At 67.1% G+C, this 55,347-nt stretch carries 57 protein-coding genes and 3 tRNA genes (1 of these 60 only partly in view); 36 read left to right on the top strand and 24 right to left on the bottom strand.

Annotated features, from left to right (window positions below; all coding sequences use genetic code 11):
- From ACP690_RS14680 to ACP690_RS14660, 5 genes are all read left to right on the top strand, one after another.
- A protein-coding gene (locus tag ACP690_RS14680) for a lytic transglycosylase domain-containing protein (protein ID WP_426261412.1) crosses the window boundary here: on the top strand, nucleotides 1-1,803 show its 3' portion. Its footprint begins 222 nt before the window's first position; the window shows 1,803 of its 2,025 coding nt (coding positions 223-2,025); the start codon falls outside the window, past its left edge; its stop codon occupies nucleotides 1,801-1,803.
- A 5-nt stretch (nucleotides 1,804-1,808) separates the two neighbouring features.
- Complete coding sequence (locus ACP690_RS14675) at nucleotides 1,809-2,294, top strand: GreA/GreB family elongation factor (RefSeq protein WP_426261413.1); 486 nt, start codon at nucleotides 1,809-1,811, stop codon at nucleotides 2,292-2,294.
- A 49-nt stretch (nucleotides 2,295-2,343) separates the two neighbouring features.
- On the top strand, nucleotides 2,344-2,586 hold the full coding sequence (locus ACP690_RS14670) for a hypothetical protein (protein ID WP_426261414.1): 243 nt from the start codon (nucleotides 2,344-2,346) through the stop codon (nucleotides 2,584-2,586).
- A 185-nt stretch (nucleotides 2,587-2,771) separates the two neighbouring features.
- On the top strand, nucleotides 2,772-3,557 hold the full coding sequence (locus tag ACP690_RS14665) for an NYN domain-containing protein (protein ID WP_043059619.1): 786 nt from the start codon (nucleotides 2,772-2,774) through the stop codon (nucleotides 3,555-3,557).
- A gap of 34 nt (nucleotides 3,558-3,591) precedes the next feature.
- Nucleotides 3,592-4,152, top strand: coding sequence for a Uma2 family endonuclease (locus ACP690_RS14660; protein WP_426261415.1), 561 nt, complete (start codon nucleotides 3,592-3,594; stop codon nucleotides 4,150-4,152).
- Here ACP690_RS14660 and ACP690_RS14655 read toward each other — a convergent pair.
- Both ACP690_RS14655 and ettA read right to left on the bottom strand, forming a co-directional pair.
- The gene (locus ACP690_RS14655; protein WP_426261416.1) at nucleotides 4,149-4,577 is read right to left on the bottom strand and encodes a ribose-phosphate pyrophosphokinase; all 429 of its coding nucleotides are present in this window, start codon (nucleotides 4,575-4,577) and stop codon (nucleotides 4,149-4,151) included. The genes ACP690_RS14660 and ACP690_RS14655 overlap by 4 nt on opposite strands.
- Nucleotides 4,577-6,256, bottom strand: a complete 1,680-nt coding sequence (gene ettA, locus ACP690_RS14650; protein ID WP_017978997.1) for an energy-dependent translational throttle protein EttA — start codon at nucleotides 6,254-6,256, stop codon at nucleotides 4,577-4,579. Before ettA ends, ACP690_RS14655 begins: the two co-directional genes overlap by 1 nt.
- A gap of 191 nt (nucleotides 6,257-6,447) precedes the next feature.
- Here ettA and ACP690_RS14645 point away from each other — a divergent pair, with 191 nt between their 5' ends.
- The 6 genes from ACP690_RS14645 to ACP690_RS14620 all read left to right on the top strand — a co-directional run bounded on the left by ACP690_RS14645 (nucleotide 6,448) and on the right by ACP690_RS14620 (nucleotide 10,345).
- A complete protein-coding gene (locus ACP690_RS14645) occupies nucleotides 6,448-7,857 on the top strand; it encodes a M28 family peptidase (RefSeq protein WP_426261417.1) in 1,410 nt (469 codons plus the stop codon).
- A 156-nt stretch (nucleotides 7,858-8,013) separates the two neighbouring features.
- Nucleotides 8,014-8,277: a hypothetical protein gene (locus tag ACP690_RS14640; protein WP_017978999.1), complete on the top strand. Its 264-nt coding sequence runs from the start codon at nucleotides 8,014-8,016 to the stop codon at nucleotides 8,275-8,277.
- Between the two features lie 172 nt (nucleotides 8,278-8,449).
- Nucleotides 8,450-8,525: transfer RNA gene (locus ACP690_RS14635), tRNA-Ile, on the top strand.
- Between the two features lie 44 nt (nucleotides 8,526-8,569).
- Nucleotides 8,570-8,646 (top strand) — tRNA-Pro (locus ACP690_RS14630).
- A gap of 248 nt (nucleotides 8,647-8,894) precedes the next feature.
- Complete coding sequence (locus ACP690_RS14625) at nucleotides 8,895-9,812, top strand: bifunctional helix-turn-helix transcriptional regulator/GNAT family N-acetyltransferase (RefSeq protein ID WP_426261418.1); 918 nt, start codon at nucleotides 8,895-8,897, stop codon at nucleotides 9,810-9,812.
- On the top strand, nucleotides 9,809-10,345 hold the full coding sequence (locus tag ACP690_RS14620; RefSeq protein ID WP_426261419.1) for a GNAT family N-acetyltransferase: 537 nt from the start codon (nucleotides 9,809-9,811) through the stop codon (nucleotides 10,343-10,345). Before ACP690_RS14625 ends, ACP690_RS14620 begins: the two co-directional genes overlap by 4 nt.
- A 23-nt stretch (nucleotides 10,346-10,368) precedes the next feature.
- Here ACP690_RS14620 and ACP690_RS14615 read toward each other — a convergent pair whose 3' ends face one another.
- Both ACP690_RS14615 and ACP690_RS14610 read right to left on the bottom strand, forming a co-directional pair.
- The gene (locus tag ACP690_RS14615) at nucleotides 10,369-11,532 is read right to left on the bottom strand and encodes an MFS transporter (protein ID WP_426261420.1); all 1,164 of its coding nucleotides are present in this window, start codon (nucleotides 11,530-11,532) and stop codon (nucleotides 10,369-10,371) included.
- A gap of 13 nt (nucleotides 11,533-11,545) precedes the next feature.
- Nucleotides 11,546-12,580 (bottom strand): aldo/keto reductase, encoded by a 1,035-nt coding sequence (locus tag ACP690_RS14610; protein WP_426261421.1) that lies wholly within the window; start codon nucleotides 12,578-12,580, stop codon nucleotides 11,546-11,548.
- A gap of 92 nt (nucleotides 12,581-12,672) precedes the next feature.
- Here ACP690_RS14610 and ACP690_RS14605 point away from each other — a divergent pair, with 92 nt between their 5' ends.
- The 3 genes from ACP690_RS14605 (at nucleotide 12,673) to ACP690_RS14595 (ending at nucleotide 15,381) form a co-directional block, all read left to right on the top strand.
- Nucleotides 12,673-13,590, top strand: a complete 918-nt coding sequence (locus ACP690_RS14605; protein WP_426261422.1) for a LysR family transcriptional regulator — start codon at nucleotides 12,673-12,675, stop codon at nucleotides 13,588-13,590.
- Nucleotides 13,591-13,675: 85 nt separating this feature from the next.
- Nucleotides 13,676-14,785: a lactonase family protein gene (locus ACP690_RS14600; protein ID WP_426261423.1), complete on the top strand. Its 1,110-nt coding sequence runs from the start codon at nucleotides 13,676-13,678 to the stop codon at nucleotides 14,783-14,785.
- Between the two features lie 53 nt (nucleotides 14,786-14,838).
- A complete protein-coding gene (locus ACP690_RS14595; protein ID WP_426261424.1) occupies nucleotides 14,839-15,381 on the top strand; it encodes a hypothetical protein in 543 nt (180 codons plus the stop codon).
- Nucleotides 15,382-15,395: 14 nt separating this feature from the next.
- Here the strand turns inward: ACP690_RS14595 and ACP690_RS14590 are convergent, their stop codons facing one another.
- The 5 genes from ACP690_RS14590 to ACP690_RS14570 all read right to left on the bottom strand — a co-directional run bounded on the left by ACP690_RS14590 (nucleotide 15,396) and on the right by ACP690_RS14570 (nucleotide 22,435).
- The gene (locus tag ACP690_RS14590; protein ID WP_426261425.1) at nucleotides 15,396-16,124 is read right to left on the bottom strand and encodes a GntR family transcriptional regulator; all 729 of its coding nucleotides are present in this window, start codon (nucleotides 16,122-16,124) and stop codon (nucleotides 15,396-15,398) included.
- Nucleotides 16,125-16,126: 2 nt separating this feature from the next.
- Nucleotides 16,127-17,020 carry an N-acetylmuramic acid 6-phosphate etherase gene (locus ACP690_RS14585; RefSeq protein ID WP_426261446.1) on the bottom strand — a complete coding sequence of 298 codons (894 nt, stop codon included), beginning with the start codon at nucleotides 17,018-17,020 and terminating at the stop codon, nucleotides 16,127-16,129.
- A 4-nt stretch (nucleotides 17,021-17,024) separates the two neighbouring features.
- On the bottom strand, nucleotides 17,025-18,581 hold the full coding sequence (locus tag ACP690_RS14580; RefSeq protein ID WP_043059628.1) for a sodium:solute symporter: 1,557 nt from the start codon (nucleotides 18,579-18,581) through the stop codon (nucleotides 17,025-17,027).
- A gap of 97 nt (nucleotides 18,582-18,678) precedes the next feature.
- Nucleotides 18,679-21,414 (bottom strand): TonB-dependent receptor domain-containing protein, encoded by a 2,736-nt coding sequence (locus ACP690_RS14575; protein WP_426261426.1) that lies wholly within the window; start codon nucleotides 21,412-21,414, stop codon nucleotides 18,679-18,681.
- A gap of 163 nt (nucleotides 21,415-21,577) precedes the next feature.
- Nucleotides 21,578-22,435: a protein phosphatase 2C domain-containing protein gene (locus ACP690_RS14570; RefSeq protein ID WP_426261427.1), complete on the bottom strand. Its 858-nt coding sequence runs from the start codon at nucleotides 22,433-22,435 to the stop codon at nucleotides 21,578-21,580.
- Between the two features lie 210 nt (nucleotides 22,436-22,645).
- Between ACP690_RS14570 and dld the strand changes: the two genes are divergently transcribed.
- Both dld and ACP690_RS14560 read left to right on the top strand, forming a co-directional pair.
- Nucleotides 22,646-24,370 (top strand): D-lactate dehydrogenase, encoded by a 1,725-nt coding sequence (gene dld, locus ACP690_RS14565; protein WP_426261428.1) that lies wholly within the window; start codon nucleotides 22,646-22,648, stop codon nucleotides 24,368-24,370.
- Nucleotides 24,371-24,474: 104 nt separating this feature from the next.
- Entirely contained in the window at nucleotides 24,475-25,707 is a 1,233-nt protein-coding gene (locus tag ACP690_RS14560; RefSeq protein WP_426261429.1) for an NAD(P)/FAD-dependent oxidoreductase, read from the top strand.
- 102 nt (nucleotides 25,708-25,809) lie between these two features.
- Here the strand turns inward: ACP690_RS14560 and ACP690_RS14555 are convergent, their stop codons facing one another.
- Both ACP690_RS14555 and secG read right to left on the bottom strand, forming a co-directional pair.
- Nucleotides 25,810-27,444 carry a CTP synthase gene (locus ACP690_RS14555; protein WP_017979014.1) on the bottom strand — a complete coding sequence of 545 codons (1,635 nt, stop codon included), beginning with the start codon at nucleotides 27,442-27,444 and terminating at the stop codon, nucleotides 25,810-25,812.
- An 89-nt stretch (nucleotides 27,445-27,533) separates the two neighbouring features.
- Nucleotides 27,534-27,893, bottom strand: a complete 360-nt coding sequence (secG, locus tag ACP690_RS14550; protein WP_017979015.1) for a preprotein translocase subunit SecG — start codon at nucleotides 27,891-27,893, stop codon at nucleotides 27,534-27,536.
- A gap of 390 nt (nucleotides 27,894-28,283) precedes the next feature.
- Here secG and ACP690_RS14545 point away from each other — a divergent pair, with 390 nt between their 5' ends.
- From ACP690_RS14545 to ACP690_RS14505, 9 genes are all read left to right on the top strand, one after another.
- Nucleotides 28,284-28,604: a MarR family transcriptional regulator gene (locus ACP690_RS14545; RefSeq protein WP_043059634.1), complete on the top strand. Its 321-nt coding sequence runs from the start codon at nucleotides 28,284-28,286 to the stop codon at nucleotides 28,602-28,604.
- On the top strand, nucleotides 28,540-28,929 hold the full coding sequence (locus ACP690_RS14540) for an SH3 domain-containing protein (RefSeq protein ID WP_244304909.1): 390 nt from the start codon (nucleotides 28,540-28,542) through the stop codon (nucleotides 28,927-28,929). Before ACP690_RS14545 ends, ACP690_RS14540 begins: the two co-directional genes overlap by 65 nt.
- Complete coding sequence (gene argC, locus ACP690_RS14535) at nucleotides 28,926-29,855, top strand: N-acetyl-gamma-glutamyl-phosphate reductase (RefSeq protein ID WP_426261430.1); 930 nt, start codon at nucleotides 28,926-28,928, stop codon at nucleotides 29,853-29,855. The genes ACP690_RS14540 and argC overlap by 4 nt, the downstream gene beginning before the upstream one ends.
- A gap of 14 nt (nucleotides 29,856-29,869) precedes the next feature.
- The gene (zwf, locus tag ACP690_RS14530) at nucleotides 29,870-31,333 is read left to right on the top strand and encodes a glucose-6-phosphate dehydrogenase (RefSeq protein WP_426261431.1); all 1,464 of its coding nucleotides are present in this window, start codon (nucleotides 29,870-29,872) and stop codon (nucleotides 31,331-31,333) included.
- A gap of 250 nt (nucleotides 31,334-31,583) precedes the next feature.
- Nucleotides 31,584-32,288, top strand: a complete 705-nt coding sequence (gene pgl / locus ACP690_RS14525; protein WP_116462172.1) for a 6-phosphogluconolactonase — start codon at nucleotides 31,584-31,586, stop codon at nucleotides 32,286-32,288.
- A gap of 124 nt (nucleotides 32,289-32,412) precedes the next feature.
- Entirely contained in the window at nucleotides 32,413-34,224 is a 1,812-nt protein-coding gene (edd, locus tag ACP690_RS14520; RefSeq protein ID WP_426261432.1) for a phosphogluconate dehydratase, read from the top strand.
- A gap of 120 nt (nucleotides 34,225-34,344) precedes the next feature.
- Nucleotides 34,345-35,310 (top strand): glucokinase, encoded by a 966-nt coding sequence (gene glk, locus ACP690_RS14515; RefSeq protein ID WP_426261433.1) that lies wholly within the window; start codon nucleotides 34,345-34,347, stop codon nucleotides 35,308-35,310.
- A gap of 16 nt (nucleotides 35,311-35,326) precedes the next feature.
- On the top strand, nucleotides 35,327-35,932 hold the full coding sequence (gene eda / locus ACP690_RS14510; protein WP_426261434.1) for a bifunctional 4-hydroxy-2-oxoglutarate aldolase/2-dehydro-3-deoxy-phosphogluconate aldolase: 606 nt from the start codon (nucleotides 35,327-35,329) through the stop codon (nucleotides 35,930-35,932).
- A 209-nt stretch (nucleotides 35,933-36,141) separates the two neighbouring features.
- Complete coding sequence (locus ACP690_RS14505) at nucleotides 36,142-36,534, top strand: hypothetical protein (RefSeq protein ID WP_426261435.1); 393 nt, start codon at nucleotides 36,142-36,144, stop codon at nucleotides 36,532-36,534.
- On the opposite strand, the gene mltG is transcribed toward ACP690_RS14505, so the two are convergent.
- The 6 genes from mltG to fabD form a co-directional block, all read right to left on the bottom strand.
- Nucleotides 36,535-37,503, bottom strand: a complete 969-nt coding sequence (gene mltG / locus ACP690_RS14500) for an endolytic transglycosylase MltG (RefSeq protein ID WP_063685142.1) — start codon at nucleotides 37,501-37,503, stop codon at nucleotides 36,535-36,537.
- 10 nt (nucleotides 37,504-37,513) lie between these two features.
- Nucleotides 37,514-38,770, bottom strand: coding sequence for a beta-ketoacyl-ACP synthase II (fabF, locus tag ACP690_RS14495; RefSeq protein ID WP_020486511.1), 1,257 nt, complete (start codon nucleotides 38,768-38,770; stop codon nucleotides 37,514-37,516).
- Nucleotides 38,771-38,928: 158 nt separating this feature from the next.
- Nucleotides 38,929-39,165, bottom strand: a complete 237-nt coding sequence (locus ACP690_RS14490; RefSeq protein ID WP_017979028.1) for an acyl carrier protein — start codon at nucleotides 39,163-39,165, stop codon at nucleotides 38,929-38,931.
- A 119-nt stretch (nucleotides 39,166-39,284) separates the two neighbouring features.
- The gene (fabG, locus tag ACP690_RS14485) at nucleotides 39,285-40,025 is read right to left on the bottom strand and encodes a 3-oxoacyl-[acyl-carrier-protein] reductase (RefSeq protein WP_426261436.1); all 741 of its coding nucleotides are present in this window, start codon (nucleotides 40,023-40,025) and stop codon (nucleotides 39,285-39,287) included.
- A gap of 12 nt (nucleotides 40,026-40,037) precedes the next feature.
- Nucleotides 40,038-40,454, bottom strand: coding sequence for a GxxExxY protein (locus ACP690_RS14480; protein ID WP_426261447.1), 417 nt, complete (start codon nucleotides 40,452-40,454; stop codon nucleotides 40,038-40,040).
- Between the two features lie 29 nt (nucleotides 40,455-40,483).
- Nucleotides 40,484-41,443 (bottom strand): ACP S-malonyltransferase, encoded by a 960-nt coding sequence (fabD, locus tag ACP690_RS14475; RefSeq protein WP_426261437.1) that lies wholly within the window; start codon nucleotides 41,441-41,443, stop codon nucleotides 40,484-40,486.
- Between the two features lie 206 nt (nucleotides 41,444-41,649).
- On the opposite strand from fabD, the gene ACP690_RS14470 reads away from it, so the two are divergent.
- From ACP690_RS14470 to ACP690_RS14450, 5 genes are all read left to right on the top strand, one after another.
- Nucleotides 41,650-41,994, top strand: a complete 345-nt coding sequence (locus ACP690_RS14470; RefSeq protein ID WP_017979032.1) for an RcnB family protein — start codon at nucleotides 41,650-41,652, stop codon at nucleotides 41,992-41,994.
- Nucleotides 41,995-42,189: 195 nt separating this feature from the next.
- Nucleotides 42,190-42,612, top strand: a complete 423-nt coding sequence (gene rpsF / locus ACP690_RS14465) for a 30S ribosomal protein S6 (protein ID WP_017979033.1) — start codon at nucleotides 42,190-42,192, stop codon at nucleotides 42,610-42,612.
- Nucleotides 42,612-42,836 carry a 30S ribosomal protein S18 gene (gene rpsR, locus ACP690_RS14460; RefSeq protein ID WP_007403456.1) on the top strand — a complete coding sequence of 75 codons (225 nt, stop codon included), beginning with the start codon at nucleotides 42,612-42,614 and terminating at the stop codon, nucleotides 42,834-42,836. The genes rpsF and rpsR overlap by 1 nt, the downstream gene beginning before the upstream one ends.
- 12 nt (nucleotides 42,837-42,848) lie before the next feature.
- On the top strand, nucleotides 42,849-43,454 hold the full coding sequence (gene rplI, locus ACP690_RS14455; protein ID WP_017979034.1) for a 50S ribosomal protein L9: 606 nt from the start codon (nucleotides 42,849-42,851) through the stop codon (nucleotides 43,452-43,454).
- A 312-nt stretch (nucleotides 43,455-43,766) separates the two neighbouring features.
- Entirely contained in the window at nucleotides 43,767-44,264 is a 498-nt protein-coding gene (locus ACP690_RS14450; RefSeq protein WP_145957875.1) for a hypothetical protein, read from the top strand.
- Here the strand turns inward: ACP690_RS14450 and mutL are convergent.
- Entirely contained in the window at nucleotides 44,173-45,999 is a 1,827-nt protein-coding gene (gene mutL / locus ACP690_RS14445; RefSeq protein WP_426261438.1) for a DNA mismatch repair endonuclease MutL, read from the bottom strand. The two genes, ACP690_RS14450 and mutL, sit on opposite strands and share 92 nt — an antisense overlap.
- 132 nt (nucleotides 46,000-46,131) lie before the next feature.
- On the opposite strand from mutL, the gene ACP690_RS14440 reads away from it, so the two are divergent.
- From ACP690_RS14440 to ACP690_RS14415, 6 genes are all read left to right on the top strand, one after another.
- Nucleotides 46,132-47,172: a rod shape-determining protein gene (locus ACP690_RS14440; RefSeq protein WP_018250722.1), complete on the top strand. Its 1,041-nt coding sequence runs from the start codon at nucleotides 46,132-46,134 to the stop codon at nucleotides 47,170-47,172.
- Between the two features lie 55 nt (nucleotides 47,173-47,227).
- Complete coding sequence (gene mreC / locus ACP690_RS14435; protein ID WP_294286364.1) at nucleotides 47,228-48,106, top strand: rod shape-determining protein MreC; 879 nt, start codon at nucleotides 47,228-47,230, stop codon at nucleotides 48,104-48,106.
- A gap of 4 nt (nucleotides 48,107-48,110) precedes the next feature.
- Nucleotides 48,111-48,638: a rod shape-determining protein MreD gene (mreD, locus tag ACP690_RS14430; RefSeq protein WP_017979040.1), complete on the top strand. Its 528-nt coding sequence runs from the start codon at nucleotides 48,111-48,113 to the stop codon at nucleotides 48,636-48,638.
- The gene (gene mrdA / locus ACP690_RS14425; RefSeq protein ID WP_426261439.1) at nucleotides 48,635-50,740 is read left to right on the top strand and encodes a penicillin-binding protein 2; all 2,106 of its coding nucleotides are present in this window, start codon (nucleotides 48,635-48,637) and stop codon (nucleotides 50,738-50,740) included. The genes mreD and mrdA overlap by 4 nt, the downstream gene beginning before the upstream one ends.
- Nucleotides 50,737-51,846 carry a rod shape-determining protein RodA gene (rodA, locus tag ACP690_RS14420; protein ID WP_147034642.1) on the top strand — a complete coding sequence of 370 codons (1,110 nt, stop codon included), beginning with the start codon at nucleotides 50,737-50,739 and terminating at the stop codon, nucleotides 51,844-51,846. The genes mrdA and rodA overlap by 4 nt, the downstream gene beginning before the upstream one ends.
- Nucleotides 51,847-51,963: 117 nt before the next feature.
- Nucleotides 51,964-52,039 (top strand) — tRNA-Lys (locus ACP690_RS14415).
- Nucleotides 52,040-52,086: 47 nt separating this feature from the next.
- Here the strand turns inward: ACP690_RS14415 and ACP690_RS14410 are convergent.
- The 6 genes from ACP690_RS14410 to ACP690_RS14385 are packed head-to-tail and all read right to left on the bottom strand — an operon-like array spanning nucleotide 52,087 to nucleotide 55,237.
- Entirely contained in the window at nucleotides 52,087-53,364 is a 1,278-nt protein-coding gene (locus ACP690_RS14410) for a hypothetical protein (RefSeq protein WP_426261440.1), read from the bottom strand.
- Nucleotides 53,364-53,648 (bottom strand): hypothetical protein, encoded by a 285-nt coding sequence (locus ACP690_RS14405; RefSeq protein ID WP_426261441.1) that lies wholly within the window; start codon nucleotides 53,646-53,648, stop codon nucleotides 53,364-53,366. Before ACP690_RS14405 ends, ACP690_RS14410 begins: the two co-directional genes overlap by 1 nt.
- Nucleotides 53,648-54,037 (bottom strand): hypothetical protein, encoded by a 390-nt coding sequence (locus ACP690_RS14400; protein WP_426261442.1) that lies wholly within the window; start codon nucleotides 54,035-54,037, stop codon nucleotides 53,648-53,650. The genes ACP690_RS14405 and ACP690_RS14400 overlap by 1 nt, the downstream gene beginning before the upstream one ends.
- Nucleotides 54,034-54,348, bottom strand: a complete 315-nt coding sequence (locus tag ACP690_RS14395; RefSeq protein WP_426261443.1) for a hypothetical protein — start codon at nucleotides 54,346-54,348, stop codon at nucleotides 54,034-54,036. Before ACP690_RS14395 ends, ACP690_RS14400 begins: the two co-directional genes overlap by 4 nt.
- 23 nt (nucleotides 54,349-54,371) lie before the next feature.
- Nucleotides 54,372-54,857 carry a DUF1643 domain-containing protein gene (locus tag ACP690_RS14390; RefSeq protein ID WP_426261444.1) on the bottom strand — a complete coding sequence of 162 codons (486 nt, stop codon included), beginning with the start codon at nucleotides 54,855-54,857 and terminating at the stop codon, nucleotides 54,372-54,374.
- Nucleotides 54,857-55,237 (bottom strand): hypothetical protein, encoded by a 381-nt coding sequence (locus tag ACP690_RS14385; protein ID WP_426261445.1) that lies wholly within the window; start codon nucleotides 55,235-55,237, stop codon nucleotides 54,857-54,859. Before ACP690_RS14385 ends, ACP690_RS14390 begins: the two co-directional genes overlap by 1 nt.
- Nucleotides 55,238-55,347 lie beyond the last annotated feature (110 nt).

Genomic DNA, 55,347 nt, shown 5'->3' with positions numbered 1-55,347 from the left:
GACGCCTTTCCGTTCGACAGCTATGCCGGCTTCCTGATGGCGCATCCCGGCTGGCCGAACGAAGCGGCGAACCGCCGCGCCGCCGAGCGCAAGGCGGCGACCGCCAGCCCGACCAGCGTCGTCGCCTTCTTCACCCGCTTCCCGCCGCTGACCGCCACCGGCCTCGTCGCGCAGGCGCGTGCCCTGCAGTCGCTCGGTCGGACGGCGGACGCGCAGGCCGCCGCCCGCGCCGCGTGGCGCAAGGGCGTGCTGTCGGCGGATGACGAAGCGGCAGTGCTGTCGGGTTTCGGCAGCGCGTTGACGCCCGACGATCAGGACGCGCGGATGGACGCGTTGTTGTGGCAGAATGCGACCGGCGTCGCCGCGCGGCAGATCGGCTTCACCAGCCCCACAAGGCGTCCGGCGTTCGAGGCGCGGCTCGCCTTCCGCAGCAATACGGCCAATGCCGCGACTCTGGCAATGACGACGCGGGACCAGTTCGCCAGCGATCCGGGCTATATCGCCGACCGGGCGAGCTATCTGCGAGGTGCTGGCGCCTCCCCCACGGCGCGCTCCTGGCTCGCGCGGCCGCGCAGCCTTGCCAGCCGGCCGGGCAATGTCGAAAAATGGTATGAGGTGCTGCTGACCAACGCCCGTGCCGCCAACGCCGACAATCAATATCAGCTCGCCTACGACATCGCGCGACAGATCGACGACGCCTATCCGGCGGGCACCGATGTATCGACCAAGCCCTATGGCGAACGCGACGATTATACGAGCCTCGCCTGGCTCGCCGGGCAGGTCGCGCTGAAGCAGCTGTCGCGGCCGGCGGATGCGATGGTGATGTTCGAGCGTTACGGTCGTGGCAGCCAGTCGCCGCAGACGCGGGCGAAGGGCTTCTATTGGGCAGGCCGTGCCGCAGAGGCGGCGGGCAAGTCGACCGAGGCGGCGGGCTATTACGCGCGAGCCGCGGGCTATCGCGACCAATTCTATGGGCAACTGGCGCTCGAGCGGACCGGTCGACCGCTGACGGCGCCGCCTGCCGTCCCCGCGCTCGCCGTGGCGCCGGCGGTGCGGCAGGCGTTCGCGGACCGCGAGACGGTGCGCGCCGCGCGTTTCCTGGGCATGATCGGCCAATATCAGGATCAGACCGCCTTCGTCCGCCAGATCGCTGCGGATGCGACGACCGACACCGATCACGTGCTCGCCGCCGACCTGTCGCGTCAGATCGGGCGCCCGGATCTTGGCGTGATGGTCGGCCGCAGCGCGATGCAGAACGGCTTGAGCGATTATTCCGCCACCGGTTTCCCGACAGTGAGCGTGCCTGCGGGCTATGAGGACAATTGGACGCTGATCCACGCCATCTCCCGCCAGGAAAGCCAGTTCGATCGCGCCGCGGTGAGCCATGCCGGTGCGCGCGGCCTGATGCAGCTGATGCCGGCGACCGCGCGCGAGCAATCGGGGAAGATCGGCCTCGCCTATAATCAGGCATCGCTGACCACCGACCCCAATATGTCGATCATGCTGGGATCGAGCTATTTCCAGCGCGTCTTCGCCAATTACGGCAGCTATCCGCTCGCTATCGCGGCTTATAACGCGGGCGGCGGCAACGTGAACAAATGGCTGCGCGCCAATGGCGACCCGCGCTCGGGCGCGGTCGACATGGTCGATTGGATCGAGGCGATCCCGTATCAGGAAACCCGCAATTACGTACAGCGCGTGCTGGAAAATGCCGTCGTCTACGACCTGATGAGCCCGGCGCATGCAAAGTCCAGGGGGCCTGCCAACCTCAGCTGGTATCTGGGCAAGGGACGGCCGGGCTGAGCGGCATGGAACAGCGCCCCAATTACATCACGCCCGCGGGCTATGCGGCGCTGCGCGGCGAGTATGACCGACTGTTCGCGACCGAACGCCCGGCGCTGGTCGAGACGATCGCCTGGGCGGCGGGCAACGGCGATCGCTCGGAGAACGGCGACTACATCTATGGCCGCAAGCGGCTGCGCGAGATCGACCGGCGGCTCGGCTGGCTGGCGAAGCGGATGAAGGCGGCAAAGGTGATCGACCCGGCCCGCGCCGAAGATCGCAGCCGTGTGTGGTTCGGCGCGACCGTGACGATCGCCGACGAGGACGACAATCAGCGGGTGCTAACTCTGGTCGGCGACGACGAGGCGGAGGCGGGTGCCGGCCGCGTCGGCTGGAACGCGCCCATCGCACGGGCGCTGCGCGGGGCGACGGTGGGCGACCTGCGCCGCGTGCTGCTGCCCGCGGGCGAAAAGGAATATGAGGTGATGGCCGTCACGTACCCGACAGAGTGAGGAACGCGGGCCGCTGCTCTCCCGTTGAAGTCACCACAGGAGAGCAGACATGGCAGACCACCCCCGGACCGACACCGCACGCGACACCGACGATCACGACCTGATCGAGGGCATGATCCCGGCTGGTGAGGCCGAGGCCGGATCGGCGGGCGGCGCGCTGGCGCAGGACGTCGGCAGCCAGGACGACCTGACGCGCGCGATCGACGATCCCGAAGGCCATGACCGCGTGACCAAGCAGGACGACATCGACCACGGTCAGGCGCGGCCCGCCGATCGCGGGCCGAACCGCTAGGCGGCGATCGATACGCCTCGACCGTCCGACACCCAGCGATAGCTAGACCGAGCCTGTCGGCGCGTGCCTTTGCGTAGGAGCGCGTACCCTTCGACAGGCTGCGCGCCATCGGGTGAAGGTCGTTTCCCGCAGGCTACCCGCAATAGCGGTTGACCCCGCCGCCCCGCCCCGCAAGGCTCGCGCGCATGGAAGAGCCGACCCGTAACATCGCCCTGCTGATCGACGCCGACAATGCCTCGTGGCATGCGATCGACCCCGTCCTGACCGTGCTCGCCGAGCTCGGCACGGTGAACATCCGCCGCGTCTACGGCAATTGGTCGAAGCCCGCGCTGAAGGGCTGGCGCGACATGACGGTGAAGCACGGCATCGAGCCGCAGCAGCAGTTCGACCTGACCAAGGGCAAGAACGCCACCGACATGAAGATGACGATCGACGCCATGGACCTGCTGTTCCGCGGCCGGATCGGCGGGTTCGGCATCATGTCGTCGGACAGCGACTTCATGCCGCTCGCCATGCGCATCCGGCAGGACGGCATTCCCGTCTATGGCTTCGGCAATGCGAAGACGCCCGAGGCGTTCAAACAGGCCTGTACCCGCTTCATCGACGTCGGCGCGCTGGTAAGCGATGCCAAAGCGGAAGCCACCGCTGGCACCACCGCAACAACGCCAAAGCCAACGAACGTCGACGTCCCGATCGGCGATTCGCTGCCCCCATCGATCGCCGGCACGCCGCGCGTGAAGAAGCCAATCGATCCCGAATTGATCGCGCTGCTGATCGACGCCTATCAATCGGTAAAGCGGGACGAAAAGGGCTATGTCAGCCTGTCCGCCATGGGGCAGCTCGCCGGCAACCGGTCCAGCTTCGACACCCGCAATTACGGCTATCAGCGCCTGTCCGACCTGATCCAGGCGGTGCCGAACTTCCAGTCGGAACGCCGCCCCGACGGGGTGTTCGTCAAGCGGGTGCGGTGATATTGCTGCCAGCGGCAACGCGATGGATCATCACATGACCGTGCAGCACCGTCCCCCGCCGGGCAAATACCGACTGACCGTCGAGGACTTCCTGCGCCTCGACGAGACCGGCGTATTTGGCACCGACCGTACCGAATTGCTCGACGGGGACGTCATCATCATGAACGCGGAATATCGGCCGCACGGCCGGATCGCGGGCGAGCTGCAGTACGCCTTCCGGCGCGTTCTGGAAACGATCGGCAGCGATCTCCACGCCATGTCTGCCAGCATCCGGCTCTCGGCTCACGACATGCCGCTGCCCGACATCGTTCTAACCCGAGAACCGCATGGGGCCGGCCCGATCCCCGTCGAATCGGTGGGCCTGATCGTGGAGGTCGCATCATCGACGCTGGACCGCGATATGGGCCAAAAGGTCCTGATCTATGCGCGGGCTGGCATACCGGAATATTGGATCGTTGACGTCAATGGCCGCGTCGTCCACCAATTATGGTCATCGCAGAGCGATGGGTACGATCACCACCGCACAACGCCGTTCGGCGCGCGCGTAACCGCGGAGACAATCGAGGGCCTCGCCATCGATACGACGTCTCTCTAGCCCCGCCCCCAATAGCGGAACGCCTCCTCCTGCCGCGTGCGTACGAATGTAGCGGCATCGGGCCCGATCCACTCGCCCGTATAGCCGGCGTCGGCAGCCGTGCCGATCCACCAGCCCTGACCCGGCAAGCCATCCGACTGGCGGACGACCAGCACCGCGAGGCCCGGCTCGCTGGCAGCGGCGCCATCCGTATCGATCCGGTCGAGCGTGGCGCATAGCGCACGCATCTTCGGCCGGGTGAAGCGGTGGCCCAGCGCGCCCAGGATTTCGCTATAGGTCATCGCCCGCCCCTCACGCGCCGCCGCCACCAGCAGCGCGCGGACCCGCGCCACGTCCGCGATGCCGCCCGGCCCGTCCGGTGCTTCGAGACCGTTCGCCAAAAGCCAGCCGCCAAGGGTATCCCCCGGCGACTGGCGGCCCGGCATCAGCGCGTCAGCTTCTTATAGGCGAGGCGCGTCGGACGATCGGCGGCGTCGCCCATGCGGCGACGCTTGTCTTCCTCGTACGATTCGTAATTGCCCTCGAACCATTCGACATGGCTGTCGCCTTCGAACGCGAGGATGTGCGTGCAGAGGCGATCGAGGAAGAAGCGATCGTGGCTGATGACCACGGCACAGCCCGCGAACGTCTCCAGCGCCTCTTCCAGCGCGCGCAGCGTTTCCACGTCGAGGTCGTTGGTCGGTTCGTCGAGCAGCAGAACGTTGCCGCCCTCCTTCAGCATCTTGGCCATGTGGACGCGGTTGCGCTCACCGCCCGACAGCTGGCCGACCTTCTTCTGCTGGTCCGGCCCGCGGAAGTTGAATGCGCCGACATAGGCGCGCGTGCCCAGCTCCTGCTTGCCGAAGCGGAAGACCTCCAGCTCGTCGGAGATTTCCTGCCAGACGTTCTTGTTCGGATCGAGGTCGTCGCGGCTCTGGTCGACATAGCCGAGCTTCACCGTCGACCCGACGCTGATCTCGCCCGCATCGGGCTGTTCCTGGCCGGTGATCAACTTGAACAGCGTCGACTTGCCCGCGCCGTTCGGGCCGATCACGCCGACGATGCCGCCCGGCGGCAGCGTGAAGTCGAGGTTCTCGAACAGCAGCTTGTCGCCGTACGACTTGGTCAGGCCCTTCGCCTCGATCACCTTGCCGCCCAGACGCTCGGGCAGCTGGATCAGGATCTGCGCCTTGCCGGCGACCCGATTCTCCTGCTTTTCCATCAGCTCCTCGAACGCGCGGATACGCGCCTTCGACTTGGTCTGGCGGGCCTTGGGCGTTTGACGCATCCAGGCGAGTTCGTCGGCGATCGCCTTCTGCTTGCCGGCCTCTTCGCGCTCTTCCTGCTCGAGGCGCTTGGCCTTCTTTTCCAGATAGCCCGAATAGTTCGATTCGTAGGTGTAGTAGCGGCCGCGATCGAGCTCGAGCACCCAGTTGACGACATTGTCGAGGAAGTAGCGGTCGTGCGTCACCAGGATGACGTTGCCGGTATATTCCTTCAGGTAGTTTTCCAGCCACGACACGCTTTCCGCGTCGAGGTGGTTGGTCGGTTCGTCGAGCAGCAGAATGTCGGGCTTTTCGAGCAGCAGCTTGCACAGCGCGACGCGGCGCTTTTCACCGCCCGACAGCTTGGTGACGTCGGCATCGCCGGGCGGGCAGCGCAGCGCCTCCATGGCGACTTCGAGCTGGTTGTCGAGCGTCCAGCCGTCGACCGCGTCGATCTTGCCCTGCAGCTCGCCCATCTCTTCCATCAGCGCGTCGAAGTCGGTGTCGTCCTTCGGATCACCCATTTCGGCCGAGATGGCGTTGAAGCGATCGACCAGGTCGGCGACCGGACGCACGCCGTCCTTGACGTTGCCCATGACATCCTTGGTCGGATCGAGCTGCGGCTCCTGCGCCAGATAGCCGACGCGCACGCCCTCGGCCGCCCAGGCTTCGCCGGTGAAGTCGGTGTCCATGCCGGCCATGACCTTCATCAGGGTCGACTTGCCGGCGCCGTTCGGGCCGATGATCGCGATCTTCGCGCCCGGGATGAACTGCAGGTGGATGTTGTTGAGCACGGGCTTGTTGGCGCCCGGGAAGGTCTTGGTCAGACCCTTCATGACGTAGGTATACTGGACGGCCATGTGCCGACGGCTCCTGAAGGCTGGAAAGGGTTGGGAGATTTGCTCCGCCATGTAGCGATTGGCCGGCGCGCGTGCAAATGCCTGCCGCAAGGACCGCGTCGCGCTGCGTCTATGCTGACCCGCTTGTGTGCCGGCGCGGCTTCGGGCACGCGTGGGCCAGACGATAAAAACGACAAGGGGATTTACCAAATATGACGCGCGTCGCCCTCGCCCTGCTCTCCCTCGCCGCGACCACCGCCCTGCCCGGCCTCGCATTCGCGCAGCGGACCGCCCCGCCCGTCCCCGCCCCCGTCGATCCCAAGGTCGCCGCGCTGCGCGATGCGGCGCTGACCGACACGCTGGCCTATGACATCGTCGAGGGGCTGACGACCGAGGTCGGCCAGCGGCTGGCGGCGACCGATGCCGAAGCGCGCGCGCGCACCTGGGCGGTCGCGAAACTCAAGTCGCTCGGCTTCAAGAACGTGCATATCGAAGAATATCAGATGCCCGTGTGGCTGCGCGGGGTCGAAACGGCGGAAATCCTCGCCCCCTTCCCGCAGCAGCTGAAGCTGGTGGCGCTCGGCAATTCGGGTGCGACGCCGGCCAGCGGCCTCACCGCGCCGCTCGTCGTGTTCAAGAGCTATGGCGAGCTCGCCAATGCCGCGCCCGACAGCGTGCGCGGCAAGATCGTCTATGTCGGCAATGCGATGGGCCCGACGCAGGACGGGTCGAGCTATGGCGCCTATGGCCCGGCGCGCTTCGTCGGGCCGGCCTTGGCGGCGAAAATGGGCGCCGCGGCGATCGTGATCAAATCGATCGGCACCGACCCCCATCGCAACCCGCACACCGGCGGCACCAACTTCCCGGCCGGCACCGCTCCCATACCCGCCGCGGCGCTGTCCGTCTCCGATGGCGACCAGATCGAGCGGATCGCCGCCCGCGGCAAGCCGATCACGCTGAAGCTGACGCTCACCCCGCGCTTCGCCGGCACTGGCACCTCGGGCAACGTCATCGCCGAAGTGCCGGGCAGCGATCCCAAGGCCGGCGTCGTGCTGGTCGGCGGACATCTCGACAGCTGGGACCTCGGCACCGGCGCGATCGATGATGCGAGCGGCGTCGCGATCACCACCGCGGCGGCCAAGCGCCTGCTCGACGGTCCGCGGCCGCGCCGCACGATCCGCGTCGTCTGGTTCGGTGCTGAAGAGCCGGGCGGCTACGGTGGCAAGGACTATGCCCGCGTCCACGGCCAGGAACGCCACGCTATCGCCAGCGAGAGCGATTTCGGCGCCGACCGCGTCTGGCGGTTCGAGGTCAACCTGCCCGACAGTGCAAAGCCGGTGGCCGATCGCCTGCAGAGCGCGCTCGCGCCGCTCGGCATCGCGCGGGGCTCTGGTGTGGGCGGCGACGGCACCGATGTCGGCCCGACGCTGGCGCTGGGCGTCGCGGCGGTCGACCTCAACCAGGACGGCACGCGCTATTTCGATACGCACCACACGCCGGACGACACGCTGGAGCGGATCGACCCCGTGCAACTGCGCCAGAACGTCGCCGCCTGGACGACGATGCTGGGCGTCGTCGCCAACGCGCCGGAGGAGATCGGGCCCGTCACGCCACGTCGTTGAACCGCCGTTGCGGCCCGTCCTAACCCGCGGAGAAGGCCCATTTGCTTTCATTTCGATGAATTTCATGATTGACCGCGGGGAGTCGTGCGGTATTTGGGCTGCCTCGCGACGGCGATCGGGCCGGCCGCGATTTTTGCTTTGCTTGGGAGCATTCGAATGAAGAAGATCGCTTTCGTTCTCGCTGCCGCCGGCCTGATGTCCGTCGCTGCCTGCTCGAAGTCGCCTGAAGCCGCCGCCGTTGAGAACAACGCGGACATGCTGGCGGACAACATGGAAATGCAGGCCGACAACCTGGACGCCATGGCTGACAACACCTCGAACGCGACTGCCGAAGCGGTTCTCGAGAACAAGGCCGACAACATCAACGCCGCTGCGGACAACGTCCGTGACGCCGCTGAAGCCAAGGCGGACAACATGTAATCGCGCTGCGTCGGGCATTCGCTCGACGCGCCGATCTGCTGTTGCACGATCGAAAGGGGCGTTTCCCATGCGGGAAGCGCCCCTTTTCTATTGCCGTTTCTGTTGCGATCGCGCGGTTCCCATCTTTCGCTTCCCGCCAAGCTGGGCTAGCGCACGGGCCAGCATCATGGCGGGGCCTGTAGCTCAATGGTTAGAGCTGGCCGCTCATAACGGCTAGGTTGCGGGTTCGAGTCCTGCCGGGCCCACCAAATGCTTGCGTCCACGGCCTCCACCGCCTAGGCGCATTCCACGTCGGGGAGTGGCGCAGTCCGGTAGCGCGCCTGCTTTGGGAGCAGGATGTCGCAGGTTCGAATCCTGTCTCCCCGACCATTTTCGGCGCGGTCTCACCGGACGATCACAGCCTGCGGCATGTAACAAACGCTTTGCCGCTCCAGCACTCAGGCTACCCGGTTCGCAGGGCGCTGGGACCGTGCAGTGAGCTCGACTGGACTGTTGACGTCCGGCCTCCATTTTAGCGCCAGTCTCCCAACGGCACAGCTATGGTCCATCGTATCTCACGCCACCGATCCCATCGCTAAACTTGACTCCGTCAACCATTCCGAGCCAGCATGGCGGGCATGGAAGATGCAGACGTCACCGCGATCCGCCGGTTCAACCGCTTCTATACCCAAACGATCGGCGCACTCGACGCGCGGTTTCTCGGGACCGAGGCGACCCTTCCCGAGGCGCGGTTGCTGTTCGAGATCGCGACGCGGGAGCCCGTCACCGCCAGCGTGTTGCAGGACGCGCTGGGCATGGATGCTGGGTATCTCAGCCGCCTCGTCGCGCGTTTCGAAAAGCGCGGCTGGATCGTGCGGGTGCGCCGTGACGACGACGCCCGCGCGCGCGACCTGCGGCTGACCGAGGCGGGACGTGAGGCCTTCGGCACGCTCGACCACCGCCAGAGCCATGCCGTCGGCGATCTGCTCGCGACCGTGGACGGACAAGCGCGGCGCGATCTGGTCGAAGCCCTGACGCGGGCGCGGCTGCTGCTCGATCCGGCATCGGGAGGCCCGTTCGTGATCCGGCCCTTCCGCGCCGGCGAGCCCGCGCTGATCGCGGCGCGCCAGTCGCTCCTCTATGCCGAAAGCCATGGCTGGGGTCGCGAACTGGAGGTGATCGAAAGCGAGGTCACCGCGGCGTTCCTGCGCGACTTCAACCCAGAGCGCGAGCAATGCTGGGTCGCCGAGATCGACGGGGTGATGGCGGGCGCGGTGTTCGTGACCGACGAGGGCGACGATATCGCCCGGCTGCGGCTGCTGCATGTCGAGCCCTTCGCCCGCCGCCGGGGCATCGGCGATGCGCTGGTCGGCGCTTGCGTCACCTTCGCACGGGAAACGGGCTATCGCGCGGTGACGCTGTGGACCCACACCGTGCTGGAGTCCGCGCGCCGCCTCTATGCCGCGCATGGTTTCGCATGTGTCGAGACGGCGATGCATGAGCGGTTCGGCATTCCACTTCAGGGCGAGACCTGGCGGCTGGAGCTGGCGGAATGAGCGGCCGCCTGACGATTCGCCTTGCGACCGAAGCCGACCTCGGGACGCTGCGCGACCTGATGGCGCTGTCGATCGATCGAGGTCAGGCAGAGGTGCTGACCCTGGCGCAGATCGTCGCCAGCCGGGCGGTGATGGGGCTCGACACGCAATTGGTGCGCGACGGCACCTATTTCGTCGTCGAGGATCACGGCGTGCCGGTCGGCTGCGGCGGTTGGAGCCGGCGCGCGACGCTGTATGGCGGCGACCATAGCACCGACTTGCGCGATCCGGCGTTGCTCGATACGGCGAAGGACGCCGCCCGGATCCGTGCGATGTACACGCACCCGGATCATGTCCGGCGCGGCATTGGCCGGATGATCCTCGACGCTTGCGAGCAGGCGGTGCGGGCGGCAGGATTTTCGGCGGTCGAACGGATGGGCACGGCGGGCGGCGTGCCGCTGTATGCCGCGAGCGGCTATGCACCGATCGAGCGCGCCGATACGCATGTCGAGGGCGTCCTCGTGCCACTGACCCGGATGCGCAAGCGGCTGTGACGCGAGGCTGATGGGGCTGCGCGTCAGGCCGGACACACTTCGGTGCGCGGCTGACGCCGGAACGCCAGCAGCATCGCCAGTGCCACCGCCGCCATCGCCGCACCCGCGAGCGACACCGCGGGCAGCCCCAGCCCGGCCCCGATCACGCCCCCGCCCAGCGCCGCGCCGATGGCGTTGCCGAGATTGAACGCGCCGATATTCATCGCGGAAGCGAGGTTCGGCGCGTCCGAAGCCGCATCCATCACCCGCATCTGTAGCGGCGGCACGATCGCGAAGCTGGCGATGCCCCAGACCAGGATCGCGACCGCGGCGGTCACCGGCCATTGCATCAGCACCGTGAAGGCAAGCAGCGTCAGCGCCATGATGGTCAGCATGGTCATCAGCGTCCGCTCGACCGACCGGTCCGCCAGCCGACCACCTAAACCATTGCCGATCGTCGCACCGACCCCGAACAGCATCAGCATCGCGGTGACATAGCCGGTCGAGCCGTGCGTGACGTCACGCAGGATCGGCACGATATAGGTGAAGACGGTGAACACGCCGCCAAAGCCGATCGTGGTCAGGGCGAGCGCCATCACTACCGGCCCGCGCGTCAGCACGCGCAGCTCGGCACGCATGTCGCCGCCTTCGTCAGCGGGCATCGATGGCAGCGCGAGCCGCAGCGACACCATCGCAATCGCGCCGACGCCCGCGATCCCGGCAAAGGCGGTGCGCCAGCCGATCGCCTCGCTGACCCAGGTCGCCGCCGGCACGCCGCCGATCGTGGCGACGGTCAGCCCAGTGAACATCGCCGCCACCGCGCCCGCGCGCTTATCCGGCGGAACGAGGCTGGCGGCCACCACCGACCCGACGCCGAAGAACGCGCCATGGTTGAACGAGGTGACGACCCGCGCCGCCATCAGCATCCAATATCCGTCCGCCAGCGCCGACAGCGCATTGCCAAGCGTGAAGATGCCCATCAGCGCGATCAGCAGTGTCCGCCGGTCGATCCGCCCGGTGGTGAGCGTCAACAGCGGCGCGCCGATCAGCACGCCCATCGCATAGGCGCTGATCAGCAGCCCGGCGGCGGGGATCGACACGTGCAGGTCGCCCGCGATCACCGGCAACATGCCCATCGGCGCGAATTCGGTCACGCCGATGCCGAAGGCGCCGACCGCCAGCGCGAGCAATCCGAGGTTGAACTTCATGATCCTGGCTCCCTCAAACCATCGGCGGCGCGAGGCGGGCAAAACCCTCCTGCTGCCGATAGGGTGTGTGTGGATAGGGCGGCAGCACGTCGCTCGCCGCATCCAACGTTGCTACCTGCTCGGGCGTCAGCACCCAGCCGACCGCGCCGAGATTGTCGCGTAACTGCGCCTCGTCGCGCGCACCGATGATGACCGACGACACGGTCGGTCGCCGCAGCAGCCAATTGATCGCGACCTGCGGTACGGTCCTATCCGTCCCCGCCGCCACCGCCTCCAGCGCGTCGACGACGCGGTAGAGATACTCGTCCTCGACCGGCGGCGCGAACTGCGCGGTGTCGTGAAGGCGGCTGCCCGCCGGGATCGGCCGTCCGCGCCCGATCTTGCCGGTCAGCCGTCCCCAGCCGAGCGGGCTCCAGACCAGCGCGCCGACGCCCTGATCCGCCGCCAGCGGCATCAGGTCCCACTCATAAGCCCGGCCGATCAGCGAATAATAGACCTGATGCGCGACGAGGCGCGGCCAGCCGTGGCGATCGGCCAGGGCTTGCGCCTTCATGATCTGCCAGCCGGGATAGTTGGAGACGCCCGCATAGCGAACTTTGCCGTCCGCGATCAGCCGGTCGAGCGTGCCCATCACCTCCTCGGTCGGCGTTGACGCGTCGAAGGCGTGAAGCTGGAGCAGGTCGATCCGATCGGTGCCGAGCCGCCGCAACGCCGCCTCGACCGCGCCGATCAGCCGCGCGCGCGACGCGCCCCAGTCCTGCGGGCCGTCACCCATCGGCAGGCCGGTCTTGGTCGAGATCAGGACGGCATCGCGCCGCCCCTTGATCGCTGCGCCCAGCACCTGTTCCGATGCGCCATCCGAATAGACGTCGGCGGTGTCGAACAGCGTCACGCCCGCGTCGAGGCAGATGTCGACCAGCCGTCGCGCCTCGGTGGCGTCGCTTGTGCCCCAGGCGCTGAACAGAGGTCCCTTGCCGCCGAAGGTCCCGGCGCCGAACGACAGCGCCGGAACGCGCAGGCCGGACGATCCCAATTGCCGATATTCCATGACACCTTCCTTTGCGAATGTCATTGTCAGGCGCATAGATGGACGGTGGAGCAGCGTGGCGGAACCGCCCGCCGGTGCAAAGGATCTATGCCTTGGACGCAAAGATAACCGGCAACGACGATCGCGCCCGGTCGCTCGCCCTGTTCGCGAGCGTGGTGGAGGAAGGGAGCTTCTCGGCGGCCGGTCGCACGCTCGGGCTGACGCCCTCGGCGGTGGCGCGTGCGATCGACCGGATCGAGGCGCGGCTCGGCGTGCGGCTGCTGCTCCGCTCCACCCGTGCGCTGACACTGACCGCCGAGGGGCAAGCCTATCTGCTCGCCGCCCGCCGCATCCTCGCCGATTTGGATGATGCCGAGCAGCAGATTGCCGATCAGGGCGCGCCGCGCGGCCGGCTGCGGATCAGTGCGGCGCTGGCGCATGGCCGGTTGTGCGTCGTACCGCTGCTCGGCGACTTCGCCCGCGCCTATCCGCACATCCTGATCGATATCGCGCTGACCGACACGCTGGTCGACGTCGCTGGCGGACAGGCCGATGTCGCGATCCGCTTCGGCCCGCTCGCCGACAGCGGCCTCACCGCCCGAAAACTGTCCGAGGCGCGACGGGTGATCGTGGCGTCGCCCGACTATCTGGCGCGGGCCGGCACGCCCAAGGTCCCGGAGGACCTGCACGCCCACAACTGCCTCAATTTCAGCTTCCGTCGCGCCGAACCGATCTGGCCGTTCCGCCGCGACGGCCGGGATTTCACGCTGTCCGTCGAGGGCGGCATCGTCGCCAACAATGGCGAGACTTTGGGCCATCTCGCCGCTGCCGGGGTCGGCATCACCCGGGTCGGCCGCTTCAGCGTCGCGGCCGAGATCGCGGACGGGCGGCTCGTGCCATTGCTGGAAGACTATAATCCCGGTGATGTCGAGCTGATCCACGCGGTCTTCGTCGGCGGCGCCGCAACGCCCGCCCGCGTGCGGGTCTTCGTCGACTTCCTCGTCGAGCGGCTTGCCAGCCGCTTCGAGTAAGCGGGCGCGACGTGGGCGAAATTGGAAAGCTCGCCGCAAGCAGCCCGCCGTTGACGCGGCGCGCATAGGCGGGTTCAAGCGGGCCATGATCGACACGCCTCTCTTCCGCCCATCCCGCCGTGCCGTCGTCGGGGGCGCGCTTGCGATCGGGCTACTCTCGCGCACCGGCATCGCGGCCCCCATCTCCCGGCTGTTCGCGGGCACCTATGCGCAGGAAGGCGGCGCCGGGCTGGTGTCGTTGGCCGCGGAACAGGGCGGCTGGACCGCCGGCACCGCTGATGCCGCGATCCGCAACGCCTCCTTCGGCGTCGTGTCGCCACGTCATCGGCTGCGTTACCTGCTGGATGAGCAGCAAAAGGGCATGATGGGCGTCTATGACGCATCGCTGCGGCAGGTCGCCATGTCGTCCACCATGGGCGCAGACCCCTGCCACATCGCCCTGTCGCAGGACGGCACGCTGCTGGCGGCAGCGAATTATTCGAGTGGCAGCGTCGCGCTATGGACGCTCAATCCGGCGACGGGGCTTCCGACGGGCCGCCCCGCGGTGGCCCAGCACCAAGGCAGCGGTCCAGATGCTAAACGACAGGCCGGCCCGCATGCGCATTGGGTGGGCTTCGATCGCAGCGGCGACATCCTCCATTCGGTCGACCTCGGTGCCGACGCCATTTTCTCGCATCATATCGATCGCGCGGCGGGCAGGATCGCGAAGACCAGCATCGCCTATCGTGCCGTCGCAGGATCGGGGCCGCGGCATCTGGTGCGTCACCCTCGCCTGCCGGTCGCCTATCTCGTTGCCGAGCTGGCCAACACGGTCACCGTCTTGCGCAGCGGAGCGGACGGCACCTTTGCCCGGAGCGCGGAGGTATCGACCCTGCCAGCTGGCTTCAGCGGCACGTCCTACGCGGCCCATATCGCGGTAAACGCGGCCGGGACGCGTCTTTACGTCTCCAATCGTGGGCACGACAGCATCGCGGTCTTCGCCATCGGCGCCAACGGGGATCTGCGCCTGCTGCAGCATGTCGGATGCGGCGGTCACTGGCCGCGCTTCTTCCTGCTGATGGAAGACCGAAACGCCATGCTGGTCGCCAATGAGCGATCGGGCGGCATCGCCCGCCTGCCGCTGGATCGCGACGGTCGCTTGCGGCCTGCGGTCGGCACCACCCCCGTGCCGGGCGTCGTGTTTCTGACCGAGTAGGGGCGCCCGCTTTTCCGTGGAGACCTTCGGCGCCAACCGCGCGTTGATGCGGCATGGCGCGCAAATTGAAGGTTTTCCGCACATCAATCGGGTTTCACGACGCCTATGTCGCGGCGCCGAGCCAAAAGGCGGCATTGCAGGCCTGGGGTACGCATACCGATCTGTTCGCCCGCGGCGTCGCCGAGCAGGTGACGGACGCCGCGCTGATGGAAGAGCCCTTGGCGCACCCGGGCCAAGTCATCCGCAAGCCGCGCGGCACCGTGGACGACCATCTGGCCGCCTTGCCAGTCACACCCAAGCGCAAGCCGGCGGACGCGACGGATGCGCCCCCGGCCAAGCCCCGCCGCACGAAGCCCAAGCCCCGCCCCTCTCGCTCCAAGCTCGATCAGGCCGAACAGGCGATCGATGAGGCGGAGCAGCGATACGATGCGGCGCGGCGCGATCTCGCCGCGCGCGAGGCGGCGCTGCGCAAGGAACGCCAGACGCTGGACAACGACCGGGATCTCGAGCGCGAACGGCTGGAAACCGCACGCGCCGACCAGGAGCAGCACTATCGCGAAGCCATGGCCGCGTGGCGTGAGGGCGAGGCCGACTGACCGCTGCAGGCAGATCAGATGACGTTGAGGTCCGTCACGAACTCATAACGATCGCCGCGATAGACCGAGCGGGTGAATTCGACGATGCGGCCATCGGGAATCCGCGTACGGCGCTCGATCCGCAAGACCTCGGAATGCTGGCGGACGCTCAGGATCCCCGCTTCGGTTTCGGTCGCCAGCGACGCGCGGATGCGCTGCGTGCCCGATGTCGGCCGAAAGCCATGGACGTCGAGCGCCTGATACAGCGAGTCGCCCAGCGCATCGAGATCGGGCATGAACATCGCCGGGATCACCGCATGTTCGATCGCCAGCGGCTCATCGCCGGCCAGCCGGACGCGGCCCAGGCGCGCGACGCGGACATGCGGCGACACCTCCAGCACGGCGGCTTCCTCCTCGGTCGCCAGGGCATAGGATTTGTAGATCCAGACCACCCCCGGATCCTGCCCGCGCGATCGTGTGTCGTCGCTGAAACTGTTGAGCTTCGCGCCTGCCGTCTCGATCCGTCGCGCGACGAAGGTGCCCGACCCATGTTTGCTGATCACTACGCCTTCGTCGATCAGCTGCTTGATGCCCTTACGCACCGTAACGCGCGACAGGCCCGCCATTTCGCTGAGTTCGCGTTCGGAGGGCAGCGCGCTGCCGGGATCGATGCCGCCGCCGTCGATATGCTCGCGCAGGCGTTGGGCAAGCTGCATGTACAAGGGCGTCGCTTCGTCGCCGCGCGTCCAGGCGATATCGCGCACCGTTACGCCTCCCGCTTGCCGATGGCGTGCAGGACGTCGCGTAGGCTGCCGCGATGGGCGTCGAGCAGCTGCGCCGCCGTCTCGACCGGGATCCCCATGGCGACGACGATACCCAGCCGAATGTCGTTGTCCGCCAGCTCGAGCGAGCGTGCGGCGACCTCGGCATCGACGCCGGCGAGATCCTGCACCATGCGGCGCGCCCGTACCAAGAGCTTCGCATTGGAGACGCGCATCGCCACCATGCGCCCGCGATAGACAAGGCCGAGCCGCAGCATCACCGCGGTCGACAGCAGGTTCAACACCGCCTTTTGTGCAGTGCCCGCCTTCATCCGCGTCGATCCCGCCAGAACTTCGCTGCCGGTGTCCGCGACGATCACGTGCTCGGCTCGCTCGCTGAGCGGCATGTCCGGGTTGTTGGTGATGCCGATCGTCAAGGCGCCAAGCGCCCGCGCGCGTTCGATCACGGCGACGGTATAGGGCGTCCGCCCGCTGGCGGCGACGCCGATGACGACGTCGGACGCGGTGAGGCCGCGGGCGTCGATGTCGCGCCGCGCAGCCTCGACATCGTCCTCCGCCCCTTCGCGCGCTTCCGTCAGCGCGCCCATGCCGCCCGCCATCAGGAAGACGAGGCGATCCATCGGCCAGCCGAAGGTCGGATGAAGCTCGGTCCCATCCTGAACCGCCAGCCGGCCCGATGTGCCTGCCCCGACGAAGATCAGCCGCCCGTCATGCTCCAGCCGCGCCGCAGCCGCTTCCGCCGCTTCGGCGATCGCGGCGACCTGCGACTGGAGCGCCGCGATCGCGGCCATCTGCCCCTCCAGCATCGCCTCGACGGCCGACTGGGTCGGCCACAGGTCGAGTTCCAGGAACCGGGGATCGAGCGCTTCGGTGTTCATCATATCAACGACCTCGATGCGATGCCGGGCCGGCGGGCGCGGCGCAGACCAGGAAGGCGACGGCCGTTCCCAGACACAGCTGAAACGGAAAGGACAGGCCGGTGAGGACCAGCGGCAGACCGATCGCCTTGGCGATAGCGGGTTGCAGCAACACGATCGTGACAAAGCCGATCAGCAGCGCGGCGATCGCCGATCCGGTCGTGCCGCGGGTGGTGAAGACCGCGGTGAAATAGACGCCCAGCAGCCCGGCATAGCTGAACACCATCACCTGCAACGCAAACTCCAGCAGGCCCATCGAACTGTGGCGCTGCCAATAGTAGGACGCGACCGCCATCAGGAACATCGCAAAGCCGATCACCCCCATGCCCGCGCGCCCGGCCTGGACGAAGTGATGCTCCTCCACCGGCCCGCGCCGATCGCGCCAGGGACGATAGAAGTCCTGCACCAGCACCGACGACATCGCGTTGAGCGCGGAATTGGTCGTCGCGACCGCGGCGGCGCAGATCCCGATCGTCACCAGACCGCGCAGACCGCCGGGCAATTCGGTGAGGATATAATGCATGAAGATGCTGATCTTCTCGCCGCCGAACTGGCTGGCCGCGACGGCACCGGTGCCGCCCATCAGGTCCGGGCGGTTGTAGAAGATATAGAGCAGCAGGCCGATCACGATGAACATGCCGACCGTCGGCACCGTTGCCAGCACGGATAGGTACAGGCTGCGCGCGCCCGTCTTGGCGTCCTTGCACGACAGCAAGCGCTGCGTGGTATCCTGATCCATGCCCGCATTCGCGATATAGAGCAGCGCGATGCCGGTCACGATCGCCAGCATCGAAAACGGCCGCGACAGATCGAACGAGAAATCGAACAGCCGCAGCTTGTCGACGCCTTCGGGCGTGTGCGCCAGCGCGTGCAGGATCTGGGCGTTGGACGCCGGGATCGACAGGCGCAGGAACACGACCACCGCCACCGCCGACCCGACGTAGACGATGAACTGGATCAGATCGTTCCACAGCACCGATTTCAGGCCGCCGACGAAGGTAAATGCGACGCTCGCCACGATCAGCGCGGCTGCCGCGATCATGATCCCCTGCGCCCCGACGCTGCCCGTGACGACCATCGCCAGTGCGATCGCGGCAAGATACACGCGCGCGCCCCCGGCAAAGACGCGCCCGATCAGGAACATGCCGCCCGCCCAGCGCGTCGCCCGTTCGCTGAAGCGCAGCGTCAGCAACTCATAGGCGGTGGTCGCGCGGATGGCATAGAAGCGCGGGATCAGCACATGGGCGACGAAGATCGCACCGATCAGCCCGCCGATATTGCCGGTCAGATAGGTCAGGTCGCCGCGATAGCCGTAATCCGGCCCGCCCAGGAACGTCGCGGCCGATTGGGTCGCCGACAGGACCGACAGTGCCGCCAGCCAGGCGGGAACGTTGCCGCCGGCCAGGAAGTAATCGTGGGCGGACTCGGTCTTGCGCGGGGTGAATATCCATCCGCCCGCGACCAGCAACAGCAGATAGGCCGCGATGACGAGCCAGTCGGCAACAGAAAAGGGCAACATCATCGAGCCATGCTCCGCTTGCGTTGGACCGGATATCCGCGGCCGATGGACGGCCCGCCCGCCCCGTCGATCGGGCGGGTGCGATCGCGATGCCGGGCGATCACAGATGCGCAGTCAGCGAAAAGCCGATCGTCCGGCCCAGAATGTCGTACGTGTCGGGGAAGGTGTTGAAGACGCCGCCGGACGACACGCGCGGCGGATTGCGGTCGAACAGATTGTAGACGCCCGCGCTCATTGTCACCCTGTCGGTGAAGTCGTACGAGGCCGACAGGTCGAACGTGTCCTGCGCCTTGATCACCTCCGTCGATCCGACCGTGCTCGACCGGACCTTGCCGATGCGCTGCCAGTCGAACTGGATCAAGCCCTTGTCGAGCAGCACGCCAATCCCCGCGGTGTGCCGATAGGCGGGCTGGACCAGCGTCGTCCCGTCGCTCGAGCAGGTAGCGCCAAACGTGCCCTTGCACTGCACCGCCGATACGGTCGGGTTCGCCTGGATCAGATACGACGTGACGATATTGCCCTGATAGCTGGCACGCAGCCCCCTGCCCGGCAGCCAGTCACCGCGCAGCGTATAGGCCGCCGAAATGTCGAAGCCGCGTTGCAGCAGCCGGCCGAGATTCTGGTTGTTGACGAAGGCGTCGGCGAAGCTGCCGTTCGGGTTGCGCGTCACCAAGCCGCACAGCGGATTACCCGCGGTCGGATTGGTGATGTAGCAGCTGGTGATCGCCGCGATCGGCTGGATCACGCCCACCGCGCCGCGCAGGTCGAGATTGTAATAGTCGACCGTGACGTTCAACCCGGGGATAAACGTCGGCGTGAACACCGCGCCCGCGGTCGTCGTATAGCCCGTCTCCGGCTGGATCGCGGGGTTGCCGCCATAATAATAATTGCCGGTCAGGTAGCTGGCGGCATTCGAATTGGTCGACCCCACCGCCGGCGCGCCGAACCGCTTGCACTGCGCCGCATCGCCCGTGCCGATCACGCACGGATCGCCGCCGTAGCGCGGCTTCAGCCGATCGACGGTGACGAGGCTGCTGAACGGCAGCGATGAGGTGGTGGCGGCGAATTCGCCGAAATTGGGGGTGCGGAGCACGCGCTGATAGGTGCCGCGCAGCCGCAGGTTGCGATCCACCTCCCAATTACCCTCGACCTTCCACGTCCCGTGCGTGCCGAACAGATTATAGTCCGACAGGCGATACGCGCCGCCCACCGAGAGCTTGCGGATCAACGGCGTGTCGTGGATCAGCGGCACCAGCACTTCGCCATACAGTTCGCGCACGTCGAACGCGCCGCTGTATGCCGCCTGCACGCCCTGGCGATAGGTGTTGCCGGTCAGCAGCGCGCTGTCCTGCGTGATACTCGCGGTTTCGCGGCGATATTCGACACCGACGGCAAAGCCGATCGGCCCGGCGGGCAGCGCGAACAGGTCGGCGAGGCTGCCGCTGATCGTCGCCGCGGTGACGAACTGGTCGCGCTTGCGATCGAAGCCGTTGATCGGACTGCCGAGCGCGGCGGCGAGGCCCGGCTGGCGCGGGCCGAAGATGTTCACGGTATTGACGATCGAGGCGAAGTTGTTCGCACCCGCCGCATTGGTGACGAGCCCGTCGCCCGAGATCAGCGACGATTCGGTCGAGCGGCCATATTGCGCATAGACGTTCCATCGGATCGCATCGGTCAGCGGTCCGCGCAGCCCCGACTGGAACTGCAATGTGTTGCGTTCGGTCGCATAGGTGATGAGGCCCAGCTCGGCGAGCGAGCGCGACACGTTCACCTGCGCGACGCCGTTGACGAAGGTCAGCTGGCTGCGGATCGCGTCGGTCAGGAACGGATTGGTGGCGCTGATCCCGACGGTGCGGCTGACCGAGGCGGGCGCCGCGCCGGGCGTACCGGTCTCTTCGGTCCGCGCATTGGTGAACATCGCCCGGCCGTACAGTTCGATCTGCGGCGTGATCGCATATTTGTAGAGCGCGGCGACGTTGATGCGGCGGAGCGGCGAGATCAGCGGATAGCTCGCCGAGATGTTCGAGGTGGCGGACGGGCTGGTCGTGAACGTGCCATCGTCGGTGAAGCCGAAGCGACGGCCGCTGGCGACATCGGTGAAGACGCCGCCGATGCTGGGGATGGTCTGATTGGGCGTCGCCGCCCAGTCGCGCTGCCCGGCCCGCACGCCATCGCGCTGCGTATAGTCCGCCGCGATCACAAGATTGCCGGCATCGCCGATGCCGGTGCCCATCATCAGCGAGGCGCCATATTGCGCGCCGCCATGGACCGACAGGCGGCTCGTCGCCGTCCCGCGTAGGCCCTTGTAATCGTCGTTGAGGATGAAGTTCACGACGCCCGCGACCGCATCCGCGCCATAGACCGCGGCGGCACCGCCAGTGAGCACGTCGACGCGCTTGATGAGCGAGGCGGGGATGGCGTTGACGTCGACCGAGTTGCGGAAGCTGAACGGCGCCGCCCGCGTGCCGTCGATCAGCACCAGCGACCGGCTCTGGCCGAAGTTGCGCAGCTCCAGCACCTGCGCCCCGAACGCATCGCTCCCCTGCGAACCCTGGCGCACGCCGCCCGAAAGCTGCGGGATCTTGGTCGAGAAATCCTCGATCGTCAGCGCCGATTGCAGCTTGATCTGCTCCTCGCCGGTCGATGCGACGGGGCTGCTGCTGGTCAGGCCCGGAATCGCGATCCGCGTACCCGTCACCACGATGTCGTCGCCTGTCACGGGCACACTCGGGTCCGCCGCTGCGGGAGCGGTCTGCGCGTGCGCCACACCGGGCACCTGCGCGAGGGCGATGGCCAGAGCCGCGACGGCTACGGTATGTCGGTACGACGTCACCATGATGGAGTCCCTCCCTTGAACCCGAACCCGGCGCCGCCGCCCGGTCATCATGGGACCCGGCGAGACGCTGGCAAGGCAGGGATAATGCATACCTGTCTTATCCCTGTAAAGAGGTGGTATGGCATATTGGTATTATAGCAGGGATCGGCGTCGGGTGTCGGTATCAGCTCGGAACGTCCCAACTGCAAACGATCAGGCTGGCGTCGTCGTGCCGCTTGACCCGGGTGTGACGGTGCAAGGAGTCCGGCTCGCGTTCGATGTCCCGCAATCGTGCCAGCCACGCCTGCGCCTCGTCCGGCGTGGCGATCGCCAGCAGATCGGCGGGCGTCGCGATGCCGAACAGTTCGGCGAGACGCAGGAACCCGTCACTCGCGATCGCGAAGCGCTGCCCGGGCCGCAAAGGAAGCCTCGCCTGCCAGACATGGTCCGCCGCCGCGGCCTCCGGTCCGAAGACCCAATAGCCGCCCTCGCAATTCTTCAAGCAGCGATTGGCGCGCAATCCGGGCAACAGTCGCAATTTCAGCGCGTCGGCATCGATCCTCGGCTCCGCGTCGTAGATCGCCTTCACGGCCGCCAATGTCCGCGCCTCGACGATGTCGAGGTCGGACGCGCCGTACAATCGCGCCGTGCCCATCTCATCGACCGCCGCCACGCGGCAATCGGCAAGGCTGGTGATCTCGACCGCGTCGTCGATGATGCGAACCATGGCGAAGGCGGCCGAGGGAAGATCGCAGGGATCGACATCCGCGCGCAATTGCACCCGCGCCAGCGCTTCGGCGCATTGCGTCATGACGGTGCGCAGCAGCGCGATCGTGGGACAGTCCGGGTCGTCGGCAAGTGCTTCGGCGAGCATCCGGTTGGCGGTCTGCGCCAGCCATGCCGCGTCGCTCGGCGCGTCCAGTATCGACGGGCCGATGCCGGTGGCGCCATCGATCACCCAGGCGGCATTCCCATGATGGCCGATCGCGTCCTCGTTGACAGGGCCCTGCCCGTCGGACAGCGCGACGTCGATCCTCAACATGACATGCTCCAATCCGTATGCGCAGGAGGCTACCAACTTCGCATCCGACGCACAAACCAATATGATGCCACTTGCATGCTCTGCCGGACTGGTATCTACTGGCAGGATGGCATTGCGCGCTGACGTCCGTCCCATACATCGGGCGCGTGGATGGAAGGGATGCGATGACCGACCAGGAGGTGCAAACGCAATGACCCCGGCGTCACGGCCATGACCGACACCGCGGCGCTCCTGGAGACGCTGCGCGCCATCGTCGGCGGGCGTCACCTGCTCACCAGCCCGCGCGCCACGGCGCGGTTCCGCAAGGGATACAGGACCGGCGACGGACCGGCGATCGCGGTCGTGCAGCCGGCCACGTTGGTCGAGCTGTGGCGCGTCGCGCAGGCCTGCGTCGCCGCCGATGTCTCGATCATCATGCAGGCGTCGAATACCGGGCTGACCGGCGGCTCGACACCTGACGGCGACGATTATCCGGGCGGCCTGGTCATCATCAGCACTACCCGTCTGTCCCGGCTGCGCGTGATCCGGGGCGGCGAGCAGGTGGTGTGCCTGCCGGGTGCGACGCTGAACGAGCTCGAACAGACGCTGCGACCCTATGGGCGGGAACCGCATTCGGTGATCGGATCGTCCTGCTTCGGCGCCTCGGTCGTCGGCGGCGTCTGCAACAATTCGGGGGGATCGCTAATCCGGCGCGGCCCCGCCTATACGCAGCTCGCCCTGTTCGCCGCCGTGCAACCGGACGGCAGCCTCAAACTGGTCAATCATCTGGGCATCGCGCTCGGCGACGATCCGCACACGATCCTGTCGCGGCTCGACACCGGCGATTTCACCGAGGCAGACGTCGAGGCCACCCCCGATCGCTGGGCGCACGATCACAGTTATGCCGAGCATGTCCGCGCGATCGACAGCGACAGTCCCGCCCGTTTCAACGCCGACCCGCGGTGCCTGTTCGAAGCGTCGGGCAGCGCGGGCAAGCTGATCGTCTTCGCGGTGCGCCTCGACACCTTCGCGCGCGAAGAGGATAGCGCGACCTTCTATATCGGCACCAACGATCCCGATCGGCTGACCGACCTGCGCCGAACGATGCTGCGTGACTTCGACCGGCTGCCGATCGCGGGCGAATATATCCACCGGACCGCCTTCGACGTGGCGGATCGATATGGGCGCGACACCTTTCTCGCCATCGAACGGCTCGGTACGCATCGGCTCCCTGCCCTCCTGGCCGCCAAGGCCCGGTTCGATGCGGTCGCGGATCGCGTGTCGAGGGGGCTGGGCGACCGCCTGATGCAATGGTCGTCGCGGTTCATGCCCGATCACCTGCCCGGCTGGATGCGCGCCTATCGCGATCTTTTTGCGCATCACCTCATCCTGAAGGTGTCGGGCGATCAGCGCGCCGACACCCGCGCGCTGCTGGCGCGGCTGTTTCCGGGCGATGCCATGGGCGACCATCGGGAATGCAGCGCGGCGGACAGCGCCAAGGCCTTTCTCCACCGGTTCGTGGTGGCGGGAGCGGCCGTCCGATATCGGGCGGTCCATGCCGGCGAGGTCGCCGATATCGTCGCACTCGACGTCGCGCTGCCGCGCAATACGCAGGCCTGGGTCGAGGACCTGCCGCCAGCGCTGGCCGACCAGGTGATCCACACGCTCTATTACGGCCATTTCTTCTGCCACGTCTTCCATCAGGACTATATCGTCCGACGCGGCAACGATCCCCTCGCCTTCGAACATGCGCTCTGGGCGTTACTCGACGCGCGCGGCGCCCAATATCCCGCGGAGCATAATGTCGGCCACCTCTATGTCGCGCCAACTCAACTGGCGGAATTCTATCGCGATATAGACCCCCGGAATCAGCTCAATCCGGGAATCGGCCAGACTCCCCGCACACGTTATTGGGCCGACAGTGACGGCGGTGATCACAAACACGCCAAGCTTTAGGATCGATCTGGACAGGTCATGACAACCCGTCGCTTTTCTGGCACCGCTCCTTATGGTCCGGTGGACCATAAGCACGTGTTCGGAATGGGTGAGGGATTTCGGGAATGAGCGACAGGTTCGACATTGTGATCGTCGGGGCGGGCCATGCCGGCGCGCAAGCCGCCATCGCGCTACGCCAGCGCGGCTTTGCGGGGACGATCGCGATCATCGGTGACGAGCCTGAGCTGCCCTACGAACGCCCCCCGCTCAGCAAGGATTATCTGGCGCGCGACAAATCGTTCGATCGCCTGCTGCTGCGCCCCGAAAGCTTCTGGCGCGAACGCGAGGTGACGATGCTGCTGGGGCAGCGCGTGACGGCGATCGATCCGGTTGGTCATGCCATCACACGCGAGGATGGCGACAGCATCGGCTATGGCACGCTGATCTGGGCGACCGGCGGCGCGCCCCGCCGGCTGACCTGCCCGGGCCACGACCTCGCTCGGGTCCATGCCGTGCGCACCCGCGCCGATGTCGATCGCATGATGGCGGAGCTGGACGACACCACGCGCGTCGTCGTGATCGGCGGCGGCTATATCGGTCTGGAAGCCGCCGCGGTGCTGTCGAAGCTCGGCAAGTCGGTCACCCTGATCGAAGCGCTTGACCGGGTGCTGGCGCGCGTCGCGGGCGAAGCGGTGTCGCGGTTCTTCGAAGCCGAGCATCGCGCGCATGGCGTCGACATCCGCCTGGGCTGTGCGGTGGAGTGTATCGAGGGCACGGACGGCGCCGCCTCCGGCGTGCGACTGGCGGACGGAGAAGTGGTGCCGTGCGACATGGTGATCGTCGGCATCGGCATCATCCCGGCGATCGCACCGCTCCAGGCGGCCGGCGCGGCGTGCGGCAACGGCGTGATTGTCGATGCCATGTGCCGCACCACCCTGCCCGACGTCTATGCGATCGGCGACTGTGCCGCCCACCCCAACCCCTATGCGGACGGCGCCGTCATCCGACTGGAATCGGTGCAGAACGCCAACGATCAGGCCAGCACCGTCGCCCGCGCGATTCATGACGCGGCCGAACCCTATGACGCCGTCCCCTGGTTCTGGTCGAACCAATATGACCTCAAGTTGCAGACCGTCGGCCTGTCGACCGGGCACGATCAGGTGGTGGTGCGCGGCGATCCCGCCTCACGCAGCTTCAGCGCCATCTATCTGAAGGACGGGCAGGTGATCGCGATCGACGCGATCAACAGCGTGAAGGATTACGTGCAGGGCCGCGCGCTGGTGGTCGCCCGCACCGCCGCCGATGCCGCGACACTGGCGCAAACCGACATCCCGCTGAAGACGCTGCTGACGGCCTGAGTCGCTTCCCAAGCGAACCCTGCCGCCGACTAGCGCGCCGGCGGGACCGACATCCCGAAACGCAAAACCCTCCCCCGGCCATACCGGGGGAGGGCGAATACATCACACCAACCGGCTCTGCTTCACCGCGGCGGCGATGAAGCTGGCGAACAGCGGGTGCGGATCGAAGGGCTTGCTCTTCAATTCCGGGTGAAACTGCACGCCGACGAACCAGGGGTGATCGGGACGCTCGACGATCTCGGGCAGCGTGCCGTCGGGCGACATGCCGCTGAACACCAGGCCGCCCTTTTCCAGCGCGTCCTTATAGTGCGTGTTCACTTCATAGCGGTGACGGTGGCGCTCCTGAATGGTCGTGCCGCCGTAGATCGACGCGACGACACTGTTGCCGTCGAGCGCGGCTTCATAGGCGCCGAGCCGCATCGTGCCGCCCATGTCGCCCGATGCCTCGCGCTGTTCCAGCCCGTCGCGCCCCATCCATTCGGTGATCAGGCCGACCACCGGCTCGCTCGTCGGGCCGAATTCCGTCGACGACGCATTGGCGATGCCCGCGGTATCGCGCGCGCCTTCGACGCAGGCCATCTGCATGCCGAAACAGATGCCGAAATAGGGAATTTCGCGCTCGCGAGCGAACTTGACCGACTTGATCTTGCCCTCCGCGCCACGCTCGCCGAACGCGCCGGGGACGAGGATCGCATCGCACGGTTCGAGCTGGCTCACGATCTCGCTGTCGTCATTCTCGAACAGTTCGGCATCGATCCAGCGGACGTTGACCTTCACGCGGTTGGCGATGCCGCCGTGGACCAACGCTTCGTTGAGCGACTTATACGCATCCTGCAGGCCGACATACTTGCCGACGACGCCGACCGTCACCTCGCCCTCCGGGTTGGTCAGGCGATCCATGATGTCGCTCCAGCGCGACAGGTCGGGGGCCGACGACGGCGTGATGCCGAAGGCGCGCAGCACCTCCGCATCCAGACCCTCGCCGTGATACTGCATCGGCACCGCATAGATGCTCTTGGCGTCGAGCGCGGGGATAACCGCGGTTTCGGGCACGTTGCAGAACAAAGCGATCTTGGCCCGCTCCGACGGCGGCAGCGGCTGTTCGCAGCGGCAGACCAGCACGTCGGGCTGCACGCCCAAGGCGGCCAGTTCGCGCACCGAATGCTGCGTCGGCTTGGTCTTCAGCTCGCCCGCGGCGGCGATGTACGGCACCAGCGTCACGTGGATGCTGATCGCGTTGTTGCGCCCCTCTTCGTTGCGCAGCTGCCGGATCGCCTCGATGAACGGCAGCGATTCGATATCGCCGACCGTGCCGCCGATCTCGCAGAGCACGAAGTCGAGGTCGTCGGTTTCCGCGCGCGCGAACGCCTTGATCGCGTCGGTGACGTGCGGGATCACCTGCACCGTCGCGCCGAGATAGTCGCCGCGACGCTCGCGCTCGATGATCGTCTTGTAGATGCGGCCGGAGGTGACGTTGTCCGACTGGCGGCTCGCAACGCCGGTGAAGCGTTCGTAGTGGCCGAGATCGAGATCCGTCTCCGCGCCGTCGTCGGTCACATAGACCTCGCCGTGCTGATACGGGCTCATCGTGCCCGGATCGACGTTGAGATAGGGATCGAACTTCCGGATCCGGACGCGATAGCCGCGTGCCTGAAGCAGAGCTGCGAGAGAGGCCGCCATGAGGCCTTTGCCGAGCGACGAAACCACGCCGCCGGTGATGAAGATGTACCGCGCCATGGGAGGAATCGCCTAGCTTGGATGGGGGGCAAACGACAAGAGCGCGCGGGGGTCTCCCGCGCGCGATTTACGACGAAACGTTGTGCGGCTTAACGCTGCAGCGGCACCGCGCCGTTATCGGCAGGCGCATTGGGCACCGCATCCTGCGCCGGTGCGAGCGGCTGGGCCGCCGGAGCGGGCGCCGCGGGAAGCGGACGGGCGAGCGAGGTGTCGATCGTCTGCGTCTGGCGGTGCGCCGCGATGAAGGCGAGCGCGATCGACATGCAGACGAACACCGTCGCGAGGATCGAGGTCATGCGGGTCAGGAAATCCGCCGCGCCACGCGCCGACATCAGGCCCGACGGGCTGCCGCCCATGCCGAGGCCGCCGCCTTCCGACTTCTGCATCAGGATCACCGTCACAAGCGCGGCGGCGATGATGGCATGAACGACGAGGAGGAAGGTGAACATCGACGACCTTGGGAAAAACGGATGAAGGCGCGCACATAGGCGAGGCGCGCCGAACGATCAACCGGCGTGGGGATGGGGGTGCGGAGGCCTCGCCTGCCAACCTGGTGTCCCCCCTTCTTCGTCATCCCCGCGCAGGCGGGGATCCAGACGCGCTACCGTTCCGACTCCATAAATACCGGTAGCGGTTATGGATTCCCGCCTCCGCGGGAATGAAGGCTCGAAGCGGGATGCCGACGCGCAAACCCGCCCCACCCCGTTTATTCCGCCCACCGTTCATTTCCCGGAAACCACCACCGCACCGCGGCGTTATGACCCCGAAACAAAGCCCGAAAATGGCGCAGAAACGGATATTTGCACGTGGGAACAGCCGCGCAATCACTCGCGACGTGGATGAGCGCCCTGGTGGATTACGTGCGGTCGGGCGAGCCCGATCTCACCAACCGGCAGATGGCACTGCTCCTCCTCGTTTACCTCAATCCCGGCCCGCATACGGTGCGCGGCCTCGCCCGGGCGCTCAACGTGTCGAAGCCCGTCGTCACGCGCGCCTTGAATCGGCTGGGCGCCCTCGGCTATCTGCGCCGTCAGCGTGACGACAGCGACAAGCGCAATATCTTCGTCGCACGTACATCCGAAGGGGCAGAGTTTCTTGAAGAGTTCGGGCAATTCCTCGGCGACGGCGAATCACACGCACGTCAACCGGCCCTCGCGTAAAGCCTTTGCGCTGACCGGCCCCTCGGTCGATCTCGATCCGCGCACCCACGCCGTTCGCGGCGATCTGGCCGACGTCCGCCTCGCCGAACAGGTTTTCGCGCCCCATTATGCCGCGCCGATGGTCACCGTCGTATCGCGCGCAGTCGGACTGTTCGGCGATCGCAACCTCAGCGAGCAGGTCGCCGAACTCAGCGTCGGCGACACGTTCGACGTGCTGGAGCTTGCCGGCAACCACGCCTGGGGCCGCGCCACGGCGCAGAACCTCGTCGGCTATGTCGATCGCACCGCGCTTGATATCGCCGTGCCGCAGGATGACGCGGCATGAGCGTGTCGGTCTTCATCGACGGTGCGGTCGGCACTACCGGCATCGACATCCGCGAACGCCTGAGCGGCCGCAGCGATCTCACGATCGTCACGCTCGATGAAGCGCGTCGCAAGGACGCCGCCGCGCGGGCCGAGGCGCTGAACGACTCCGATTTCGCGATCCTCTGCCTGCCCGATGAGGCTGCGAAGGAAGCCGCGGCGCTGGTCCGCGACGGTGGCGCGCGGATCATCGACGCCTCGTCGGCGCACCGGGTCGCGACGGGCTGGACCTATGGCTTCCCCGAACTCGACGCAGGCCAGGCGGACCGGATCGCGCAGTCCCCGCGCGTCTCCAACCCCGGTTGCTACCCCACCGCGTTCCTCGCGCTCGTCGCCCCGCTCATCCGCGCCGGCCTTGTGCCCGCCCACTGGCCGCTGACCTATAACGCCACCTCGGGCTATTCGGGCGGCGGCAAGGCGATGATCGCCGAGTTCGAAGAGGGCGGCACCGACACCGCCTTCCGCGTCTATGCCCTCACCCTCGCGCACAAGCATCTGCCCGAGATGAAGACGCACGCCGGCCTCGCTCACCCGCCGATCTTCGCGCCGTCGGTCACGCGGCTCAACCGGGGTATGCTGTCCGAAGTACCGCTGCCGCTCGCGCAATTGCCGGGCAGCCCCAGCATCGCGCAGATCGAGGACACGCTGGCTGCGGCTTATGCCGACAGCGCGCTGATCTCGGTCGCGCCGGGCGACGTCACCGCAATCGCTATCGAGGAGAATGCGGGCACGGACCGGATGACGCTGCGCGTTTGCGGCAATCCCGGCACCGGCCACGTCCGGCTGATCGCGACGCTCGACAACCTCGGCAAGGGCGCGGGCGGCGCGGCGGTGCAGAACCTCAACATCATGGCCGGGCTCGATCCGCTCGCCGGCCTCATCCTGTAACGTAAAGGATCGTCATGCAGCGCAATCCCGTCGGCAAGCTGCTCCTGTTCGGAGCCACCGGTGACCTCGCCAAGCGCATGTTGCTGCCCTCGTTATATGGCCTGCACGCCGATGGCCTGCTGCCCAAGGATCTGACGATCACCGGCTCGGCGCGCGGCGACATGGACGACGATGGCTATCGCGACGTCGCAAAGAAGGCGCTGGACGAATTCCTCCCCGCCGACCGCAAGGATGAAAGCGCACTCGGCACCTTCATGCAGCGCATTCAGTTCCAGCCTGCCGATCTGTCCGACCCCAACAGCTTCCAGCCGCTCGCCGACAAGATCGGCGACGTGTCGGGCGGCCTCGCCATCTATCTCTCGACCGCGCCCTCGCTGTTCGAATCGGCGGTGCAGGGCCTCGAGAAGGTCGGACTGACCGGGCCGACCGTGCGCATCGCACTCGAAAAGCCGCTGGGCTACGACCTCGCCTCGTCGAAGGAGATCAACGACACCGTCGCCAGCGCCTTCCCCGAAGAGCGGACGTTCCGCATCGACCATTATCTGGGCAAGGAAACCGTCCAGAACATCCTGGCGCTGCGCTTCGGCAATTCGATGTTCGAGCCGATCTGGAACGCGCAGGGGATCGACAACGTCCAGATCACCATCGCCGAAACGGTGGGTCTGGAGGATCGCGCCGGCTATTACGAGGGCGCGGGCGCGCTGCGCGACATGGTCGCCAACCATATGCTCCAGCTGGTCGCGCTGATCGCTATGGAGCCGCCGGCGCTATATGACGGCACCGCGATCCGCGACGAAAAGGCCAAGGTCTTCCGCAGCATGCGCAAGATCACGCCCGAGCAGGTGCCGCAATGCACCGTCACCGGCCAATATGAAGAGGGCGCGGTCGGCGGCAAGGTCGTCAAGGGCTATGACGACGAACTGGGCTATGACAGCAATGTCGAGACCTTCGTCGCGATCAAGGCGCATATCGACAATTGGCGCTGGCAGGGCGTGCCCTTCTACCTGCGCACCGGCAAGCGCATGGCCAAGCGGCGCAGCGAGATCGCGATCCAGTTCAAGCCGGTGCCGCACTCGATGTTTTCCGGCCGCGGCGGCGTGCTGCAACCCAACACGCTGGTGATCCGCCTGCAGCCCGAGGAATATATCCAGCTGCTGGTGATGACCAAGGAGCCGGGCCTCGACCGTGACGGCCTGCGCCTGCGCGAGGTGCCGCTCAACCTCAGCCTCGACGCCGAATTCGCGGGCACGCGCCGCCGCATCGCCTATGAACGCCTGTTGCTCGACCTGATCGAGGGCGACCAGACGCTGTTCGTCCGCCGCGACGAGGTGGAGGCGCAGTGGACCTGGATCGACGCGATCCGCGCCGGCTGGGATGCGAACCAGACCAAGCCCAAGCATTATGCCGCCGGCACCTGGGGCCCCGCGGGCGCGATCGCACTGACCGAACGCGACGGCGTGACCTGGCAGGACGATTGAGGTCGAGCCCCTAGCCCCCCCCTTTCGTCATTCCCGCGAAGGCGGGAATCCAGACGCGCTACCGTCGCGCTTCATGCCGCGAGGTCAGAGGTTCTGGATCCCCGCCTTCGCGGGGATGACGAATAGAGAGCACGCGCGAATCGCGCGCGACGCGAACATTTCTGTCTCCCATACGTATGCGGGGGCACTTACCTTGCGTGGGCCACTCCGCTAAGCGAGCCCCGCGCGCCGACATGAAAAGGCTGAACCCATGACCGAGATCGAATGGTGGGAGTATGACGACGCGGGCGAGCTCGCGGACGCGATCGCCGGCGACATCCAGTTCGTCATCGAAAGCGCGATCGACGCGCGCGGTTCCGCGGTCATCGCGCTCGCCGGCGGCAAGACCCCCTTCCCGGCCTATGAAAAGCTCGCGAGCGCCAAGCTCGACTGGAAGCGCGTGACGATCGTACCGGGCGACGAGCGCATCGTGCCGCTCGGCGACCCGCTGTCGAACGTGACGCAGCTCGGCAAGCTGTTCATCCCCAAGGGCGCGCGCGTCATTCCGATCGTGCCCAAGCAGACCGAGGATTATAAGTCCGCCGGCCGCTCCGCCGATGCGCTGATGCAGGACCTGCACTGGCCGCTCGACCTGTGCCTGCTCGGCATGGGTGGCGACGGGCATACCGCCTCGATCTTCCCCGGCCCCGATTTCGACGAGGCGCTGAACGGCCCCAAGGAACGCCGCATGCTCGGCGTGATGCCCGATCCGCTGCCGCCCGAGGCGCCGGTCGCACGCGTCACGCTCAGCCGCCAGGGCATCGTGACGGCGCGCGCGCTGATGATCGCGCTCACTGGCAAGGACAAGCGCAAGGTGCTGGAACAGGCGATCGAACAGGGCCCGTCGTCGCCCTATCCGATCGGTCGCGTCCTCGCCGATGCCGAGCTGCCCGTCGACATCCACTGGGCGCCGTAAACTCCCTCCTACCGTTCGTGCTGAGCCTGTCGAAGCACGGTGAGACCCACCGCCCTTCGACAAGCTCAGGGCGAACGGTATAGAGGGATCACCCGCGCCCCACCCCTCCCCAGGAACCCGCGCCATGAACCCCGAAGTTTCCGCCGTCACCGACCGCATCATCGCCCGGTCGAAGGATAGCCGCGCCGCCTATCTGTCGTTGATCGAGCGCGAGCGGGACAATGGCGCGCGTCGCCCGCAACTGGGCTGCGCCAACCTCGCCCACGCCTATGCCGGGACCGAGGAAGACCGCGACACGATGCGCGCCGGCCAGGCGATGAACATCGGGATCGTCACCGCGTATAACGACATGCTGTCCGCGCACGCGGTCTATTATCGCTACCCGGAACTGATGAAGGTCTGGGCGCGCGAGGTCGGCGCGACGGCGCAGGTGGCGGGCGGCGTACCCGCGATGTGCGACGGCGTGACGCAGGGCTATCCGGGCATGGAGCTGTCGCTGTTCAGCCGCGACACGATCGCGCTGTCGACGGCGATCGCGCTCAGCCACGGCACGTTCGAAGGCGCGGCGCTGCTCGGCATCTGCGACAAGATCGTGCCGGGCCTGCTGATGGGGGCGCTGCGCTTCGGCCACCTGCCGATGGTGTTGATCCCCGGCGGTCCGATGCCCTCGGGCCTACCCAATAAGGCGAAGGCCGCGGTGCGCGAAGCCTATGCGGAGGGCAAGGCCGGCCGCGAGGAATTGCTCGACGCCGAAATTTCGGCCTATCATTCGAAGGGCACCTGCACCTTCTACGGCACGGCCAACACCAACCAGATGATGATGGAGGTGATGGGCCTGCACATGCCCGGCGCCGCCTTCGTCAACCCCGGCACCAAGCTGCGCCAGGAGCTGACCCGCGCCGCGGTGCATCGCCTCGCCAGCATGGGCTGGCGCGGCGACGACTATCGTCCGCTGGGCCATTGCGTCGACGAACGCGCGATCGTGAACGCCGCGGTCGGCTTGCTCGCCACCGGCGGCTCGACCAACCACCTGCTTCACGTGCCCGCCATCGCGCGTGCCGCGGGCATCGTCATCGACTGGGAGGATTTCGATCGCCTCAGCCAGGCAGTGCCGTTGATCGCGCGCGTCTATCCCAATGGTTCGGCCGACGTGAACGCGTTCGAGGCGGCGGGCGGCATGCCCTTCGTCATCCGCGAACTGCTCTCGGCCGGTCTGCTGCACGGCGACATCACGACCGTCAGCGGGGACAGCCTCGCCGCTTATGCACAGAAGCCCGTCATCGCCGACGACCAGCTGGCGTGGGAGCCGGTGGGCGACAGCGGCGACACCAGTATCCTGCGCCCCGTCGCTGAAGCCTTCTCGCCCGACGGCGGCATGCGCATCCTCGCCGGCAACATCGGCCGCGCCTGCATCAAGGTGTCGGCGGTCGATCGCGAGCGTTGGGTGATCGAGGCGCCCGCACGCGTCTTCCACGACCAGCTCGACGTGCTCGAAGCGTTCAAGCGCGGCGAGCTGGAGCAGGACGTCGTCGTCGTCGTCCGCTTCCAGGGCCCGCGCGCGAACGGCATGCCCGAACTGCACAAGCTCACCCCACCGCTGGGCGTGCTCCAGAACCGGGGCTTCAAGGTCGCGCTCGTCACCGACGGCCGCATGTCGGGCGCCAGCGGCAAAGTGCCGTGCGCGATCCATTGCTCGCCCGAAGCCTTGGGCAATGGCGCGATCGGCAAGATCCGCGATGGCGACATCATCCGCGTCGACGCGGTGAACGGCACGCTCGATGCCCTGGTCGACCCGGCCGAATGGCTGGAGCGCCCGCTCTGCGACGCGCCGGGCGCGGCGACGGGCATGGGCCGCGAGCTGTTCGGCATGTTCCGCGGCCTTGCCGACGAAGCCGAGAAGGGCGCGTCGGGGATGCTCGCGGCGGCGGGATTGTAAGAGGCTACCCTCACCCATCCGGCACTGCGTGCCTCCCTCCCTCTCCCATCGGGAGAGGGAAGAGACGGCGAAGCCGGCGACAGGGTGAGGGCGGGTCGGAACGATAAGAGAGGAAACGCAATGCAATTGGTCAGCGTAGACATCGGCGGCACCCATGCCCGCTTCGCCATCGCGGAGGTGGAGAACGGCCGCGTCGTATCGCTCGGCGAGCCGGTGACGCTGAAGACCGCCGAACACGCCAGCTTGCAGACCGCATGGCAGCATTTCGCCTCGATCCACGGCGCACCGCTGCCCAAGGCGGCGGCGCTGTCGGTCGCCTCGCCGATCACCGGCGACATCATCCGGCTGACCAACAACCCCTGGGTGATCCGCCCCTCGCTGATCCCCGAACGGCTTGGCGCGGACATCTACACCGTCATCAACGACTTCGGCGCGGTCGGCCACGCGGTGGCCCAGTTGCCCGCGGAAGACTTCGAACATCTCTGCGGCCCCGACCTGGCCCTGCCCGAACAGGGCGTGACCACCGTCTGCGGCCCGGGCACGGGCCTCGGCGTCGCGCAGGTGTTCAAGACCAGCGATCGCTACCATGTCCTCGCCACCGAAGGCGGCCACGTCGATTATGCTCCGCTCGACGGGATCGAGGACGCCTTCGTCAAGCGCCTGCGCCGCCAGTTCACCCGCGTGTCGACCGAGCGCATCTGCTCCGGCCCCGGCATCGTCGCGATCTATGAAACGCTTGCCGCGCTGGAAGGCCGCGCGGTGCCGAACCTCGATGACAAGGCGATCTGGACCGAGGCGCTGGACGGCACCGATTCGATCGCACTCGCCGCGCTCGATCGGTTCTGCCTGTCGCTGGGCGCCGTGGCAGGCGACCTCGCGCTCGCCCATGGCGCCAAGGCCGTGGTCATCGCCGGTGGCCTGGGCCTGCGCATCAAGGACAAATTGATCCGCTCCGGTTTCGACCAGCGCTTCGTCGCCAAGGGTCGGTTCCAGACGCTCATGGCGGGCATCCCCGTCAAGCTCATCACGCATCCGCAGCCCGGCCTGTTCGGCGCGGCGGCCGCCTTCGCCCAAGAACACGCATAAAAAGGTAGCATCCAGCATGACCGATATCGCCACCATCATGCAGACCAGCGCCGTCATCCCGGTGCTGGTGATAGACGACGCCGCCACCGCCAAGCCACTGGCGCAAGCGCTCGTCGCCGGGGGCCTGCGCGTTCTCGAGGTCACGCTGCGCACCCCCGCCGCGATGGAGGCGATCGCCGAGATGAAGACCGTGCCCGGTGCGATCGTCGGCGCGGGCACCGTCGTCAACGAAGCGCAGGCCAAGGCAGTGATCGACGCCGGCGTCGAATTCATCGTCTCGCCAGGCCTCACCGAACGCCTCGCGCGCCCGATCATGGACGCTGGCGTCGCTTATCTGCCCGGCACCGCCACGGCCGGCGACATCATGCGCGGGCTCGACCTCGGCCTCACGCACTTCAAATTCTTCCCCGCCGAAACCAGCGGCGGGCTGAAGGCGCTGAAGGCCCTCGCCGCGCCCTTCTACCAGTGCCGTTTCTGCCCCACCGGCGGCATCACCGAAGCGTCTGCGCCCGACTGGCTGGCGTTCGACCCCGTCCTGTGCGTCGGCGGCAGCTGGGTCACGGGCGGCAGCATGGCCGACGTCGAAGCCAAGGCCCGCGCGGCGAGCGCGTTGCGACGCTGAGGCCCATCACAAACACCATCAGCGATGCCGGGCCCGTTCCGGCATCGCTGTGCGTAACGGCCGCCCCGGTCCCCGTCCGCCACGATGATATCGCGCGCCACAGCCGCCCCTTCGCCGGGGCCATTTCGACGGGGCAATCGGCATCAAGATGATCGAATCCCGCCGCTAGTTTAACCGATCCTCCATCCGATCGGTGCAGGGTGAAGGGCATGTACACCTTCGCCTTCGACGAACAGGCCCGCGTCTTCACGATACGGCTCCAAGGCTTCTGGACACCGCCTATTCTGGCGGCGTTCGTCGACGAGGTGACCGCGCGCAGCGTCGGACAAGCCCGGCGCTATGGCCGCTATGGCGTCTTCGTCGATTGCCGCGACTATCAGGTACAGACCGGCGCGCTGGCCGAGGGATTCGCCAGCGTGATCGGCCGGGCGAGCAGTCAGGAACGGCCGGTTTGCCTGTTGTTCTCTGCCATGCTCGTCAAATTACAGGCGGAACGCTCGCTCGGTACGACTGCGGCAGCGATCTTTCTCGACGAGACGGCGGCGCGTGACTGGCTGGCGACGCAGCTTGCCACCGCGGCGCGAGAGCTCACCGCCGCCTGATCACATCTCGCCGCGCTGGCGGCGGATCGCATACCATTTCTGCACATTGGCATTGTGCTGGGCCAGCGTGTCGGCGAACACATGGCCGCCGGTGCCGTCTGCGACGAAATACAGCGCGTTCGACTGCGCCGGATCGAGCACCGCATCGATCGACGCCCGCCCCGGATTGGCGATCGGCCCGGCGGGCAACCCGACCTCGGCATAGGTGTTGTAGCCGTTCTTCGCCTGCAATTCGCTGCGCAGGATCCGCCGGCCCAGCGGCCGCCCCTTGGTGATCGGATAGATAACGGTCGGGTCCGCCTGCAACGGCATGCCGCGCTTCAGCCGGTTGCCATAGACCGCGGCCACCATCCGCCGTTCGGACGGCTTGCCGGTTTCCTTCTCGACGATCGAGGCGAGGATGATCGCCTGTTCGGGCGTCGTCACCGCAATGCCGGGCTTCCGCTTCGCCCAGGCCTGGGCCAGATACGCCTTCATCGCCGTCTGCATGCGCGCGACGACCGACGCGCGGGTGTCACCGCGCTGGAAAGCGTAGCTGTCGGGCAGCACCGATCCCTCGGCAGGCACCGGCACGCTGCCGGTCAGGCCATCCGCCTTGGCGAGCGCGTCATGCACCAGCACCGACGGATAGCCCTCCGGCACGACGACGAGGCGCTGGAGCACCTTGCCGCCCTGAAGCATCTTCAGGATATCGGCCTGGCTGGTGTGCGGCGGGATGCGATATTCGCCCGCCTTGATCGAGCCATCCGCCCCGAACACGCGTGCGAACAGACGGAAGCGGCCGGCGGAGGGGATCGCCCCTGCCCGTTCCAATTCCCGCGCGGCGGCGGCAAGGCTGCTGCCCTCCGCCACCTGCACCGTCACCGTCCGCTGCGCCGGGCCGCTGCCGCCCCAGCTGCGCACGACGACGACCGCCGCGATGATCGCGACGAGCCCGAGCAGCAGACCGAGGCAGCCGACCTTGCGCATCGTAAGTGGCTCAGATCGCCTTCATCACCAGCGACGCATTGGTGCCGCCGAAGCCGAACGAATTGTTCAGCACGGCCTTCACCTCCCGCTTCTTCGCCGTCAGCGGCACAAGGTCGACGCCTTCGGTCCCCTCGTCGGGATTATGCAGGTTCAGCGTCGGCGGCACGATCTGGTCGCGCAGCGCCAGGATGCAGAAGATGCTCTCCACCGCACCGGCCCCGCCGAGCAGATGCCCGATCGCCGACTTGGTGCTCGACATCGACGCGCCCGACAGATCGTCGCCGAACACGCGCTTCGCCGCGGCCAGCTCGATCGTGTCGGCCATGGTCGAGGTGCCATGCGCGTTGATGTAATCGATGTCCGACGGCTCCATGCCCGCCTTGCGCAGCGCCATGCGCATCGCATTCTCCGCGCCCTTGCCTTCCGGGTGCGGCGCGGTGACGTGATAGGCGTCACCCGACAGGCCATAGCCGACGACTTCGGCATAGATTTTCGCGCCGCGTGCCTTGGCGTGCTCATATTCCTCGAGCACCACCACGCCCGCGCCCTCGCCCATCACGAAGCCGTCGCGGTCCTTGTCATAGGGGCGGCTCGCTTCGGTCGGACGGTCGTTCATGCTCATGTTGAGCGCGCGCGCCTGGGCGAAGCCCGCGACGCCCAGCGGGTTGATCGTGCTTTCCGCACCGCCCGCCAGCATGATGTCGGCATCGTCGTCGCGGATCATCCGCGCGGCGTCGCCAATCGAATGCGCGCCAGTCGAGCAGGCGGTGACGACCGCGTGGTTCGGACCCATCAGGCCGTATTTGATGCTGACCTGACCCGAGATCAGGTTGATCAGGCGACCGTGAACGAAATGCGGGCTGACCCGGCTGGGGCCGCGCTCGTGCAGGTTGATTGATTCGATCTCGATACCCGGCAGGCCGCCGATGCCGGATCCGATCGACACGCCCGCGCGCAGCTTGGTCGCCTCGTCCATCTCGGTGAGGCCTGCGTCTTCCAGCGCCTGGCCCGCGGCGTCGATGCCATAGATGATGAACGGATCGACCTGACGCTGGACCTTGTGGTCGACGCGCTTGTCGGGGTCGAAACCATATTCGTGATCCTTGGGCTTCACCTCGCACGCGATCGTGCATTTCTGGCCCGTGGTATCGAAGCGGGTGATCGTCCCCGCGCCGGACTTGCCGGCGATCAGATTGGCCCAGGCCGTCTCGACGTCCGCGCCGAGCGGCGTCACGAGGCCCAATCCGGTTACGACAACGCGCCGCATACCCTTACTCCATCCAGTCCATGTACGTCCCCGGCCGCGAATTCCGCGCCCGGCTGTTACGAAAAACGGCCCCCCGCCCTCTCACAACGGGGACGGGGAGCCGCTTCAATCAGGCCCTTGCGGGCGCGAGGCGAGGCGAAAGGCCCGGCCTCAGGCGATTACGCCTTATGCTCGTCGATGTAGGTGATCGCGTCCTTGACGGTCGTGATCTTCTCGGCGGCATCGTCGGGGATCTCGACCCCGAACTCTTCCTCGAACGCCATGACGAGCTCGACGATGTCGAGGCTGTCGGCACCCAGGTCGTCGATGAAGCTCGCGTCCTCGGTCACCTTGTCGGCTTCGACGCCGAGATGCTCGACGACGATCTTCTTCACGCGGTCGGCGGTCTCGCTCATGTGTATTCCCTCTTCACGTTGGGGGGTTTTCAGTAATTCCCGACAGCCCGTAGAACGGGGCCGTCCGGCTGGCAAGCGTCTGTTAAGGGTTGGCGTCGGCCAACCGCCTTAACAAGGGGTTAGATCATCGCCATGCCACCGTTGACGTGCAACGTCTGGCCGGTGACGTACCCCGCCTCCTTCGACGCAAGATAGACGACCGCCGCGGCGATATCCTCGCCGGTGCCCAGGTCGCCCGCCGGGATGCGGCCGAGCAGCGCACTCTTCTGCGCATCCGGCAGCACGTCGGTCATCGCCGATCGGATGAAGCCGGGCGCGACGCAATTGACCGTGATGTTGCGGCTGGCCAGCTCCTGCGCCAGCGCCTTCGACATGCCGACGAGGCCTGCCTTCGACGCGGCGTAATTCGCCTGTCCCGGATTGCCGGTTTGCCCGACAACCGAGGTGATCGACACGACACGGCCGAAGCGCTGCTTCATCATCGGCTTGGCGGCGGCGCGGATCAGCCGGAACGCGGCCTCCAGATTGACGCGGATCACCTGATCCCATTCGTCGTCCTTCATCCGCATCGCCAGGTTGTCGCGCGTGACGCCGGCATTATTGACCAGGATATCGATCCGCCCGCCCAGCGCCTCGACCGTCTGCGGCACCAGCGCGTCGACCGCCGCGGCATCCGACAGGTTGCACGGCACCGCGACGTGATCCCCGCCAAGGCCCGCACGAAACGCCTCCAGCTTGTCGGCATTCGAACCCGACACCGCCAACCGCGCCCCCTGCGCCGCCAACCCCTTGGCAATAGCGGACCCGATACCCCCCGAAGCCCCCGTAACGAGCGCAGTCATGCCGCTAAGATCGAACATTCTTCGCAATCCTTATTGATTCACGCGAAGACGCGAAGACGCGAAGGTGTCGTGGCCGTTGACGATACGTCGCAGCCCCTCCTTGAGCGTCGCGCCTCCGAAATTGATAAGCAGCCCAAGCGGCTGATCGGTTAGTCGAAGGTAGGTCAGCAATTGTTTGGAATGAGCGGCGTTGAGCCGCTCGACCGACTTGATCTCGACGAGCAAACGTCCGGCGACGAAAAGGTCGATCCGGAAGGCCGCATCGAAGGACAGGCCTTCGAACGTGAACGAGACCGGCATCTGCCGCCGGACCTCATAGCCCAGCTGGGTCAGCTTAGCAGCCAGTACCGTCTCATAGACGCTTTCCAGCAAGCCCGGGCCCAGGTCGCGATGGAGCCGAAAGGCAACGTCAATGGTGGCCGAGGCGATTGCCTCGAGATCCACCATCTTCGCGTCTTCGCGGCTTCGCGTGCCCATCACACCTTCTTAAGCAAATCCTCGATGTCGTCCATCGTCACCACGCTGATCGCATCCGCGTCGGGGGCGATGCGCTTGACCATGGGGGTGAGCACCTTGCCGCCGAATTCGACGAACTGGGTGACGCCCGCCTCGACCATCGCCAGCACCGATTCGCGCCAGCGGACCATGCCCGTCACCTGCGCGACGAGCGAGGCGCGGATCGCGCCCGGATCGGCGATCGCCGCGGCATCGACGTTGGCGAACACCGGCACCAGCGGCGCCCCGATGCGCGCGTCGGCCAGCGCGGCGTCCATCGCGTCCGCGGCGGGCTGCATCAGCGGGGAGTGGAACGGCGCCGACACCGGCAGCAGCACTGCGCGCTTCGCACCCAGATCCTTGGCGAGTGCGACCGCGCGCTCGATCGCGGCACGGTGGCCGGAAATCACGACCTGCGAGGGGTCGTTGTCGTTCGCGACGGTGCAGACGAGCTGCTCGCCGCCCTCCGCCAGAATCGCATCGACCGCCGCGCCGGCGATCACCTGCGCCTTGTCGCGATCGGCACCGAGTAGCGCCGCCATCGCGCCCTCGCCCACCGGCACCGCCGCCTGCATCGCCTGCCCGCGCAGCTTCAGCAGGCGCGCGGTGGTGGACAGGTCGAACGCCTGCGCCGCACACAAAGCGCTATATTCGCCAAGGCTGTGGCCCGCGACATAGTCCGCCTTGTCGGCGAGCGACACGCCGCCTTCCCGCTCCAGCACGCGCAGCGTCGCAATCGCGTTGGCCATGATCGCGGGCTGGGCATTTTCGGTCAGGGTCAGATCGTCCGCGGGTCCTTCGACCATCAGGCGGAACAGATGCTGGCCCAGCGCCTCGTCGACTTCGCCGAACACCTCGCGCGCCACGGGGCTCGCGTCGGCCAGCGCCTTGCCCATGCCGACCGCCTGGCTGCCCTGGCCGGGGAAGATGAATGCCCGCATCTGGACTCTCCTTAATTCGCAGGAGGGCGCCACTAGGGCCGCGGCGGGCCTCACGCAACCTGAACGAAGATCGCGGAGTTGCGACACCTTGCGACCGTTTTGACGGATCGGTGGGAGAGGCGTGCGACAGGTGGCGCCCATATCTCCTTCCGACGCCACGAAAAACGGCGCCAGTATCCAATGCATGTTCAACGGGAGTATGAACGATGAAGAAGCTGATCCTGAGCGCGATCGCCGCCACGCTGGTCGCCAGCCCGATGGTTGCCAGCGTCGCCGAAGCCGCGCCGCAGCAGCGCACGGTCACTACCGTCAAGGAACGCGCCAACGGCCGCACCGTGGTGACGACGCGGACCACCGAAACCCGCGGCTGGCGCGCCGGTCAGCGCTTCGATCGCCGTCGCGCGGCCAACTATCGCATCGTGCGCGACTATCGCACCTATCGCCTCGCCCCGCCGCCGCGTGGTGCCTATTGGGCACGCTCGGGCCGCGATGCGGTGCTGGTCCGCAACAACGGCACGGTCATCCGCGTGATCCAGCGCTCGTTCCGCTGAGCCTGGCCGTTCATGAGGCGGGCCGTTAAGCCTTGCCTTTTGGCGCGAACCCGTTAGGGGACGCCACATCCGGGGTGGAGAGCCAGTCTCTCCGCCCCGGTTCGTATTGCGATTTGAGTGAGAGCGATACGGGGACGACAGCCGGAGGGGCGCCGCATGGGGCGGCGTCAGCGATCGGCCAACGAAGGACAAGGCATGGCTCTGTACGAGCACACGTTCCTTGCGCGCCAGGATCTGGCACAGGCGCAGGTGGACGCGCTGGCGGAAACCGCCACGAAGATCATCGAAGACAATGGCGGCAAGGTCGTCAAGACCGAGACCTGGGGCCTGCGCAGCCTCGCCTATCGCATCGCGAAGAACCGCAAGGCGCATTACGTGATGCTCGAGATCGACGCCCCCGGCAACGTGGTGGCCGAGCTGGAGCGCCAGACCCAGATCAACGAGGACGTGATCCGCTATATGACCGTCAAGGTCGACGAGCTGGAGCAGGGTCCGACCGTCATGATGCGCAAGCAGGAGCGCGACCGTGAGCGTCGCAGCGACCGTGAAGGCGGCCGTGACGGCGCCCCCCGTGGCGACCGCGGCCCGCGTCGTGACCGTGAAGAGGAGGCCGCATAATGGCTCGCCCGTTTTTCCGCCGCCGCAAGTCGTGCCCGTTCAGCGCCAAGGATGCGCCCCGGATCGACTATAAGGACGTCCGCCTGCTCCAGGGCTTCGTGTCCGAGCGTGGCAAGATCGTTCCGTCGCGCATCACCTCGGTGAGCGCCAAGAAGCAGCGCGAACTCGCCCAGGCGATCAAGCGCGCCCGTCATCTGGGCCTGCTGCCCTACGTCGTTAAGTAAGGAGTCCGATCCATGGACGTCATTCTGCTTGAGCGCGTCGAGAAGCTCGGCGCCATCGGCGACGTAGTGAAGGTGAAGGACGGTTTCGCCCGTAACTTCCTGCTGCCGAACAAGAAGGCGCTGCGCGCCAACGAAGCCAACCGCAAGGTGTTCGAGGCGAACCGCGCCCGCATCGAGTCGGAAAACGCGAACCGTCGCGGCGAAGCCGAGAAGGAAGCGGTCAACTTCAAGGACGTGTCGGTCACGCTGATCCGTCAGGCGTCGAACACCGGCCAGCTGTACGGCTCGGTCGCGGTGCGCGACCTGGTCGAGGCACTGGTCGCCGACGGCCACAAGGTGACCAAGAGCCAGATCGTGCTCGACAAGCCGATCAAGTCGATCGGCCTGTACGACGTGCGCGTTGCGCTGCACCCGGAAGTCGCCGTGACCGTCAAGGTTAACGTCGCCCGCTCGCCTGAAGAGGCCGAGATGCAGGCGTCGGGCGTCGATGTCATGGCATCGATGTTCGAGCGTGACGAAGCCGGCTTCACCGAGGATTACGATCCCAACGCCGAGCCGGGCGCCACTGCCGAAGTGCAGAGCGACGATCGCGCCGAAACGGAGCAGGCGCAGGGCTAACCCCTCGCGTCGGCGATGGCCGATCCAAGAAAAAGGGCCGTCCGGTGCGTACCGGGCGGCCCTTTTTCGTGCGTCCGACGTACCGTCGGCAAGTCTGACGACCGACGCCTCAGGGGCAGGTCACGCAGGCGCTCACCACCGCCGCCAGCGGGATCAGGGCCAGAACGACGGGAAAAATCTGCTTCATCATCAGGTCCTTGCGATTCCCAGTGCCCAATGCGCACCCGATGCAAAGGTTGCGTGGTCGTGAACGGCCGCCGCCTCTGGTGTCTCGCGCGAGTCATGCTCCTTTAACCCGCGCCATTAACCTCCATGAAAGTCCGCACCGATATGGACACATTCATGGGTCTGCATTCTCCTGCTCGATTTCGCGTGGAACCGGATACCGCCCGGGGTGTCACCTACATCACTTTGTCGGGATTCTTCCTGTTACCCGACGTCGCCGCCTTCGACCGCGAATGGGCGCAGGCGCATGCCCTTCTGCGCTGCGCGCCCAATGCGCATCTGACGCTCTGCGATATTTCGGACATGAGCATCCAGTCGCAGGATGTCGTCAACGCCTTCACCACCATCGTGCGCGATCCGGTGCGGCAGGGCCGGCGGCTCGCGATGGTCGTCGGCATGTCGCTGTCCCGCCATCAGGCCAAACGCCTCAATCCGCCCGATCGCGAGGGCGTCGCCCATTTCTTCAGCCGTGCGGAAGCGGAAGCCTGGCTGTTCAGCGACGACCGAACAGACGCTCAATATCGCCATGCGCCAGCTTCACCCATGTCGGCCGACCATGGTTACATTGGCCCGAGTGCGGCGTAGCCTCCATCCCGCGCAGCAGCGCATTCATCTCGGCGACGCCCAGCACCCTGCCCGCCCGCACCGACCCATGGCAGGCCATCGTGCCGGCCACCGCATCCAGCCGCTCGCGTAGCGACAGCGCCTGGTCGAACGCGGCGAGTTCGTCCGCCAGATCGGCGATGAGTCCCGAGGGATCGGCCTGACCCAGCAGGGCCGGCGTCGCCCGCACCAGCATCGCCGTCGGCCCGAACCGCTCCAGCTCCAGCCCCAGTTCGGCGAGTTCGCCGATCCGCGATTCGAGGCGATCGCAGGCGGGTTCGTCCAGCTCGACCACTTCGGGGATCAGCAGCGCCTGCGCCGCCACCCGCCCGCCGGCCAGCCCCGCACGCATGCGTTCGAGCACCAGCCGCTCATGCGCGGCATGCTGGTCGACCAGCACCAGCCCATCCTCCGCTTCCGCGACGATATAGGTCCGCGCCACCTGACCGCGCGCAACGCCCAGCGGGTGGGCGACGGTCGACGGCGGCAGCGCATAGGCCGGCTCGGCGCGCGCGGCGGGGGGCGGCGGGGCGAACGTCGGGCGGGCATCGTTGACGTAGCGATGTGCGAACAGCCCCGCGCCATCCGCCGCTCCAGACGCAACGCCCCCCATCGCCGGCGCGGCCCACGCCTCCGCCCCCACCGCGCCCGCGGGAGGGGGCGCTACCGGCTCCGGCCGCCACATCGCCAGCGCATCCTCCGCCGGCCGCTGCACGCTGCGGTGCCCGGCCGCATCCAGCGCGCGCCGCAGCCCCGACACGATCATGCCGCGCACCATTGCGGGATCGCGAAAGCGCACCTCGGTCTTCGCGGGATGGACGTTCACGTCCACCTCCGCCGGCGGCACGTCGAGGAATAGCGCCACCACGGCATGCCGATCGCGCGGCAGCATCTCGGCATAGGCGCCGCGGATCGCGCCCATCAGCAGGCGATCGCGCACGGGGCGACCGTTGACGAACAGATATTGGTGGTCGGCGACACCGCGATTGTAGGTCGGGATGCTTGCCACCCCGCCCAGCACGATCGGCCCCGAATCGGTCGGCCGCTCCAGATCGATCGTCACCGCATTGTCGGCGAGCGCCCGGTCGGTCAGCCCGGCGACGCGCGCCGGCCGGTCCTCGGCCAGCATCGCGGCGAGCGCGCGGCGGCCGTCATGCTCCAGCGTGAAGGCGATATCGGGCCGCGCCATCGCCAGCCGGCGTACCGTATCGAGACAAGCGGCATATTCGGCGCGCGGCGAGCGCAGGAACTTGCGCCGCGCCGGTACGCGCCCGAACAGATCCTCGACGATCACGCGCGTCCCCGGCGGCAAGGCGGCGGGGCCTTCGCGCGCGACGATGCCGTTGTCGACCGTCCGCGCCCAGCCCTCCGCGCCGCGGACGCGGCTTTCGATCGTCAGCCGTGCGACACTGGCGATCGAGGGCAAGGCCTCGCCGCGAAAGCCCATGGTCGTCACATTTTCAATGGCTTCGTCGGGCAGCTTGGACGTCGCATGCCGTTCCAGCGCCAGCGCCATGTCGGCCGGTGCCATGCCACAGCCGTCATCGACAACCTCGATCCGCGCGAGCCCGCCGTTCGCCAGCACCACCGCAATGCGATTCGCACCGGCGTCGATGGCGTTTTCGACCAGCTCCTTCAACGCGCTGGCGGGCCTTTCCACCACTTCACCGGCGGCGATGCGGTTGACGAGATGTTCGGGCAGACGGCGTATTGACACTGCGCAAGCTCTATACCAAGCGGACGCATCCCGCGAGCCCTACGCAAGACGTGACGAACCTCCTGGCCGACACGGCCTGCGACGGATGAAGCGGTACTTTTTGTGCGTCCCGAACACGGAACCCTGCGCTCCATGGCTCTCCCCCGCTTCTTCAAATTCATGTCCCACGACATGGCGATCGATCTCGGCACCGCGAATACGCTGGTGTACGTCCGCGGGCGCGGCATCGTGCTCAACGAGCCGTCGGTCGTCGCGGTCGAGACGATCAACGGCGTCAAGCGGGTGAAGGCGGTCGGTGACGACGCCAAGCTGATGATGGGCAAGACCCCGGGGTCGATCGAGGCGATCCGCCCGTTGCGCGATGGCGTCATCGCCGACATCGACGTCGCCGAAGAGATGATCAAGCACTTCATCCGCAAGGTCCACGGCCCCCGCAAGTTCGCGCGCTGGCCGGAAATCGTGATCTGCGTGCCGTCGGGCTCGACCAAGGTCGAACGCCGCGCGATCCGCGACGCCGCGTCGAACGCCGGCGCCAGCCAGGTCTATCTGATCGAAGAGCCGATGGCGGCCGCGATCGGCGCCGACATGCCCGTCACCGAACCGATCGGCAGCATGGTCGTCGACATCGGCGGCGGCACCACCGAAGTCGCGGTGCTCAGCTTGCGCGGTCTTGCCTACACCACCTCGGTGCGCGTCGGCGGCGACAAGATGGACGAGGCGATCGTCAGTTACGTCCGCCGCAACCACAACCTGCTGATCGGCGAAGCCACCGCCGAGCGCATCAAGCAGGAAGTCGGCATCGCCCGCCCGCCGGTCGACGGCATCGGCAAGATCATCCACATCAAGGGCCGCGACCTCGTCAACGGCGTGCCCAAGGAGATCCAGATCAACCAGGGCCAGATCGCCGAAGCCTTGAGCGAGCCGGTCGCGACGATCGTCGAGGGCGTGCGCGTCGCGCTTGAAAACACCGCGCCGGAACTGGCGGCGGACATCGTCGACCAGGGCATCGTGCTGACCGGCGGCGGCGCACTGCTCGAAGGGTTGGACGAGGTGCTGCGCGACGAAACCGGCCTGCCGGTGACCGTCGCCGAGGACCCGCTGACCTGCGTCGCGCTCGGCACCGGCCGCGCGCTGGAGGATCCGATGTTCCGCGGCGTGCTGCAAACCGGCTGAGCGCCCGCAACGACCTAACGGCTGACCCACACTTACAGGACGGGGGACCCGGCGCATGGCGCCTGCCCGCGACCGTCGCACCGGCTTTTCGCGGCGACGGCAATATTCGACGTTCATCGGCTACGTGCTCGCGGTGGCGGGCGCGGTGGTGGGGGCCGTGTTGCTCGTCGTGTCCACGGTCCACCCGCCGGCATTCGGCACGGCGCGCATGGCCGTGGCGAGCGTCACCGCGCCGATCGCCGGCGTGCTCGATGCGGGGGTGGATGCCGTCGCCTCCGTTCCGCGCGCGATCGGCACGTGGATCGGCGTGCATGGCGAGAATGCGCAGCTTCGCGCCGAAGTCGCGCGCAGCCGCGCACTGCTAACCCGCGCGCGGATCATCGCCTATGACAACCGCCGCCTGCGCGCGCTGCTGCGCGTCCGCGACCGTACGCCCGAAGTCGTCATCGCGGCGCGCCTCGTCGGATCGACTGCCAGCAGCGGGCGACGCTTTGCGCTGCTCAACGCCGGGCGCTTGCAGGGCGTGCAGCCCGGCATGCCGGTGCGCGGGCCAGATGGCCTCGTCGGCCGCGTCCTCGAATCCGGGCCGATCGCCGCGCGCGTGCTATTGATCACCGATCCCGAAAGCCTCGTGCCCGTTCGCCGGACCCGCGACGGCGTCGCCGCGATCGCGGCGGGCCGCGGCGACGGGCGCGTCGATATCCGCTCGGTCGACGCGACCAACGTGCGTTTCAATCGCGGCGACATGTTCGTGACCTCGGGCACGGGCGGCCTGTACGCGCCCGGCGTTCCGGTGGCGCAGGTCGATCGCAACGGCATGGACAGCGTCGCCGCGACGCCGTTCATGGCCCCCGATGCGCTGGATTTCGCGGTGGTCGAGCGTCCCTACGTCCCGATGCCGCCGCCCCCGCCGGCCCGCCCGGCGGTGCCCTGATCCGGTGACGACACGCAATTCGATCGACTATCGGCCCTTCCAGGCGCCGTTGCCCCCCGGGCGGGCCCGCGCGCTCCCCTGGGTTAGCGTGTTGGCGGCATCGACGCTGACCGCCATCGTGCCGGTAGTCGCCAGCCTGCCGCTGATGCCACCGCTGGGGCTGATCCTGCTGCTCAGCTGGCGCCTGCTCGCGCGCTTCGCACTGCGCCCCTGGGCCGCGGCGCCGCTCGGCCTGTTCGACGATCTGGTGAGCGGTCAGCCACTGGGGTCGGCGATGCTGCTGTGGTCGCTCTGCTTTATCGCGATCGAATTGATCGAGCAGCGCCTCGTCACCCGCGATTTCTGGCAGGACTGGCTGATCGCCAGCGGTGCGATCGTTTTTTGCACCGCAATCGGCCGCTGGATCGCGGTTCCCATCGGCGCGCACGTCGATACTGTGCTATTGGCACAGACCATGATCTCCGTGATGCTGTTCCCCCTGTCGGCCCGTCTGGTCGCCTGGATCGATCGCAAGCGAGGGCCGACCGCGTGAAGCGTTCCTCCCGGATCGTCACCGAAGCGATGCAGGCATACAGCTTCTCGCGCCGGGCGTGGCTGCTCGGCACCGCGCAGGGCGCCGTCGGCGTCATGCTCGCCGGCCGCATGGGCTATCTCGCGATCGCCCAGAACGAAAAGTACAATCTTCTGGCCGAAAGCAACCGCGTCAACCTGACGATGATCCCGCCGCGGCGCGGCTGGATCGTCGATCGTCATGGCGCCGCCATCGCCGACAATCGCACCGATTTCCGGGTCGATATCATCCCCGATCGGCTGGAGGGCGGCGATGCGGGTCGCGACCGCGTGCTCGCGCGGCTCGCCACGCTGCTCGACCTGCCGCCCGATGAGGTCGAGCGGATCCGCATCGACCTGAAGGGGGCGGCGGGCTTCCAGCCGGTGCAGGTAGCGGAAAATATCAGCTGGGATCGCTTCGCCGCGATCAGCCTGCGCCAGCCCGAACTGCCCGGCGTCGCGCCGACGCGCGGCTTCGCGCGCAACTATCCGGCGGGCGCCGCGGTCGCGCACCTGACCGGCTATGTCGGCGCGGCCAACGCCGAACAATATAAGAAGACGCACGACCCCCTGCTCGTCACACCGGGTTTCAAGCTCGGCAAGGATGGCCTTGAAAAGCAGCTGGAAAGTGAACTCCGCGGCACGCCCGGCGCCAAGCGCGTCGAAGTCACCGCACGCGGCAAGGTCGTCGCCGAACTGCCCACCCGTGCCGACGTCCCCGGCAAGACGCAGAAGCTGACGATCGATGCCGGGCTGCAGGAATATGCCGCGCGCCGGCTCGGCACCAATTCGGGCTCGGCGGTCGTGATCGACTGTCGCACGGGTGAGATGCTCGCGATGGTGTCGATGCCCGCCTACGATCCCAACAGCTTCTCGGACGGCATCAGCCATCTCGAATGGAAGATGCTGTCGGACAACGATCACGTCCCCTTGATGAACAAGGTGACGCAGGGGCTGTACCCGCCGGGATCGACGGTGAAGCCGATGAACGGTCTCGCGTTGCTCGCCGCGGGCGTCGGCGCGCATGACCGCGTCGTCTGCTCGGGCGCGATGCGCGTCGGCACCGGCGTCTTCCACTGCCACAAGCGCGGCGGCCACGGCCCGCTCGACCTGAAGGGCGCGATCGAGCAGAGCTGCGACATCTATTTCTATGAAATGATCCGCCGTGTCGGCTACGACAAGATCGCCCCGATCGCCCGGATGATGGGGCTCGGCCAGAAGTTCGATCTGCCACTGGCGACGCAGCGTTACGGCACGGTGCCAGATTCCGAATGGAAGCTGCGGAAATATAAGGCGAAATGGACCGTCGCTGACGGCCTGAACGCGTCGATCGGCCAGGGTTATGTACTCGCCAACCCGTTGCAGCTTGCCGTCATGGCGGCGCGGCTCGCGTCGGGTCGCGCGTTGCAGCCGAGCCTCCTCTCGCATCACGTCCACCTCGACGCACCGGCGTTGCCGCTCGCTTCGGAGCATCTCGCGATCGTTAGGGACGCGATGTACGGCGTGGTGAACCAGGGCGGCACCGGCGGTGCGGCGCGGCTGCTGATCCCGGGCGTCGCCATCGCGGCAAAGACGGGCACCGCCCAGGTCCGCCGCATCACCATGGCAGAACGGCGCGCGGGCGTGCTCAAGAACGGGCAATTGCCCTTCAAGCTGCGCGACCACGCTTTGTTCGTCTGCTTCGCCCCTGCCGACAATCCCCGCTATGCCGCTGCGGTGGTGCTCGAACACAATGGCCACACCGTCCGCAATCTCGACACGCCGATGATCGGCCGCGACATCATGACGTGGCTGTTCGATCGCGACCGCGCGATGAAGAGCCTGGCCGACGTCGAACCCACCTGGGGCGGCGACATCAAGACGCGCATGGCCGCCGAAGCCGCCGCCTATCGCGCCGCCCAAGCACCACAGCCCGCCGCCAACGCCACCAAGACCGATTCCACCGTCCCCAGCGATTCGGACGCGGTAGAGGCGGCGACCGATCTCGCCAATGCGACGCAGGCGGCGATGGGCCCCGCCGTCGCCAACGGCGACGTGCCGAGCGACACCGATTCTCCCGACGACGCTGCGGGCAATACGCAGTGAGCCGTGGCCATCTGATCCCCGATCCGATCGCGCGCCTGCCCTGGCGCGTCATTTTGCTGATTATTGCGATCGGCACCTTCGGCCAAATCGTACTCTATTCCGCCGCCGGCGGCTCCCTACAACCCTGGGCACTGTCGCAGGGCGTCCGCTTCTTCATCCTGCTCGGCATGGCGCTGGCGGTCTCCTACGTGCCCGAACGCGTCTGGCGATCGGCGGCGTTGCCGGCCTATGTCGTCATCGTCATTGCGCTGGTGCTGGTCGAACTGGTCGGCGCCGTGCGCGGCGGCAGCCAACGCTGGCTCGACGTCGGCATCAAGCTGCAACCGTCCGAATTCATGAAGCCTGCTATCGTGCTGGCCTGCGCGCGCTTCTACGACATGCTGCCGCCGGGCGAGACGCGACGCTTTGGGGCGATCTGGCCTGCCTGTCTGCTGATCGGCATTCCTGCCGCGCTGATCGCCAAGCAACCCGATCTCGGCACCGCGCTGATGGTCACCGGCGGCGGCATCGCGGTGATGTTCCTGGCGGGTGTTCCGATGCGCCTGTTCGTCGGTGGCGCGCTCGGAATCGCAGTCGCAGGGCCCCTCGCCTTCCAATATGCGCTGCACGACTATCAGCGAAATCGCATCCTCATCTTCCTCGACCCCGAAAGCGACCCGCTCGGCACCGGCTATCACATCAGCCAGTCCAAGATCGCGATCGGTTCGGGGGGGCTGTGGGGCAAGGGCTTCCTCAACGGCACGCAGAGCCACCTCGACTATCTGCCCGAAGGCCATACCGACTTCGTCTTCGCGACAATGGCCGAGGAATGGGGCCTCGTCGGGGGCTGCCTGCTGATCCTCGCCTTCCTGCTTGTGATCCGCTGGGGCGTGAACGTCGGCCAGCAGGCGAACACGCGCTTCGCCCGCCTCACCGCCGCGGGCCTCGCCACGACGATCTTCTTCTACGTCGCGATCAACCTCTCGATGGTGATGGGCCTGGCACCGGTCGTCGGCATTCCGTTGCCCCTGGTCAGTTTCGGCAGTTCCGCCCAACTTACCGTGCTGTTTTGCCTCGGTATTTTGATGTCCATCGACCGCGAAAATCGCCGCCGCGTTCGCTGGTAGGCGAAAAAATTCACCGCAACGCAAAAAAGGGTTTGCACGATCCGAAACGCCTGCTAATTGGCCGCCTCCCGACGGGGCCGGCGCCTCTCCAAAGCGCCACCAAACAGGCCAGGTCATGGACGCATAGCTCAGTTGGTAGAGCAGCTGACTCTTAATCAGCGGGTCCTTGGTTCGAGCCCAAGTGCGTCCACCACCCTCCACCGCAGAAAACAGCCGTTTTCCACAGCGCCGGAGCCATGTCTAATCGACATGTTCCGATCGGTCTTCCGACAAATCCTCTCCCAATTTGATGACGTGCGCGCGCCGCGCGGCAGCGATTTCGCGCGCCTTGTCAGCTGTCGCCTTGTTGTAAATCCGGGTGACGTCGAGCGTCGCATGGCCTGAGATCGGCCGCACGTCGGCACTGACCGAGCCGACCTCAGTGATGCCGCCATGGCGGAAGCCGGTGAACGTCATATCCTTCGGCAGCCCGGCCTTGTCGCAGATCGCGCGGTGAACAGACGACATGCGCCTCTCCTTGTATTTCTTACCGCTGCGCTCCTCGACGACGATGGTGTCGCCGACGATCGGTGTGCGCCCCAGCTCCGCCTCGAGGTCGGGGTATAGATGGACGCCCTCGCCCGCGACATCGATCATGAGCGGCAGCACCACGGCATTGCCGGTCTTCGACTGCACGAGCGAAATCTGATCGCCAGGCGCATAGCCAGACCACGCTATGCCGCGATGCTCCACGCCCTCGGAATCCTCGAATCCGAACACGTCCCAGACGCGCTGGCAGCATTCGAACGCGAGCGCGGCGGCGGTCGCCATCGACTGATAGCCCATCTCGCGCGCGGTGGCCCGGTAGAGGTCGTATTCCGGCCGGGTGGTGGCGCGGTTGCCCTTGGCGGCGGTGCTCTTCAATCCCATGCCCGCGAACGGGTTCTCTTTCACGCCGGTGACGCGGTGATGCCGCGTCGCCCAGGTCCACACCAACCGGCAGACCTGCATGGCGTAGGTCGCCTGCCGCTCGCCGCGCTCGCGCAGCTTCTTGTAAAGCTTGTCGGCAACGCCGGCGTCGACACGGTTCGCCATGCGCTGCCCCAGCGGCGCCGAACCGGCTTTCGGTTCGAACGCTGCCAGCATGTCCATCAGCTTCCGATAATCGGCGCGCGTCTTCGCTGCGTTCTTCTTGAAACGATCCTGCTCGCGATACCACGCGAACAGCCAGCCGACGGTGCCCTTCGCCAGGGTCGCCCCACCCTCGCCCGTGCGCCAGGTCGCGAGCACTTGATTCAGCGCCTCGCCCTTGGTGATCGCCGCGGCGAGATCGGAGCCCAGCGGCTGGCTGGTGATCGACAGGCGGCGACCATCGCGAATCGCGGGGGTCGTGGTGCCGTCGGCGTTGCGCGTCGGGCGAGCCCATGGCGGCAGTTCGAAATAATACGCCTTCGCGCCACCGGCGGCCTTCACCGGTCGGACGTATGCCGGCAGCCGGACCCAGCCGGGCGGCCGTTTGGTGACTGGCCCCCGTGCCATCAGTCGTCGAACTCGATCGGGTCGCTGACGCCGCTTGCGCCAAACAAGAGCTCTATCGCGGCATCGAGGTCAGCACGCGGGGCGATCAACGCGCCCCGCGGCCCCCGAGCGGCGAACCGCACCAGTCCACGGCTCTCCCACTCACGCATCTGAGCATCAGCGACGCCAGTATAGGCCAGCGCCAGCTCGCGGCTCATTGCCGCAGGCCAATGCGGCAGCTTCTCGGGCGCCAGGCGTCGTGTCGAACCCCTCGGCGGCGCGACATGCGCAGCGACCGCGGCCATCAGCGGCACTCCCCCATCCCATATTGGCGCCAGTACCGATCCCAGCGAACGGCGGCGCCGGCGGCGATCGCCGCGCAGCTGAGCGATCGGCCATCGGGCATCGTGCAGCGCGCGACGATCCGGCTGTAGCTGCGGCCGGTCGGCTGGCAGATCAGGCGGCGTCCGAGCGTCAGGCGCGAGACGATCAGCCGCGCGCGCTCCGCGGCGACGTCATCGCAGGTATAGGCAGCTCGGCGCGCAGCCGGGCGGCGGCACGGGGCGGCATCTTCGAAGTCCGGCGCCTGGATGCCAGCGACGCGGACCTTCTGGCCCGATCGGCACCATAGCGGCCCGTCCCCGTCATGCACGCGCACGACCTCACACACGAACGGCGGAAGCTGCGGCATCATGGCTGCTGCTCCTTCAGGAGGTGGGCGGTCGATCTCAGCGTAATCCAGGCGGCGATACCTGTTGGTGTGAGACCGTGGCCGTCACCGTTTTCATCTGCATAGACGAGGCCCCGGTTAAGCAACGCGCGGATCGTCTGAAACGACGTGTTTCGGCGCTGGCCGCAAAGATCGGGCCACTGGCGAGGCCATGTGCGGCCCGTGCCATCCCACCTTTCGACCTCCGAGCAGCGCAGCAGCACATGCTTCATCGTCGGCGACAAGCGCGCGCAGATCCCGGGCACGTCGGTGGTGATACCCTTCTCATTGTCCATTGGGCGTGTCCCGGATGGAGGGGTCATGCGGGCGCACTCCACGCAAGGATTGGCTCGGCATAGGCGAGCATAAGGGGATGGCGCGGGTGTCCGCACTTCGCCGGTGCGCCGATCGTCATAGGCCGCAGGTGCCCAAATATGTCGGATACCCTCTCCCATCGCCGACGCAGCGCGCGGGGCTGCTTCATCACAGGCCCCCACGCGAAGACGGCCCGGTCGACCTCTGCGGCTATGCGCAACAGGTGCTCGTCATTGTCCGGCCCGACCGGATCAACAGCGCGACTAAGCTCACGGACGTCTGTCGCCCGATAGGCAAACAGATTGCCGACGATGATCCGCCCCCAGCCATGGCGCTCACCGAAGCCGCGCAGCTTACGGATAGTGGCATCGTCCTGCGTCGCATCCGCCGTTGACGGATTGACCATGATGACGGCAGTTGCACCCATGCCGGCGCAGTCGCGCGTCAGACGGTAACGATACTGGCCGCAGTCGCTGATGATCGCGCCCATCACTTCCCCCCGTCCTGCTGGCCGATGGTGGCAGGCTTGCGGATGAAGACGCGGCGTGTCTCGATGGCGGTACCACTCTCTTTGAACGCCCCGGCCGGGATGATGTCGACAGCCGCATCAACGGTGCCGAGCCAGTCTCGGAATTCTTCCGCCTCGCGCTCCCGCGCCGTGAATCCATGCCCGCTCATGATCGCTACCATGCGTCCGCCCGGTGCGAGGCAATCATAGGCATGACGGACGTGGCGAACGTCTTGGTTGCGGGTGAACGGCGGGTTCATCGCAATCACATCAGCCCGTAGGACGCCGGTCCGCTGGGTCAGGAAGTCGACCACTAGCACGTCGTGCGCGATCCCCTGCTCAGTGAGCGCATCGCCTGTCAATCGGCGTCCAAAAAGGACCCCCTATCGGCGTGCAAAAGGGACCCCCTTCGTCGAGCAGCGTAACGGGTATGACGGGCGCACTGTTCGTGCTGGTTGCGGCGTAGGGCGGG

This window comes from Sphingomonas sp. DC4900 (genome assembly GCF_049896485.1).
Classification (GTDB): Bacteria; Pseudomonadota; Alphaproteobacteria; order Sphingomonadales; family Sphingomonadaceae; genus Sphingomonas; species Sphingomonas aquatilis.
The sequence above is the reverse complement of the archived record's forward strand: the minus strand, read 5'-3'. Positions and strand labels throughout refer to the sequence as shown.

Coding starts and splice junctions, on each gene's coding strand:
- rpsR (WP_007403456.1), top strand. CDS start 42,612: ATGGCTCGCCCGTTTTTCCGCCGCCGCAAGTCGTGCCCGTTCAGCGCC.
- ACP690_RS14575 (WP_426261426.1), bottom strand. CDS start 21,414: ATGGTGACGTCGTACCGACATACCGTAGCCGTCGCGGCTCTGGCCATC.
- fabD (WP_426261437.1), bottom strand. CDS start 41,443: ATGCGGGCATTCATCTTCCCCGGCCAGGGCAGCCAGGCGGTCGGCATG.
- mltG (WP_063685142.1), bottom strand. CDS start 37,503: ATGCGCAAGGTCGGCTGCCTCGGTCTGCTGCTCGGGCTCGTCGCGATC.
- ACP690_RS14670 (WP_426261414.1), top strand. CDS start 2,344: ATGGCAGACCACCCCCGGACCGACACCGCACGCGACACCGACGATCAC.
- ACP690_RS14640 (WP_017978999.1), top strand. CDS start 8,014: ATGAAGAAGATCGCTTTCGTTCTCGCTGCCGCCGGCCTGATGTCCGTC.
- fabG (WP_426261436.1), bottom strand. CDS start 40,025: ATGTTCGATCTTAGCGGCATGACTGCGCTCGTTACGGGGGCTTCGGGG.
- ACP690_RS14595 (WP_426261424.1), top strand. CDS start 14,839: ATGGCGCGCAAATTGAAGGTTTTCCGCACATCAATCGGGTTTCACGAC.
- ACP690_RS14400 (WP_426261442.1), bottom strand. CDS start 54,037: ATGATGCCGCAGCTTCCGCCGTTCGTGTGTGAGGTCGTGCGCGTGCAT.
- eda (WP_426261434.1), top strand. CDS start 35,327: ATGACCGATATCGCCACCATCATGCAGACCAGCGCCGTCATCCCGGTG.
- fabF (WP_020486511.1), bottom strand. CDS start 38,770: ATGCGGCGCGTTGTCGTAACCGGATTGGGCCTCGTGACGCCGCTCGGC.
- mreC (WP_294286364.1), top strand. CDS start 47,228: ATGGCGCCTGCCCGCGACCGTCGCACCGGCTTTTCGCGGCGACGGCAA.
- ettA (WP_017978997.1), bottom strand. CDS start 6,256: ATGGCCGTCCAGTATACCTACGTCATGAAGGGTCTGACCAAGACCTTC.
- rpsF (WP_017979033.1), top strand. CDS start 42,190: ATGGCTCTGTACGAGCACACGTTCCTTGCGCGCCAGGATCTGGCACAG.
- ACP690_RS14505 (WP_426261435.1), top strand. CDS start 36,142: ATGTACACCTTCGCCTTCGACGAACAGGCCCGCGTCTTCACGATACGG.
- ACP690_RS14490 (WP_017979028.1), bottom strand. CDS start 39,165: ATGAGCGAGACCGCCGACCGCGTGAAGAAGATCGTCGTCGAGCATCTC.
- ACP690_RS14480 (WP_426261447.1), bottom strand. CDS start 40,454: ATGGTGGATCTCGAGGCAATCGCCTCGGCCACCATTGACGTTGCCTTT.
- edd (WP_426261432.1), top strand. CDS start 32,413: ATGAACCCCGAAGTTTCCGCCGTCACCGACCGCATCATCGCCCGGTCG.
- ACP690_RS14405 (WP_426261441.1), bottom strand. CDS start 53,648: ATGGCCGCGGTCGCTGCGCATGTCGCGCCGCCGAGGGGTTCGACACGA.
- ACP690_RS14665 (WP_043059619.1), top strand. CDS start 2,772: ATGGAAGAGCCGACCCGTAACATCGCCCTGCTGATCGACGCCGACAAT.
- ACP690_RS14395 (WP_426261443.1), bottom strand. CDS start 54,348: ATGGACAATGAGAAGGGTATCACCACCGACGTGCCCGGGATCTGCGCG.
- ACP690_RS14600 (WP_426261423.1), top strand. CDS start 13,676: ATGATCGACACGCCTCTCTTCCGCCCATCCCGCCGTGCCGTCGTCGGG.
- rplI (WP_017979034.1), top strand. CDS start 42,849: ATGGACGTCATTCTGCTTGAGCGCGTCGAGAAGCTCGGCGCCATCGGC.
- argC (WP_426261430.1), top strand. CDS start 28,926: ATGAGCGTGTCGGTCTTCATCGACGGTGCGGTCGGCACTACCGGCATC.
- ACP690_RS14560 (WP_426261429.1), top strand. CDS start 24,475: ATGAGCGACAGGTTCGACATTGTGATCGTCGGGGCGGGCCATGCCGGC.
- ACP690_RS14440 (WP_018250722.1), top strand. CDS start 46,132: ATGGCTCTCCCCCGCTTCTTCAAATTCATGTCCCACGACATGGCGATC.
- ACP690_RS14470 (WP_017979032.1), top strand. CDS start 41,650: ATGAAGAAGCTGATCCTGAGCGCGATCGCCGCCACGCTGGTCGCCAGC.
- ACP690_RS14555 (WP_017979014.1), bottom strand. CDS start 27,444: ATGGCGCGGTACATCTTCATCACCGGCGGCGTGGTTTCGTCGCTCGGC.
- ACP690_RS14585 (WP_426261446.1), bottom strand. CDS start 17,020: ATGAACACCGAAGCGCTCGATCCCCGGTTCCTGGAACTCGACCTGTGG.
- ACP690_RS14625 (WP_426261418.1), top strand. CDS start 8,895: ATGGAAGATGCAGACGTCACCGCGATCCGCCGGTTCAACCGCTTCTAT.
- ACP690_RS14675 (WP_426261413.1), top strand. CDS start 1,809: ATGGAACAGCGCCCCAATTACATCACGCCCGCGGGCTATGCGGCGCTG.
- ACP690_RS14570 (WP_426261427.1), bottom strand. CDS start 22,435: ATGTTGAGGATCGACGTCGCGCTGTCCGACGGGCAGGGCCCTGTCAAC.
- ACP690_RS14610 (WP_426261421.1), bottom strand. CDS start 12,580: ATGGAATATCGGCAATTGGGATCGTCCGGCCTGCGCGTTCCGGCGCTG.
- ACP690_RS14390 (WP_426261444.1), bottom strand. CDS start 54,857: ATGGGCGCGATCATCAGCGACTGCGGCCAGTATCGTTACCGTCTGACG.
- ACP690_RS14410 (WP_426261440.1), bottom strand. CDS start 53,364: ATGGCACGGGGGCCAGTCACCAAACGGCCGCCCGGCTGGGTCCGGCTG.
- dld (WP_426261428.1), top strand. CDS start 22,646: ATGACCGACACCGCGGCGCTCCTGGAGACGCTGCGCGCCATCGTCGGC.
- ACP690_RS14620 (WP_426261419.1), top strand. CDS start 9,809: ATGAGCGGCCGCCTGACGATTCGCCTTGCGACCGAAGCCGACCTCGGG.
- ACP690_RS14660 (WP_426261415.1), top strand. CDS start 3,592: ATGACCGTGCAGCACCGTCCCCCGCCGGGCAAATACCGACTGACCGTC.
- zwf (WP_426261431.1), top strand. CDS start 29,870: ATGCAGCGCAATCCCGTCGGCAAGCTGCTCCTGTTCGGAGCCACCGGT.
- ACP690_RS14615 (WP_426261420.1), bottom strand. CDS start 11,532: ATGAAGTTCAACCTCGGATTGCTCGCGCTGGCGGTCGGCGCCTTCGGC.
- ACP690_RS14645 (WP_426261417.1), top strand. CDS start 6,448: ATGACGCGCGTCGCCCTCGCCCTGCTCTCCCTCGCCGCGACCACCGCC.
- ACP690_RS14580 (WP_043059628.1), bottom strand. CDS start 18,581: ATGATGTTGCCCTTTTCTGTTGCCGACTGGCTCGTCATCGCGGCCTAT.
- ACP690_RS14545 (WP_043059634.1), top strand. CDS start 28,284: ATGAGCGCCCTGGTGGATTACGTGCGGTCGGGCGAGCCCGATCTCACC.
- ACP690_RS14655 (WP_426261416.1), bottom strand. CDS start 4,577: ATGCCGGGCCGCCAGTCGCCGGGGGATACCCTTGGCGGCTGGCTTTTG.
- secG (WP_017979015.1), bottom strand. CDS start 27,893: ATGTTCACCTTCCTCCTCGTCGTTCATGCCATCATCGCCGCCGCGCTT.
- ACP690_RS14450 (WP_145957875.1), top strand. CDS start 43,767: ATGAAAGTCCGCACCGATATGGACACATTCATGGGTCTGCATTCTCCT.
- glk (WP_426261433.1), top strand. CDS start 34,345: ATGCAATTGGTCAGCGTAGACATCGGCGGCACCCATGCCCGCTTCGCC.
- pgl (WP_116462172.1), top strand. CDS start 31,584: ATGACCGAGATCGAATGGTGGGAGTATGACGACGCGGGCGAGCTCGCG.